This is a genomic window from Burkholderia sp. 28_3 (assembly GCF_003253915.1).
GTDB lineage: Bacteria > Pseudomonadota > Gammaproteobacteria > Burkholderiales > Burkholderiaceae > Burkholderia > Burkholderia cenocepacia.
Genome location: NZ_QKZF01000008.1, coordinates 112,901 through 168,753, shown reverse-complemented (window position 1 = coordinate 168,753; position 55,853 = coordinate 112,901). Strand labels below are relative to the sequence as shown.

At 67.5% G+C, this 55,853-nt stretch carries 52 protein-coding genes and 1 pseudogene (1 of these 53 cut by a window edge); 38 read left to right on the top strand and 15 right to left on the bottom strand.

Features of this window, described 5'->3' with window-relative positions:
• A protein-coding gene (locus DFS13_RS19200) for a hypothetical protein (protein ID WP_077190619.1) crosses the window boundary here: on the top strand, positions 1–263 show its end. Its footprint begins 385 nt before the window's first position; the window shows 263 of its 648 coding nt (coding positions 386–648); the start codon falls outside the window, past its left edge; the stop codon is at positions 261–263.
• A 124-nt stretch (positions 264–387) separates the two neighbouring features.
• On the opposite strand, the gene fliD is transcribed toward DFS13_RS19200, so the two are convergent.
• Complete coding sequence (gene fliD, locus DFS13_RS19195; protein ID WP_034203903.1) at positions 388–1,902, bottom strand: flagellar filament capping protein FliD; 1,515 nt, start codon at positions 1,900–1,902, stop codon at positions 388–390.
• Between the two features lie 575 nt (positions 1,903–2,477).
• On the opposite strand from fliD, the gene DFS13_RS39940 reads away from it, so the two are divergent.
• From DFS13_RS39940 to DFS13_RS19105, 18 genes and pseudogenes are all read left to right on the top strand, one after another.
• Positions 2,478–2,678 carry a hypothetical protein gene (locus tag DFS13_RS39940; RefSeq protein WP_134163157.1) on the top strand — a complete coding sequence of 67 codons (201 nt, stop codon included), beginning with the start codon at positions 2,478–2,480 and terminating at the stop codon, positions 2,676–2,678.
• A gap of 216 nt (positions 2,679–2,894) precedes the next feature.
• Positions 2,895–3,860, top strand: a complete 966-nt coding sequence (locus tag DFS13_RS19185; RefSeq protein WP_058903820.1) for an SDR family oxidoreductase — start codon at positions 2,895–2,897, stop codon at positions 3,858–3,860.
• 139 nt (positions 3,861–3,999) lie between these two features.
• Complete coding sequence (locus DFS13_RS19180; RefSeq protein ID WP_006485862.1) at positions 4,000–5,397, top strand: DUF389 domain-containing protein; 1,398 nt, start codon at positions 4,000–4,002, stop codon at positions 5,395–5,397.
• A gap of 60 nt (positions 5,398–5,457) precedes the next feature.
• Positions 5,458–6,375, top strand: coding sequence for a LysR family transcriptional regulator (locus DFS13_RS19175; protein WP_006497915.1), 918 nt, complete (start codon positions 5,458–5,460; stop codon positions 6,373–6,375).
• Between the two features lie 183 nt (positions 6,376–6,558).
• Positions 6,559–7,887, top strand: coding sequence for an MFS transporter (locus DFS13_RS19170; protein WP_111441997.1), 1,329 nt, complete (start codon positions 6,559–6,561; stop codon positions 7,885–7,887).
• A gap of 90 nt (positions 7,888–7,977) precedes the next feature.
• The gene (locus DFS13_RS19165) at positions 7,978–8,961 is read left to right on the top strand and encodes a succinylglutamate desuccinylase/aspartoacylase family protein (RefSeq protein WP_006484839.1); all 984 of its coding nucleotides are present in this window, start codon (positions 7,978–7,980) and stop codon (positions 8,959–8,961) included.
• Positions 8,962–9,324: 363 nt separating this feature from the next.
• Positions 9,325–10,185: a transporter substrate-binding domain-containing protein gene (locus tag DFS13_RS19160; RefSeq protein ID WP_034203907.1), complete on the top strand. Its 861-nt coding sequence runs from the start codon at positions 9,325–9,327 to the stop codon at positions 10,183–10,185.
• 92 nt (positions 10,186–10,277) lie between these two features.
• Positions 10,278–11,000 carry an ABC transporter permease gene (locus DFS13_RS19155; protein ID WP_006481063.1) on the top strand — a complete coding sequence of 241 codons (723 nt, stop codon included), beginning with the start codon at positions 10,278–10,280 and terminating at the stop codon, positions 10,998–11,000.
• Between the two features lie 12 nt (positions 11,001–11,012).
• Positions 11,013–11,759, top strand: a complete 747-nt coding sequence (locus DFS13_RS19150; protein ID WP_006484844.1) for an ABC transporter permease — start codon at positions 11,013–11,015, stop codon at positions 11,757–11,759.
• A 27-nt stretch (positions 11,760–11,786) separates the two neighbouring features.
• Positions 11,787–12,578, top strand: a complete 792-nt coding sequence (locus DFS13_RS19145) for an ABC transporter ATP-binding protein (protein WP_006484818.1) — start codon at positions 11,787–11,789, stop codon at positions 12,576–12,578.
• Between the two features lie 7 nt (positions 12,579–12,585).
• Positions 12,586–14,079 (top strand): histidine ammonia-lyase, encoded by a 1,494-nt coding sequence (gene hutH / locus DFS13_RS19140; RefSeq protein WP_006484825.1) that lies wholly within the window; start codon positions 12,586–12,588, stop codon positions 14,077–14,079.
• 50 nt (positions 14,080–14,129) lie between these two features.
• Positions 14,130–14,885 (top strand): histidine utilization repressor, encoded by a 756-nt coding sequence (gene hutC / locus DFS13_RS19135; RefSeq protein ID WP_006497918.1) that lies wholly within the window; start codon positions 14,130–14,132, stop codon positions 14,883–14,885.
• 234 nt (positions 14,886–15,119) lie between these two features.
• Positions 15,120–15,383 (top strand): hypothetical protein, encoded by a 264-nt coding sequence (locus tag DFS13_RS40855; protein ID WP_241277136.1) that lies wholly within the window; start codon positions 15,120–15,122, stop codon positions 15,381–15,383.
• Between the two features lie 18 nt (positions 15,384–15,401).
• Positions 15,402–15,692: pseudogene (locus DFS13_RS40850) on the top strand (Osa protein); the annotation flags it as partial.
• Between the two features lie 253 nt (positions 15,693–15,945).
• Positions 15,946–17,295, top strand: coding sequence for a reverse transcriptase family protein (locus DFS13_RS19125; protein ID WP_111441996.1), 1,350 nt, complete (start codon positions 15,946–15,948; stop codon positions 17,293–17,295).
• A gap of 325 nt (positions 17,296–17,620) precedes the next feature.
• Positions 17,621–17,950 (top strand): H-NS family nucleoid-associated regulatory protein, encoded by a 330-nt coding sequence (locus tag DFS13_RS19115; protein ID WP_011549287.1) that lies wholly within the window; start codon positions 17,621–17,623, stop codon positions 17,948–17,950.
• A 286-nt stretch (positions 17,951–18,236) separates the two neighbouring features.
• On the top strand, positions 18,237–19,484 hold the full coding sequence (locus DFS13_RS19110) for an MFS transporter (RefSeq protein WP_048988518.1): 1,248 nt from the start codon (positions 18,237–18,239) through the stop codon (positions 19,482–19,484).
• Complete coding sequence (locus DFS13_RS19105) at positions 19,481–20,086, top strand: DNA-binding protein (protein ID WP_034203912.1); 606 nt, start codon at positions 19,481–19,483, stop codon at positions 20,084–20,086. Before DFS13_RS19110 ends, DFS13_RS19105 begins: the two co-directional genes overlap by 4 nt.
• 212 nt (positions 20,087–20,298) lie before the next feature.
• On the opposite strand, the gene DFS13_RS19100 is transcribed toward DFS13_RS19105, so the two are convergent.
• A complete protein-coding gene (locus DFS13_RS19100; RefSeq protein ID WP_006484850.1) occupies positions 20,299–21,387 on the bottom strand; it encodes a porin in 1,089 nt (362 codons plus the stop codon).
• Positions 21,388–21,624: 237 nt separating this feature from the next.
• Here DFS13_RS19100 and DFS13_RS19095 point away from each other — a divergent pair, with 237 nt between their 5' ends.
• On the top strand, positions 21,625–22,971 hold the full coding sequence (locus DFS13_RS19095; RefSeq protein ID WP_241308511.1) for an MFS transporter: 1,347 nt from the start codon (positions 21,625–21,627) through the stop codon (positions 22,969–22,971).
• A 15-nt stretch (positions 22,972–22,986) separates the two neighbouring features.
• Positions 22,987–23,826: an IclR family transcriptional regulator gene (locus DFS13_RS19090; protein ID WP_006484835.1), complete on the top strand. Its 840-nt coding sequence runs from the start codon at positions 22,987–22,989 to the stop codon at positions 23,824–23,826.
• 28 nt (positions 23,827–23,854) lie between these two features.
• Here DFS13_RS19090 and DFS13_RS19085 read toward each other — a convergent pair whose 3' ends face one another.
• The 4 genes from DFS13_RS19085 to DFS13_RS19070 form a co-directional block, all read right to left on the bottom strand.
• Complete coding sequence (locus DFS13_RS19085; protein WP_069352215.1) at positions 23,855–24,961, bottom strand: polyamine ABC transporter substrate-binding protein; 1,107 nt, start codon at positions 24,959–24,961, stop codon at positions 23,855–23,857.
• 240 nt (positions 24,962–25,201) lie between these two features.
• On the bottom strand, positions 25,202–25,423 hold the full coding sequence (locus DFS13_RS40845; protein WP_077020526.1) for a hypothetical protein: 222 nt from the start codon (positions 25,421–25,423) through the stop codon (positions 25,202–25,204).
• 368 nt (positions 25,424–25,791) lie between these two features.
• On the bottom strand, positions 25,792–26,481 hold the full coding sequence (locus DFS13_RS19075; RefSeq protein WP_062911728.1) for a pentapeptide repeat-containing protein: 690 nt from the start codon (positions 26,479–26,481) through the stop codon (positions 25,792–25,794).
• 131 nt (positions 26,482–26,612) lie between these two features.
• On the bottom strand, positions 26,613–27,593 hold the full coding sequence (locus tag DFS13_RS19070; RefSeq protein WP_111441995.1) for a helix-turn-helix domain-containing GNAT family N-acetyltransferase: 981 nt from the start codon (positions 27,591–27,593) through the stop codon (positions 26,613–26,615).
• Positions 27,594–27,836: 243 nt separating this feature from the next.
• Here DFS13_RS19070 and DFS13_RS19065 point away from each other — a divergent pair, with 243 nt between their 5' ends.
• A complete protein-coding gene (locus DFS13_RS19065; protein ID WP_060265099.1) occupies positions 27,837–28,214 on the top strand; it encodes a hypothetical protein in 378 nt (125 codons plus the stop codon).
• Between the two features lie 81 nt (positions 28,215–28,295).
• On the opposite strand, the gene DFS13_RS19060 is transcribed toward DFS13_RS19065, so the two are convergent.
• From DFS13_RS19060 to DFS13_RS19045, 4 genes are read right to left on the bottom strand one after another with little or no spacing between them, the layout of a single operon-like run.
• The gene (locus tag DFS13_RS19060) at positions 28,296–29,471 is read right to left on the bottom strand and encodes an ABC transporter ATP-binding protein (protein ID WP_006497928.1); all 1,176 of its coding nucleotides are present in this window, start codon (positions 29,469–29,471) and stop codon (positions 28,296–28,298) included.
• Positions 29,468–30,121 carry an ABC transporter permease gene (locus tag DFS13_RS19055; protein ID WP_006497929.1) on the bottom strand — a complete coding sequence of 218 codons (654 nt, stop codon included), beginning with the start codon at positions 30,119–30,121 and terminating at the stop codon, positions 29,468–29,470. Before DFS13_RS19055 ends, DFS13_RS19060 begins: the two co-directional genes overlap by 4 nt.
• A 10-nt stretch (positions 30,122–30,131) precedes the next feature.
• Positions 30,132–31,043, bottom strand: a complete 912-nt coding sequence (locus tag DFS13_RS19050; protein WP_006484838.1) for a glycine betaine ABC transporter substrate-binding protein — start codon at positions 31,041–31,043, stop codon at positions 30,132–30,134.
• Positions 31,040–31,756 (bottom strand): ABC transporter permease, encoded by a 717-nt coding sequence (locus tag DFS13_RS19045; protein ID WP_006484827.1) that lies wholly within the window; start codon positions 31,754–31,756, stop codon positions 31,040–31,042. Before DFS13_RS19045 ends, DFS13_RS19050 begins: the two co-directional genes overlap by 4 nt.
• Here DFS13_RS19045 and DFS13_RS19040 point away from each other — a divergent pair.
• Positions 31,755–31,937 (top strand): hypothetical protein, encoded by a 183-nt coding sequence (locus DFS13_RS19040; protein ID WP_006484836.1) that lies wholly within the window; start codon positions 31,755–31,757, stop codon positions 31,935–31,937. The genes DFS13_RS19045 and DFS13_RS19040 overlap by 2 nt on opposite strands.
• Positions 31,938–32,319: 382 nt before the next feature.
• Here the strand turns inward: DFS13_RS19040 and DFS13_RS19030 are convergent, their stop codons facing one another.
• Both DFS13_RS19030 and DFS13_RS19025 read right to left on the bottom strand, forming a co-directional pair.
• Positions 32,320–33,249, bottom strand: coding sequence for an agmatinase (locus DFS13_RS19030; protein ID WP_111441994.1), 930 nt, complete (start codon positions 33,247–33,249; stop codon positions 32,320–32,322).
• A gap of 48 nt (positions 33,250–33,297) precedes the next feature.
• Positions 33,298–34,599: an MFS transporter gene (locus DFS13_RS19025; protein ID WP_006484820.1), complete on the bottom strand. Its 1,302-nt coding sequence runs from the start codon at positions 34,597–34,599 to the stop codon at positions 33,298–33,300.
• A gap of 164 nt (positions 34,600–34,763) precedes the next feature.
• Between DFS13_RS19025 and DFS13_RS19020 the strand changes: the two genes are divergently transcribed.
• Positions 34,764–35,714, top strand: coding sequence for a LysR family transcriptional regulator (locus DFS13_RS19020; RefSeq protein ID WP_006497932.1), 951 nt, complete (start codon positions 34,764–34,766; stop codon positions 35,712–35,714).
• 10 nt (positions 35,715–35,724) lie between these two features.
• On the opposite strand, the gene DFS13_RS19015 is transcribed toward DFS13_RS19020, so the two are convergent.
• Complete coding sequence (locus tag DFS13_RS19015; RefSeq protein ID WP_006484842.1) at positions 35,725–36,819, bottom strand: AraC family transcriptional regulator; 1,095 nt, start codon at positions 36,817–36,819, stop codon at positions 35,725–35,727.
• Positions 36,820–37,070: 251 nt separating this feature from the next.
• Here DFS13_RS19015 and DFS13_RS19010 point away from each other — a divergent pair, with 251 nt between their 5' ends.
• From DFS13_RS19010 to DFS13_RS19000, 3 genes are read left to right on the top strand one after another with little or no spacing between them, the layout of a single operon-like run.
• Complete coding sequence (locus tag DFS13_RS19010) at positions 37,071–38,459, top strand: APC family permease (protein WP_080322376.1); 1,389 nt, start codon at positions 37,071–37,073, stop codon at positions 38,457–38,459.
• A gap of 50 nt (positions 38,460–38,509) precedes the next feature.
• The gene (locus tag DFS13_RS19005; RefSeq protein WP_006484830.1) at positions 38,510–39,907 is read left to right on the top strand and encodes an aspartate aminotransferase family protein; all 1,398 of its coding nucleotides are present in this window, start codon (positions 38,510–38,512) and stop codon (positions 39,905–39,907) included.
• A 30-nt stretch (positions 39,908–39,937) separates the two neighbouring features.
• On the top strand, positions 39,938–41,377 hold the full coding sequence (locus tag DFS13_RS19000) for an aldehyde dehydrogenase family protein (protein WP_111441993.1): 1,440 nt from the start codon (positions 39,938–39,940) through the stop codon (positions 41,375–41,377).
• 78 nt (positions 41,378–41,455) lie between these two features.
• Here DFS13_RS19000 and DFS13_RS18995 read toward each other — a convergent pair whose 3' ends face one another.
• Positions 41,456–42,313 carry a FadR/GntR family transcriptional regulator gene (locus DFS13_RS18995; protein ID WP_006497935.1) on the bottom strand — a complete coding sequence of 286 codons (858 nt, stop codon included), beginning with the start codon at positions 42,311–42,313 and terminating at the stop codon, positions 41,456–41,458.
• A gap of 229 nt (positions 42,314–42,542) precedes the next feature.
• Here DFS13_RS18995 and DFS13_RS18990 point away from each other — a divergent pair, with 229 nt between their 5' ends.
• The 10 genes from DFS13_RS18990 (at position 42,543) to DFS13_RS41165 (ending at position 54,734) form a co-directional block, all read left to right on the top strand.
• On the top strand, positions 42,543–43,751 hold the full coding sequence (locus tag DFS13_RS18990; protein WP_006485185.1) for an ABC transporter substrate-binding protein: 1,209 nt from the start codon (positions 42,543–42,545) through the stop codon (positions 43,749–43,751).
• Positions 43,752–43,821: 70 nt separating this feature from the next.
• Complete coding sequence (locus tag DFS13_RS18985) at positions 43,822–44,682, top strand: branched-chain amino acid ABC transporter permease (protein ID WP_006497936.1); 861 nt, start codon at positions 43,822–43,824, stop codon at positions 44,680–44,682.
• Positions 44,679–45,722, top strand: a complete 1,044-nt coding sequence (locus DFS13_RS18980) for a branched-chain amino acid ABC transporter permease (RefSeq protein WP_062885939.1) — start codon at positions 44,679–44,681, stop codon at positions 45,720–45,722. Before DFS13_RS18985 ends, DFS13_RS18980 begins: the two co-directional genes overlap by 4 nt.
• Positions 45,719–46,486, top strand: a complete 768-nt coding sequence (locus DFS13_RS18975) for an ABC transporter ATP-binding protein (RefSeq protein WP_111441992.1) — start codon at positions 45,719–45,721, stop codon at positions 46,484–46,486. Before DFS13_RS18980 ends, DFS13_RS18975 begins: the two co-directional genes overlap by 4 nt.
• Positions 46,483–47,184: an ABC transporter ATP-binding protein gene (locus DFS13_RS18970; protein WP_006485194.1), complete on the top strand. Its 702-nt coding sequence runs from the start codon at positions 46,483–46,485 to the stop codon at positions 47,182–47,184. The genes DFS13_RS18975 and DFS13_RS18970 overlap by 4 nt, the downstream gene beginning before the upstream one ends.
• Positions 47,185–47,218: 34 nt before the next feature.
• Positions 47,219–48,508, top strand: coding sequence for a Zn-dependent hydrolase (locus DFS13_RS18965; protein ID WP_069352216.1), 1,290 nt, complete (start codon positions 47,219–47,221; stop codon positions 48,506–48,508).
• On the top strand, positions 48,505–50,007 hold the full coding sequence (locus tag DFS13_RS18960; RefSeq protein WP_069352156.1) for a M81 family metallopeptidase: 1,503 nt from the start codon (positions 48,505–48,507) through the stop codon (positions 50,005–50,007). The genes DFS13_RS18965 and DFS13_RS18960 overlap by 4 nt, the downstream gene beginning before the upstream one ends.
• 127 nt (positions 50,008–50,134) lie before the next feature.
• The gene (locus DFS13_RS18955; RefSeq protein ID WP_034203920.1) at positions 50,135–51,322 is read left to right on the top strand and encodes a beta-propeller fold lactonase family protein; all 1,188 of its coding nucleotides are present in this window, start codon (positions 50,135–50,137) and stop codon (positions 51,320–51,322) included.
• Positions 51,323–51,967: 645 nt separating this feature from the next.
• Positions 51,968–54,463, top strand: coding sequence for a glycoside hydrolase domain-containing protein (locus DFS13_RS18950; RefSeq protein ID WP_181461622.1), 2,496 nt, complete (start codon positions 51,968–51,970; stop codon positions 54,461–54,463).
• Positions 54,464–54,512: 49 nt separating this feature from the next.
• Complete coding sequence (locus DFS13_RS41165; protein WP_226244994.1) at positions 54,513–54,734, top strand: hypothetical protein; 222 nt, start codon at positions 54,513–54,515, stop codon at positions 54,732–54,734.
• Between the two features lie 51 nt (positions 54,735–54,785).
• On the opposite strand, the gene DFS13_RS40840 is transcribed toward DFS13_RS41165, so the two are convergent.
• Positions 54,786–54,920 carry a hypothetical protein gene (locus DFS13_RS40840; RefSeq protein ID WP_006767081.1) on the bottom strand — a complete coding sequence of 45 codons (135 nt, stop codon included), beginning with the start codon at positions 54,918–54,920 and terminating at the stop codon, positions 54,786–54,788.
• A 410-nt stretch (positions 54,921–55,330) separates the two neighbouring features.
• Between DFS13_RS40840 and DFS13_RS18935 the strand changes: the two genes are divergently transcribed.
• A complete protein-coding gene (locus DFS13_RS18935; protein WP_006485202.1) occupies positions 55,331–55,807 on the top strand; it encodes a hypothetical protein in 477 nt (158 codons plus the stop codon).
• Positions 55,808–55,853 lie beyond the last annotated feature (46 nt).

Here is a 55,853-nt window from a genome sequence, read left to right as displayed (position 1 = left end):
ACGAGACCGTCGCGCAACAGCTGGGCATGCCGTTCGCCCGTGCCTACCAGGCCTATTTCTGGGGCTGGGAGGATGAGCACGCGGTACCTGCCGAGTTGCGCGACCATCCGGTATTCGCGAAGCAGGGCCCGGTGTGGCGCTGGGCCGAGCGCGAATGCACGTCGCTGCTGCGTGCGTACGAGCACGAACGGCCCGGCTATTTCGGGCGTCAGGTGTCGCGCGCGATCGATTGGTTCGCCGATCGCGTCGAAGGTCTCGGCTGACGCGCGCCTGCGTCGAGGACGACTGCGGGCCGGCTGCCGGCCGCGGTGACGTCGATCCGGCGGGCGCTGGCGCGCCGCCGGGCATGGGCGACGTCTGCGGGGCCGCGTACCGCGACCCGGCCGTTCACCTCTTGGACAGCGTACCGTTACTGTTCGCACCACCAAACAAACGCGTCAGGTATTGCGAGTTGGTATTCATCCGGGTCATCAGCGTATTGAGCGCGGTGAACTGGGCCTGATACTGCTTGGTCAATTGCGCGGCATAGTCGGACAGATCCGACTGCTGCTGCGCGACACGTTTCAGATCGGCGTTCAGCGCGGTCGTGCGCACGTCGATCATTCCGTTCTTCTTCGTGAACTGCGTGATCTGGTCGGCCAGGCGCGTGCCGATCCCGTTCTCCGGATTGAACAGGCGCGCGACGCCCGACGGATTGGCGGATAGCGCGCTATCGAGCTTTGCGCTGTCGACGTTCAGCGTGCCGTCCCGCTCGAGCTTGATGCCGATCGACAACAGGTTCACGTGTCCGTTGCCCTTTTCGGTGGCGCCGCCGCCGTCGACGCCGCGCGCGACGATCGACGCCAGCGCGTTGCGGATCGTGTTCAGCGTCGAATCGCCGATCAGCGCGCCTTGCGAGCTCGCGCCGGCCGTGTAGCTCGACAGTGCGCCCATCGTCTTGACGACCGTGTTGTACAGGCTCACGAAATTCGTGATCGTGGCGGCCTGCGATTTCGTGTCGGTGCTGACCGTCAGCGTCTGCGTATCGGTCGCGCTGACCGCGGCCGCCGACAGGTTCAGCGTGATGCCGGTCAGCACGCCCGACACCGTGTTGCTCGCGCTGGTCGATGCGATCCCGTTGAGCGTGAATTTCGCATCCTGCGCGACCGCGCTCTGCCGCCAGGCGGCCACGCCGTTTGCCGAATCGATCTTCGACGCGCCACCCGACGGATCGGCCGTCGACGTGACGCCGAGGTTCGACAGGCCGCTGTCGTTGGCAACGTTGGCCACGGCGACGCTGATCGCGTTCGCCGAGCCCGTCTTCGACGACGCGAGCACGAGGTGCGCGCCGTCCGTGCCGTTGATGACCGTCGCGCTGATTCCCGGGTTGCCCGACGCGCCGTTGATCGCCGCCGCGATGCCCGCCAGCGTGTTGTTGGTGCTGCCGACCTCGACCTTGAACGACTGGCTGCCGAGCGACAGCATCAGCGTGCCGGTGCCGAGCGCCTTGCTGCCGTTGAAGCCCGCGGACGACAGCGCCTGCGCGGTCGCGATCTGCGTGACGCCGACCGTGTAGGTGCCGGCCACCGCGCCCGCGCCCGCCGTCGCGGTCAACCCCTTGCCGCTCGCGACGGCATTGAACGTCGACTGCAGTGCGCCGTTCTTCAGCGACGTCAGGCCCGCCTCGAGCGCGCCGAGCGCCGACGACAACGCGCCGAACGCGGAAATCCGCGTGTTGCCGCTCGCTTGCGAAGCGGCCAGCGTCGCGACCCGGCCAGCCGTTTTCGCGTTCACCAGCGTCTTGACGAGCGCGCCGACGTCCATCGCCGGATTGCCGGTCGAGCCGTTGATGATCGATTGCGCCGCCTGTTGCATCAGGCTGTTCGCGTTCGCGCTGCTGTTGACGGGCGTGTTCGTTGGCATGGGTGGGCTCCGGGTTGAAAGGCGATCCAGTCGCGAACGGCGGTCCAGCCGGCCGGCGGCGATCCGGGCGGGTGCGTGGCGATCCGCGTGCATGCCGCTTCTCGCGCGCCGCGGATGGCTGGGGTGTCGGGAAAACGTAAGAATGAATCGGTGCGCTATCGTATTCTTAAATCGGTATTGGTTGGTAATTTTTTGTAATGATTCTTGCGGAAAGTGTGGCTGGGGGAAAGGTTGGTGCGGGTTCGGCGAAAACGAGCGGCGTTTCAGTCCAAGTGCATGATTATGTTTGTATTTATCAAGGAATTTCGCCGGATTTTAAAACCTGCCGGAAACATGAATGTTCGATGACATGTTTTTCGTCGATTTTGCTAAACAGCACGCGGATGGGCGGTGTGCTGAAGGGGAGTCATTTCTTGCGAGTATCCGATACGCTCTCGGATTCGAGGTATCCGTCGTCTTTGAATCATATGGATTTTTTATCAAAAATATTTCATCGTGGTTCGACCCACTGGGGTACTTTTTCTTCGCTGGCGTCGAGTGACCGAGTGTGACCCGCAGGACAAGGAGCGTAAAGAATGCGATACGAGGTGTTGAGTGGTGGCCCGACCAAAACCGCGGGTGAAACGGTGGTGGCTCTCCAACGCAAGGTCAACGAAGCGGTGAGCGTCGGAGCGGTATTAGTGGGTGGGATTAGCGTTGTTTTTGGGCGTGCACCGGGATTCATCGCCAAGGACGCACATGAAGCATTTCAGGCTGTCACATATCCGGACCAATAGGGGAAAAGTGCCAGTTGGCCCTACCGAAGGGGCAGGCCGGGGCTGTTACAGTGGATACGCCTCAGGCGAAGACGAAACCATTCCGGATCGAGCGTTGACGTTGGCGGTCGCGACGCCGCTGGACACCTCGTTCCGTATCCTGCCGAACCGGCGCACGGCCAATGTACCGACCACGAAGGTGCGTTGATCCGCGCGGCTTTTACACGAATGCACTCAATGACAGCAATCGATTCGTCGACTTCTCTCCCCACCATCCTCCTCGTCGGCGCCTCCGGCCTGCTCGGCCGCGCGGTCGCCGCGTCCTTGTCCCGCGAACCGTCGCTGACGCTGCTCGCGACCATCCGGAACCCGCAAGGCGCCGGTGCGAAACGGCTCGCATTGCCGCCGGACAACATCGCCGAACTCGACGTCCTCGACCAGCCGTCCCTCGAACGCCTTTTTGAAATCCACAAGCCGGCAGCGGTGATTCTTTGCGCCGCCGAACGCCGCCCCGACGTCTGCGAACGCGACCCGGCCGCCGCCCGCGCCATCAACGTCACGGCGCCGGCCCGCATCGGCGCACTCGCCGCGCGATACGGCGCATGGACGCTCGGCATTTCGACCGACTACGTCTTCGACGGCAAGGCCGCCCCCTACAGCGAGGACGCCACCCCGAACCCGCTGAACATCTACGGTCGCACCAAGCTGGAAGGCGAGGCCGCGCTGCTCGCCGCCTCGCCGCTGTCGTGCGTGCTGCGCCTGCCGTTGCTGTTCGGTCCGATCGTCGACTGGAGCGAATCGGCCGTCACGAGCCTCGTTCCGGCCGTCGTCGCGTCGGCGCGCCCGGGCGCCGACGCGGTCGGCATGGACGCATGGGCGATCCGTTACCCGACCTACACGCCCGACGTCGCGCAGGTCATCCGCGATCTGACGCTGCGCCATCTCGCGGGTGACACGGTCACCGGCATTCGCCATTGGTCGAGCGAGGAGCCGATGACGAAGTACGCCATCGCGCAGCGAATCGCGGCCGCGCTCGGCATCGAGGCGTCGCTCACGCCGATCACCCAGCCGACCGACGCGACGCCGCGTCCGTACGACTGCCATCTCGACGCGACACGCGTGCGCGCGCTCGGGATCGATTACGCGACGCCGTTCGATACGGCGCTGCACGCGATCCTGCACGACGGCCGCCCGATGCCGTAAAGCCGCACGCGGGCGGCCGATTGTGCGAACGCCGCCCCTATGCGATGCTTGTCGCGCTGCGCGCGCGGGTTCCCGCGGGTCGCGCGACGCAGGATGACGCGATACCCGCGCCGTTCCCACGGCTCAACGAACAACAACCATGACCACCGTATCCCCCCGTCCGACGACGCGCACGCTGGCGCGTGTGCGTACCACGTTTCGCCAGTACTTCAGCCTGCGCGAAGGCCAGGCCGACCGGGAAACGATCGATCAGGACATCCGCGGCGGCGTCGGATTGCGCGGGACCAACCTGTGGATCCTGATGTCCGCGATTTTCATCGCGTCGATCGGCCTCGACGTGAACTCGACGGCCGTCATCATCGGCGCGATGCTGATCTCACCGCTCATGGGGCCGATCATGGGCCTGGGCTACGGGATCGGCATCTACGACTTCGCGTTGATCCGGCGCTCGCTGAAGACACTGGCCGTCGCCACGCTGATCAGCCTTGCGACTTCGGCGCTGTATTTCTCGCTGAGTCCGCTGACGGGCGAACACTCCGAACTTCTCGCGCGCACGTCGCCGAGCATCTGGGACGTGTTGATCGCGCTGTTCGGCGGGCTCGTCGGGATGGTCGGCGCGACGCGCAGCGAAAAGACCAACGTGATCCCCGGCGTCGCGATCGCGACCGCGCTGATGCCGCCGTTGTGCACGGCCGGCTACGGGCTCGCGCATGGCAGCCTCGCGTATTTCGCGGGCGCGTTCTACCTGTTCTCGATCAACTGCGTGTTCATCGCGTTCGCGACCGTGGTGGTCACGTGGGTGATTCGCGCGAAGCCGGCCGCGCGCGTGGACGAGGCGATGCAGCGGCGCGTGCGGCGCTTCGTGCTCGCGGCGGTCGTCCTGACCGCCGTGCCGAGCGTGATCCTCGCGTACCGGCTCGTCACGCAGGAAGTGTTCAACGCGCGTGCCGACCAGTTCATCAAGGCCGAACTGTCGCTGCCGTTGTCGGTGGTCGCGAGCCGGCATATCGATCCGCGCGGCCGTGTGATCGAGGCGATGCTGGTCGGCCGGCGTGTCGACCAGGCGATGCTCGACCGGCTGGCGGACAAACTGCCGGCCTACGGTTTGCCGAACAGCCGGCTCGTCGTGCGGCAGGCCGGCGACGAACGCATCGACACCGGGGCGCTCGCGTCGTCGCTGAAGGCGAGCATCGCGCAGGACCTGATCGCCGCGAACCATGCCACGCGCACCGAGATGGACGTGAAGGACCAGACCATCGCGCGCCTGCAGCACGAAATCGACGGCCGAGCGGCGCAGCAGGCCGAACTGGCGCGCGTCGCGCGCGAACTGCGCACGCAGTATCCGCAGATCCGCGAGATCCTGTATGGCGCGACCGATGCGTGGGACAGCGGCGCAAGCGCGCCGGACGCCGAGCCGCTCGTGACCTTCGTGGTGTCGACCGCGAAGCCGCTGCCGCGCACCGACCGGCAGCGAATCGAACGCTGGCTGAGCGTGCGGCTCGATTCGCCGCGCGTGCGGGTCGTGACGGCCGGCTGATGCGACGCGCATGCCGATGATTCAGCGTCGCCCCGTGCCGTTGACTGCAGGAGCCCTGCCATGCAACTGAAATGGCTCGAAGACTTCGTCGAACTCGCGCGCACGCGCAGTTTCACGCGTGCAGCGGAAAACCGCTTCGTCACGCACCCGGCGTTCGGCCGCCGCATCCGTTCGCTCGAGGAATGGGTCGGCACGCGCCTGATCGCGCGCACGAAGCCGCTCGAACTGACGGCGGCCGGCACCGTGTTCCTCGATGCCGCATCGAACGCGCTCGACATCCTGCACGGCGCGCGCACGCAACTGCAGGAAGCGTCGCCGGTGCCGGAAAATACCCTCCGGATCGCGACCGGCCGCACGCTGTCGGCCACCTTCTTCCCCGACTGGTACGACGAGACGGTTGCGCGCGCAGGCTTTTTCACGGCGACCGTGTCGACCGGCAGCGCGGAGGAAGCGATCCTGCAGCTGACGGCCGGCGAGGCCGACATGCTGATCGTCTATTCGAGCCCGCACACGCGGCTGCTGATCGACCGCGACCGCTTCGACTGGCTGTCGGTGGCGCGCGAGGTGCTGGTGCCCGTCAGCGCGCTCGATGCGCGCGGCAGCGCGCGCTACCGGCTGCCGGCCGGGCAGGCGCCGGTGCCGTGGCTCGCGTTCGCCCGTACGCTGACGCTGCGCGCGGTGCTCGCGCGCCATCTCGCCGAAATGCCGAACCGGCCGACGTTGCGCCCGGTGTACCAGGCCGACTCCTACGAAGCGATCCTCGCGATGGCGCGGCGCGGGCTCGGCCTCGCGTGGTTGCCGCAGCGGCTCGTCGCGGACGACGTGCGGCGCGGCGAACTCGCGATCGTCGGCGGCGCGGACTGGCAGATCGGTTTCGACGTCGCGCTGTATCGCCGCCGGAACGAATCGCATCCGGTCCTCGACGCGATCTGGCGCACCGCGCCGTCCCGCGACGACGGCGGAGCGCCGGCCGGCTGAACCCGCGGCCCGGGTCGCCCCGGCGCGCGATGCACCGATCAGCACGATCGCGTGCCGAAACGGCACGAACGCACGCGCCGCGGTGCCTACACTCCGCGCTTGACTGGCCCGGACGCACGCCGGCAACCGCCGCGCGCCGTCTTTCACAATCCTGACGGCCAGCATCAATGGAGGAGCACAGGCATGACCCGCAACCCGCACGCCGCGCAGCCGGCCCCGCACAATCCGTGGCGCGAGATCTGCGCCGCGAGCATCGGCAACGCGCTGGAATTCTACGATCTGCTGATCTACGGCTATTTCGCGATCGTCATCGGTCAACTGTTTTTCCCGACGCACGACGCGGCCACCTCGCTGCTGCTGTCGGTCGGCACGTTCGGCATCTCGTTCGTCACGCGGCCGCTCGGCTCGATCGTGCTCGGCAGCTATGCGGATCGCGCGGGCCGCAAGGCATCGCTGACGATTTCGATCGGGCTGATGATGCTCGGCACCGCGATGATCGCGTTCGCGCCGACGTATGCGCAGATCGGCATCGCGTCGCCGCTGCTGATCATCGTCGCGCGGATGTTGCAAGGCTTCTCGACGGGCGGCGAATTCGGCGCGGCGACCGCGTTCATGGTCGAGCAGGCCGACGCGAAGCGGCGCGGCTTCTTCGCGAGCTGGCAGATGTCGACGCAGGGGCTCGCGACGGTGCTCGCGGCCGGCGTGTCCGCGCTGCTGAGCCTGCTGCTGACCACCGACCAGCTGCATGCGTGGGGCTGGCGCGTCGCGTTCGCGGTCGGGCTGCTGATCGGCCCGGTCGGGCTGTATATCCGCCGCAACATCGACGAACCGGCTGATTTCCGCCGGCTCGGCGAGGCGGGGCGCGCGAAGTCGCCGCTGCGCGACGTGTTCGTGCGCGACCGCGCGAACATGCTGCTCGGCGCGGGCGTGGTCGCGACGGCCACGGCGTTCAACTACGTGCACAAGCTCTACATGCCGACGTACGCGGTGAAGCAGCTGCATATCCCGGCTACGTCGTCGTATCTCGGCGCGGTCGTCACGGGCGCGATGCTGATGATCGCGGCGCCGGTCGTCGGGCATCTGTCGGATCGGTTCGGCCGTATTCGCGTGATGCTGATCGCGCTGATTCTCGTGGGCGTGACGACGTGGCCGCTGTTCGTCCTGCTGAACCGCTATCCGACGGTCGAAACGCTGCTCGCGGTGCAGGCGCTGGTCGGGCTGCTGATCGCGGTGAGCCTGGCGCCGCTGCCGGCGCTGCTCGCGGACATCTTCCCGACCAGCACGCGCGGCACGGGCCTCGCGCTGTCGTACAACTTCTCGGTGACGCTGTTCGGCGGCTTCGCGCCGCTGATCGTGACCTGGCTGATCGACGCGACGCACGACAAGCTGGCGCCGAGTTTCTACGTGATGGCGACGGCCGTGCTCGGCATCACGTCGGTGATCTCGCTCGGCCGCCGGATGCGCGGCGCGGCGGCCGGTTCCGCGTCGGCGACGCGCGCGACCGAGGCGTGATCCGTCATGCCCGAACCCGATTCCGGCGCAGCCGGCCGACGCCGGTCGCGCCTTTCCCGAACCCAGACGAATCCTTCCGACACTTCCGACATGACCACGCTTGAAGCCATCCGCGCCGCACTGCCGGCCTATCCGATCGAAGTGACGTTCCCGGACATCTCGCGCTGGCGCGCGGGCAACACGGGCATCGACTATCTGCACACGTTCGACAGCGGCAAGCCCGGCAAGCACGTGATGATCCTCGCGCTGACGCACGGCAACGAAGTCAGCGGCGCGATCGCGGTGGACGCGCTGCTGACGGCCGGCCTGCGGCCGGTCGCGGGCCGGCTGTCGCTCGGCTTCGGCAACGTCGGCGCGTACGAGCATTTCAGCGCGGAGAATGCCGACGCGACGCGCTACCTCGACGAAGACATGAACCGCGTATGGACGCCGGCCGCGCTCGACGGCACGCGCGACAGCCGCGAGCTCGCGCGGGCGCGGGCGATGCGGCCGCTGCTCGATACGGTCGACCTGCTGCTCGACATTCATTCGATGCACGAAGCATCCGCGCCGCTGATGATGACGGGGCCGCTCGACAAGGCGATCGCGCTGGCCGCCGCGCTCGGCACGCCGGAGCACGTGATCGTCGATCGCGGCCATGCGAACGGCACGCGGCTGCGCGACTACGGCGGCTTTGGCGATCCGGCGAGCGCGAAGAACGCGCTGCTGATCGAGACGGGCCAGCACTTCGCGGCGAGCGCGCGCGCGGTCGCGCTCGACAGCGCCGCGCGCTTCCTGCTGCACGCGGGCGTCGTCGCACGCGACGACGTCGCGGCGTTCCTGACGCAGGCCGCGCCGGTGCGGCAGAAGTTCATCGAGATCACGCAGCCGGTCGTCGCGCGCTCGATGGATTTCCGGTTCTCGCAGCCGTTCACCGGGCTCGAAGTGATCGCGAAGGCGGGCACCGAGATCGCCCGCGACGGCGACGACGTGATCGTCACGCCGTACGACGACTGCGTGATCGTGCAGCCGTCGATGCGCCATCTCGGCGTGAACGTCACGATGATGCGGCTCGGGCGCCTGCTCGAACGCTGAGCCGGGCGGGTCGGCGCCGGCCCGTGTCGACATGCTGCAATGCAGCGCTTGCGATGCTCCCGGCAAGCGCTCATTTGTCGTCGGGTCGAAAAGCGGCCGGAGGGGCATGGCCTGACGATCGAATTCGGAATTTGTCTAGTCATCCTTGCGATTCGGCCACCCGAACTGCACCAAACATGTGCCGGAATTCCCCGCGACGGCGCACGCCGGATGCCTATAATTAGGGGATTTCCCGCGTTTGCTTCGTTTTTATTGATCGCTGCTTGTCGCGCTGTTTTTCTTCTTGCATGCTTGTATAGACAAATTCCTGAGGCGGCTTGCTGCACCGAAGGGATGGCGAACTTCAACGCAAGGAGAAATCTCGTGAACGGCAAGCGCATCAAGTGGGCAATCAGGACGATCGGCATCATCGCGGCTGCGGCGGCCACGCTCGCGGCGCCGGTGCAGGCAAAGGAATGGAAGACGGTGACGGTCGCGCTCGAAGGCGGCTACGCGCCGTGGAACCTCACGCTGCCGGGCGGCAAGCTGGGCGGTTTCGAACCGGAGCTGCTCGCCAACGTGTGCGAGCGCATCAAGGTGCAGTGCAACATGGTCGCGCAGGACTGGGACGGGATGATCCCCGGCCTGCAAGCCGGCAAGTTCGATGTCCTGATGGATGCGATTTCCATCACGCCGGAGCGCGAAAAGATCCTGCTGTTCTCGCGCCCGTATGCGGCGACGCCGGCGACGTTCGCCGTCACCGATACGAAGATCCTGCCGAAGGCCGCGCCCGGCGCGCCGATCGTCAAGCTGACGGGTGACGCCAACGCGGACAAGCCGACCGTCGACACGCTGCGCAAGCAGCTGAAGGGCAAGACGATCGGCATCCAGTCGGGCACCGTCTACACGAAATTCATCAACGACAGCTTCAAGGACATCGCGTCGATTCGCGTATACAAGACGTCGCCCGAACGCGATCTCGATCTGGTCGCCGGGCGCATCGACGCATCGTTCGACGACGTCACGTACTACGCGGCGAACAACGCGAAGAAGGACAACGCGTCGATCGTGCTCGCGGGGCCGAAGCTCGGCGGCCCGATCTGGGGGCCGGGCGAGGGGCTCGCGTTCCGCAAGCAGGATGCCGACCTGAAGACGAAGTTCGATACGGCGATTGCCGCGGCGCTCGCGGACGGCACCGTGAAGAAGCTCGCCGACAAGTGGTTCAAGACCGACGTCACGCCGTAAGCGCGTGTTCGGCTGCCGCCGCGTGAGCCGGTCGAACGGCGCACGGCGGCACGCATCCAGTGGCTTCACCCAACGCATGCCGGGAGGCACGCATGGCGATTCTTGAAATGCTCGGTTTCGGTACCGAAGGCTGGGGCGGTGTGCTGCTGCTCGCCGCACTGATGACGGTCGCGCTGACGCTTGCCGCGCTCGCGGTCGGGGCGGTGATCGGCGCGGCGATCGCGGCCGCGAAGCTGTCGCGCTACCGCACCCTCCGCCTGCTCGGCGATCTGTATACGACGGTATTTCGCGGCGTGCCCGAACTGCTCGTCATCTATCTGTTCTACTTCGGCGGCTCGACGCTCGTGACGGCCGTCGGCCAGTGGTTCGGCGCGGAAGGCTTCATCGGCGTGCCGCCGTTCGTGATCGGTGCGCTCGCGGTCGGGATGATCTCGGGCGCCTATCAGGCAGAGGTCTATCGCGCGGCGGTGCTCGCCGTGTCGAAAGGCGAGCTCGAGGCGGCGCGCTCGATCGGCATGCCGCGCAGCATGGTGCTGCGGCGCATCCTGGTTCCCCAGGTGCTGCGCTTCGCGTTGCCCGGGATCGGCAACGTGTGGCAACTGAGCCTGAAGGATTCCGCACTGATCTCGGTCACCGGTCTTGCCGAGTTGCTCCGCACGAGCCAGATCGCGGCCAATTCGACGCACCAGTACTTCGTGTTCTTCGTCGCGGGCGGTGCGTTGTATCTGCTGATGACGGGCTTGTCGAACCGCGTGTTCAACCGGGCGGAAGCGATCGTCGGCCGGTCGTTCCGCCGCAATTTCGCGCGCAACTGACGGAGAACGGGCATGTCCATCGATTTCGCTTTTCTCGTCGATACGCTGCGCCAGTTGCTCGCGGCCGTGCCGACCACGCTCGGCCTGTTCTTCGCGTCGCTCGTGCTCGGCGGCCTGCTGTCGCTCGTGATCGTCACGATGCGCGTATCGCCGCGCTGGTTGCCGAACCGTTTCGCGCGTGCCTACATCCTCGTGTTTCGCGGCTCGCCGCTGCTGATCCAGATGTTCCTCGTGTATTACGGGCTCGGCCAGTTCGGCGTGATCCGCGAGAGCTTCATGTGGCCGCTGCTGCGCGAGCCGTACGTTTGCGCGGTATTGTCGCTCGCGCTGTGCACGGCCGGCTACACGGCCGAAATCCTGCGCGGCGGGCTGATGGCCGTGCCGATCGGGCAGATCGAGGCCGGTTATTCGATCGGCCTGTCGGGCTTCGCGCTGCTGCGGCGCGTGATCGGCCCGATCGCGCTGCGCCAGTGTCTGCCCGCGTATTCGACCGAAGCCGTGCTGCTGGTCAAGTCGACCGCGCTGGCGAGCCTCGTCACCGTATGGGAAGTGACGGGCGTCGCGCAGCAGATCATCCAGCAAACCTACCGGACGACCGAAGTGTTCGTCTGCGCGGCCGTCATCTATCTGGGCCTGAACTTCATCGTCGTGCGCCTGCTCGGCGCGCTCGAATGGCGGCTCTCGGGGCACCTGCGTGCGCCGAAGCCGTCCGGTGCGCCAGCCGCCGCGACCCGAAATGCCCGGCGCGTCGCGTCCTGAGCGCGCCATTCCTTCCAGGAGAATCCGATGAACACCGCTGCTCCCGTTGCGCTGTCGGTCAGAAACATCCACAAGTCGTTCGGCGATCATCATGTGCTGAAGGGCATTTCGCTCGACGCGCACGAGGGCGACGTCATCTCGATCCTCGGCGCGAGCGGATCGGGCAAGAGTACGTTCCTGCGTTGCCTGAACCTGCTCGAGACCCCCGATGACGGTTCCGTCGCCCTGGCCGGGGAGGAACTGGCGATGAAGCGCGCGCGCGACGGCAAGCTGCATCCGCGCGACCGGCGCCAGGTCGACCGGATCCGCTCGCAGCTCGGGATGGTGTTCCAGAACTTCAACCTGTGGTCCCACATGACGGTGCTCGACAACCTCGTCGAGGGGCCGCTGCGCGTGCAGAAGCGCAGTCGCGCGGAAGCGGTGGAGGAGGCCGAGGCGCTGCTGGCGCGCGTGGGCCTCGCGGACAAGCGTGGCTACTATCCCGCGCACCTGTCGGGCGGCCAGCAGCAGCGGGTCGCGATTGCACGCGCGCTCGCGATGCATCCGAAAGTGATGCTGTTCGACGAACCGACGTCGGCGCTGGACCCGGAACTGGTGGGCGAGGTGCTGCGCGTGATGCGCTCGCTCGCGGAGGAGGGGCGCACGATGCTGGTCGTCACGCATGAAATGGGATTCGCGCGCCACGTGTCGAATCGCGTGATGTTCCTGCATCAGGGCGAGGTCGATACGGACGGCACACCCGACGAAGTCTTCGGCGGCCAGACGTCCGAGCGCTTCCGGCAATTCGTGTCGAGCCACCACGACCGCACCGCGAACTGAGGCTGCCATGACCGTATTCCGTGCGGCTCGGCCGCTTGACTGGCGGCAGGTTGCGGCGGTGGCGGCCGGCGCGCCGCTGGCGTTGGCCGACGATACGCGCGCGCGCGTCGTGGCCGCTCGCGAACTCGTCGACGAGATCGTCGCGCGCGGCATTCGCGCCTACGGCGTCAATACCGGCGTCGGTGCGCTGTGCGACGTGATCGTGTCGCCGGCGCAGCAGAGCACGCTGTCGCACAACATCCTGATGAGTCACGCGGTGGGCGTCGGCATGCCGCTCGGCGCAGCCGAAACCCGCGCGATCATCGCGGCCGCGATCAACAACTATGCGCACGGGCATTCGGGCGTCCGTCCCGATGTCGTCGAACAGCTCGTCGCGCTGCTCGAGCACGATTGCCTGCCGGAAGTGCCGGCGCACGGCTCGGTCGGGTACTTGACCCACATGGCGCATGTCGCGCTCGTGTGCGTCGGGCACGGCCATGCGCGCCATCGCGGCGAACGCATGCGCGGCGACGAGGCGCTGCGGCGTATCGGCCGCGAACCGCTGGTGCTCGGCGCGAAGGAGGGGTTGAGCCTGGTCAACGGAACGCCGTGCGTCACGGGGCTGGCTGCGCTCGCGCTCGCCCGCGCCGAACGGTTGCTCGACTGGGCCGACTGGATCGCGGCGATGAGCTTCGAGAACCTGGGCGGGCAACTCGCCGCATTCGATCCGGCTTCGCTCGCGCTGCGGATTTCCCCCGGTATCGGGCAGGTCGGCGCCCGTGTGCGTGCGCTGCTGGCGGACAGCGGCATGCTTGCCGCGGCGAGCGGCCGGCATACGCAGGATCCGCTCAGCCTGCGCACGATTCCGCACGTGCATGGCGCGGCGCGCGACGTGTTCGACGTCACGGCGGAGGTCGTCGATCGCGAACTCGCATCCGTGACCGACAATCCGGTCGTGGCCGGCACGCGAGACGCGCCGGCCGTGCATTCGCAGGCGCACGCGGTCGGCGCCGGCATCGCGCTCGCGATGGACAGCCTCGCGGCGGCGATGGCGCAAGTCGCCGCGATCGCCGAGCGGCGTCTCGACCGGCTCGTGAATCCGCTCGTCAGCGGGCTGCCGGCGTTTCTTGCCGCGCCGGGCGGCAGCTGTTCGGGTTTCATGATCGCGCAGTACACGGCGGTCGCGCTGGTCGCGCAGAATCAGCGGCTTGCCGCGCCGGCGAGTCTCGACGGCGGCATCACGTCAGGGCTGCAGGAAGATCACCTGTGTCATGCGACGCCGGCCGCGCTGAAGGCGCTCGACATCATCGAGAATACGACGCGCGTGCTCGCGATCGAGCTATTGGCCGCCGCGCAGGCGTACGACCTGCAGCCGGGCGACACCGCGCGGGCCGCATCGACGGACGCGCTGTGGCGGCATGTGCGCACGCGCGTGCCGGTCTATCGCGACGACCGGCCGCTCGCGGACGATATCGCGATCGCGGCCGGCATCGTCGCAGGCGTGCCGCCTTCGTTGCAGTGACGACAGGCGAGGACGGGCCGATTACCCAACATTCATTCGGTCGAGGGCGCATGAGCGAAACGGAACGCAAGCTTTTCGCACGGCCGGCGCAGGCGTCGGCCGACACCGTGCCGGCGCGGGCACTGCCGGCCTATCAGCAGATCAAGCGCTACGTCGTCGAGCGAATCGCGAAGGGCGACTGGAAGCCCGGCGCCGCGATCCCGACCGAGGCCGAACTGGTCAAGGAATTCGGCGTGGCCCGGATGACGGTGTCGCGCGCGCTGCGCGAACTGACGGCCGAGCGCGTGCTGACCCGCATCCAGGGGGCCGGCACGTTCGTCGAGCGTCGGCATTACGAGTCGACGGTGCTGGAGATCCGCAACATCGCGGACGAGATCGCCGAGCGCGGCCATCGGCACAGCGCGCGCGTGCTGCTGATCGAGCGCAGCGTCGAGCCGGACGCGATCGATGCGCTCGGACTGCGCGCCGGGCCCGTGTTTCATTCGCGTATCGTGCATTACGAGGAAGACGAGCCGATCCAGTTCGAGGATCGCTACGTCAATCCGGCCTTGTTTCCCGCGTATCTGGAGCAGGACTTCACGCTCGAGACGCCGAATCATTACATGGTGCGACTCGCGCCGATCCAGCGGGCGGAGTTCCGGATCTACGCGGAGAAGCCCAACGCGCAGGTGCGTCGGCATCTCGTGATGGAAATCGGTGAACCGTGTTTGCTGCTACGACGCCGCACGTGGGTCGGCGAGCATGTCGCCACGTCGGTCAGGCTGTGGCATCCGGCGTCGCGGTTTCATCTGGCGGGCAAGATGTAGGGACGTGCGGCGGCCCTGGGCGGGACGCACATTTGCCGCTGCGGCCGGCGCTGGCGATGTACCCGTATGGGTCGTGATGGCGCGATGTCGCACCTGCATCGAAAGGCGATACACTGCGCGGGTTCCCGATCCGGTCGGGAGCGTCGGGGAACCGGGCGACCGCATCGCGGCACCCGCGCGGAGCACGCCACGGGCCCGGACTCATTCGAAAAAATCGAGAGAAAGAGTGGGCCCATGCTGACACGTCTTCGTAACGGCATCCTTCGTGCACAGGACCTGCGCGAATCCGGAGCCGCTTCACCCACCCAGCGCCCGTCGATGGCGTGCGAACTGGTCGAGCTGAGCGCGAAGCGCGCGACGTGGCGCGTCCCCGTGCCGAATCAGGCGGACTGCTATCTGAAGGCCGAGCCGGGTGGACCCGAGCGGTTTGTCGTCCATATCGACGCGGAGACGTTCTATCGCCGCTGGCTCGAGACGAGCCCCACGTTCCCGAAATAGAATTCGCAGGATTGCGTACCGCGCCGGGCCATGTCGCTCGACAGCAAGTTCGCGGTAGCGGCCACCGCGTTCAGGGGCGGCCGCGACGCACCTGTGACGCTGCCGTCGGTCGGCTACTGGGCGGCGGCAAGCGGCTACGAGGTCGCGATGAGCGACGGCATGACGCGCACCTTCTGGCTGCTCGCCCATCGCGTGCGGTCGTTTCCCGTCAGCGTGGCCGACGCGAGCTGGGCGACGATACTGAACGGCATGGCCGGCATCGGCGTGGCGCCGATCGCGTTCAGCGAACTGTTCGCCCGGCGCGCATAAGCGCGCCGCCGCCGCGCAGCGCGCATCGTCCGGCTCGATTTGACACCTGGCGTCGCCGCCCATTAAAGTCGCGACGCGGGGCGGTGGGTCAAGCACACGCCCGGAACAGGCAGCCGATGTTCCAGGACTACGGGGCTACCCCGTGGATCAGATCGATACGCCGATGCGTCGCAAGTGCGCAAGTTGCGCGTTGCGCAACGACCGCTCTCGCAGCACCAGCCACGTTGACTCATCGTCCCGCCTTCCTTTTCCCATGCACTCATCCCTGCGCGATACCACCCGCACGATTGCCGAGGCGATGCTCGCCGGTCCGCCCGAACGCGACGGCGTCGTCGCGCGGATGGCCGCCGTGCTCGGCGAAGCACATCCGTGGGCGCCCGAATGCGCGGGCACCGCGCTCGCCCGCTTCGGCGCGAACTGGGCCGATACCGACACCGACGCGCTCGCTGCGCTCCTGGCCGAGGCGCCCGCGTTCGTGCGCGCATGGTATGGCGAGCGTCGGCCGCTGGTGATCCGAATCGTGCGGCGGCCGCTGGTCCAGCGACCGTTGCCGGCGCCGCTCGCGGGCTGCGATGTGCCGCAATGGCCGACGCCCGGCGATCTCGCCGGCTGGCTCGGGGTGAGCGCGCCGGAACTCGACTGGCTGTCCGACCACTGGCGCGTCGACGCGCGCAGCGGCGCCACGCCGCTGCATCACTACACATACGTCGCGGTCGACAAGCGCAGCGGCGGGTGCCGCCTCGTCGAAATCCCGAAGGGGCGGCTGCGCGAAGCGCAGCGCCGCATCCTGCACGGGCTGCTCGATCGCATCGCGCCGCATGGCGCGGTCCACGGTTTTCGCAAGGGGCACGGGATCGTGTCGTTCGCGACGCCGCATGCGGATCGCGATGTCGTCGTGCGTTTCGATCTCGCGGACTTCTTCGTGTCGGTGCGCGCTGCGCGCGTCCATGCGCTGTTCGCGACGCTCGGCTATCCGGCCGAAGTCGCGCGGATCCTCACCGGGCTCTGCACCAATCGCGTGCCGTCGGCGCGGCTGCTCGCGCCGGACCTGCGCGACCGGTTCGACTGGATCGGCCGTCAGCGCTATCGCGAACGGCATCTGCCGCAGGGCGCGCCGACGTCGCCGGCGCTCGCGAACCTGTGCGCGTTCTGGCTCGACCTGCGGCTCGCCGCGCTCGCGCGTTCGGTCGATGCGACCTATACGCGCTATGCGGACGATCTCGCGTTTTCCGGCGGCGGCGCGCTCGCGCGCGACGTCGCGCGGCTGCAAGTCCGGGTCGCCGCGATCGCGCTCGAGGAAGGGTTCGCGCTGCAATTGCGCAAGACCCGCGTGATGCGGCGGGGCACGCGGCAGCAACTGGCCGGCGTGGTCGTCAACCGGCATCCGAACCTGTCGCGCGACGCATTCGATCGACTCAAAGCGATCCTGACCAACTGCATCCGGCGCGGCCCGGCGTCGCAGAATCGCGATGCGCATCCGGATTTCCGTGCGCATCTGGCCGGGCGCGTCGCGCATGCGACGGCGCTGAATGCGGCGCGCGGCGCGAAGCTGCGCGCGCTGTTCGACCGGATCGTGTGGGACGCCGGCGGCGCGGGCCGCTGACCCGTCGGCCCGCGTCGGCGCCGGTCGGCAGACTTCTGCAACACGACGCCGCGCACTGCTATCATTCGCGCCATGCCGCGCCCGTGCCAGGGGCGGCGAATCACTTGCCGCCGCCGTTCGCTTCATGCATGCGTACGCGGCGTGCCGCCCGTTGCCGGCTTGGTTCAAGCTGCCAGTGACGCACGACGTCGTTTAGTGCGCATCGCGCAAATCATGCCGGCTCAGGTGGACGATTCACCTATTTGACAGCCCCGATCGGCGGAACTTCGTGGTAGGTTCGGCCATCGGAGCTTTTTGCAAAAACATGCCCAAAGAGGATGAATACATGACCCAGGCCCTGCAGGAACTCGAAGCACAACTTCGGGACCTGAACATCAAGCTGTCAGAGGCGAAGCAGAAGGAGAAGCAAGCCGCGCTCGCGGCCTTCAAGGAACAGGTCGAGCTTTTGGGAATTTCGCAGCAGGAAGTGCTGAGCGCGCTCGGCTACATCGTCCAGCGCAAGCGCAAGGCGCCTGCCAAGTACTACGATCCGTCGACCGGCCGCTCGTGGTCGGGGCGCGGCCCGCGGCCGAAATGGCTCGAAGGCAAGGATCTCGAAACGCTGGCGGTCGATCGCGAGGCCAAGACCTGGTGGCCCGGGGACGATCAGGGCTGAATCCCGGCGCGCCGCAAGGCGACCGGGCGCCGTCCGGTTCGCGCAGGCGGGCCGGCCGGCAATCCGCCGCCCGCCCGCCGTCTTTCATTCGGTGTCCGGCCTGATCGCGACATCGCCGGCCTCGCCGCCGACACCGGATCGACGTTTTCCCTTTTCTTTTCCTTTTCCCGCTCGTTGCCTCCGTTGCCCGCGCGCCGTCCGGCCAGCGCGGGCGCGACGCGCGTCCGCCGCCGTCGTTCGCCGGCACAGGCCTTAGAATGTCGCCGGACATTCGTGGCAGGACACCATGGCAGCAAACATGAAATCTTCGACGCTCGGCGGCCCGTCGGCCCCGCGCGTGGAGCAGGTCGGCGCGTACGCGTGGAAAGCGCTGGCCGGATCGGCGATCGGCTACGCGATGGACGGCTTCGACCTGCTGATCCTCGGCTTCATGCTGCCGGCGATCACGGCGGCGCTGCACCTGACGCCCGGACAGGGCGGCGCGCTGGTCACGTGGACATTGATCGGCGCGGTTGCGGGCGGCATCGTGTTCGGCGCGCTGAGCGATCGCTACGGACGCGTGCGCGTGCTGACCTGGACGATCCTGCTGTTCGCGATCTTCACGGGCCTGTGCGCATTCGCGCGCGGCTTCGAGGATCTGCTCGTCTATCGCACCATCGCGGGCATCGGCCTCGGCGGCGAGTTTGGGATCGGCATGGCCCTCGCGGCCGAAGCGTGGCCTGCAGCCAAGCGCGCCCGCGTGTCGTGCTACGTCGCGCTCGGCTGGCAGGCCGGCGTGCTGCTGGCCGCGCTGCTGACGCCGTTTCTGCTGCTCCACATCGGCTGGCGCGGCATGTTCGTGGTCGGCGTGCTGCCCGCGCTGCTCGCGTGGGTGATGCGCAACAAGCTGCACGAGCCGGAAGCGTTCGTGCAGCGCGCGACGCAGCCGACGTCCAACGCGTTCCGCATGCTCGTCGCCGACGACCGCACCGCGCGCACGAGCCTCGGCATCGTGATCCTGTGTTCGGTCCAGAATTTCGGCTACTACGGGATCATGATCTGGCTGCCGACCTTCCTGTCGAAGCAGATGGGCTTCTCGTTGACGAAATCGGGGCTGTGGACGGCGGCGACCGTCGTCGGGATGATGATCGGTGTCTGGGTGTTCGGCCAACTGGCCGATCGCATCGGCCGCAAGCCGACGTTCCTGCTGTATCAGCTCGGCTCGGTCGTGACGGTCATCGCGTATGCGCGGCTGTCGCACCCGACGACGATGCTGTGGGCCGGCGCGCTGATGGGGATGTTCGTCAACGGGATGGTCGGCGGCTACGGGACGCTGATGTCGGAAGGCTATCCGACGGCCGCACGCGCGACCGCGCAGAACGTGCTGTGGAACATCGGCCGCGCGGTCGGCGGCTTCGGCCCGGTCGCGGTCGGCGCGCTCGCCGCGCACTACGGGTTCCAGACGGCCATCGCGCTGCTCGCCGGCCTGTACGTGCTCGACATGATCGCGACGCTGTTCCTGATCCCCGAGCTCAAGGGCGTCGAGCTCGAATGAGCGCGGCGCGCGTACGCGCCGCCACGATTTCACCGGAAACCACGATGCAACGGAAAACCAGGACGATTGGCGTGATGGGCTCGGGCAAGGAGCCGTGGGCCGCATTTTCGGAACCGCTCGGCGCGTGGCTCGCGCAGGCCGGGTTCAATCTGCTGACGGGCGGCGGGCAGGGCGTGATGCTGGCGGTCGCGCGCGCGTTCGCCGGCGTGCCCGGTCGAGCCGGACGATCGATCGGCATCGTGCCGACGCAGGCCGATCCGGTCGCGGGCTTCGTGCCGCTCGACGGCTATCCGCATCCGTTCGTCGACATTCCGGTCCTCACGCCGCTGCCGCGCCGCGAGCCGGGCGCGGCTCCGGACACGATCAACCGCAACTACGTGAACGTGCTGAGCAGCGACCTGATCGTGGCCCTGCCGGGCGGGCACGGGACGGCGGAAGAGATCGCGCTCGCGCAGCGCTGGCGCAAGCCGCTCGTCTGCTTCGGGCCGGACGGTGCGTTTCGGTCGCTTGCCGCGGACGCGGTATGCACGTCGTCGCTCGACGACGTGATCCGGTTCGTTGGCGATGCGTTTGCGGCGGAGCGGGGGCAGGCGTTGCGGTAGGTCAGGGCCGGTGTCACCGCATCGAGGTCGATGAAGGTCGACCCGGGCCGCATGCATGCAACCAAGGCTTCGACGACGTCGGCCGCGGACGCCGCCGCGACGGCGGAAACGATCCACCATGCGTCGCGATTGCCATGCACTTGCCCGATCGCACGAGACAGTGTGCGGCGCGCGCGAATGGTCGTCCGTCGCACCCGGCCCGGTCGATGGGCTCAGAATGAATGCGTCATCCCCACATGCGCGAGCAGTTGCGAGCGCCCCGACGACGGGCCGTTCGGATAGGTCGCCGCCGTCGCCCCGTTGCCCGATGCGAGCTGCCACGTCAGCGTCGCCTGCAATTGCGTGCGTTTCGACAGCGCGTACAGGTTGCCGGCCTCGAGCGTGTTCCAGTGCATGCCGTCCAGGCGCGAATACGTGTAATCGAGCGTGACCGCTTCCGCCGCGGTGAACTGGTAAAGCGTGCCGACGTCGATGTTCTGCATGTGCGTGGCCGTGCGTGCGCCCTTGATGTCCGTCCGCGTGTACAGCACGTTGACGTGCCACGGTTCCGTGATCCGGTACGTGAGCCCGATACCCAGGTTGTTGACCTCGTTCGACTGGAAAGTCTTTTGCGCGGATAGCGTCTGGTCGAGGAACCGGGTCCAGCCGAAGTAGTTGTACAGGTCGAGCACGCGACGCTGGGTCGTCATGTACGTGACGCCGACCGACAGCGGGCCGCGATCGTAGGTGGCGTACGCGCCCGCACTGTGGCCGGTCGCGTCCGACCCGGTGAAGCCGTACAGGGCACCGACGCGTATGCCGTACCATTCCGGACTCCGATATTTCACCGCATTCTCGATCTGGTAGCCGTTGGTCAGGCTGTCCAGGTTACCCGCATGGAACGCGTACAGGCTGCGATTCCAGAACGCGTTCGAATAGCGGATCGCGACGTCGTCCATCAGGTCGGCCTGGCGGCCGAACGTGATCGTGCCGAACGGACCGTCGAGGCCGACATACGCCTGCCGGTCGAATAACGTGTTGGACTTGATCAGCATGCCCGTATTGACGTTGAAGCCGCTCTCCAGCGCGAACACCGCGCGATAGCCGCCGCCGAGCGCCTCGTTGCCGCGCAGTCCCCAGCGCGTCGGCGCGCCGATCCCGGACGCCGTGCCCCACGACGCGCCACCGCGCTTGTTGCTGATGTAGGTAACGCCGGAATCCACCTGGCCCCACATGGTGACCGAACTGCTTTGTGCGTGTGCGAGCGAAACCAGCGAGGCGCCGCATCCGGCGATCAGAAAGGTGCGAGGCAGGATTTTCATGTGTCAGGGACCGGGAAGCGGGCGGACAGACCAACCGAGCGATATATAAAAATGACCACTGGTGGACATTTCGTTATCAGGTGGAAAAAATCATAGGGCCCGGTTTTGATATGAATCAAGCGGAAAATAATTAAATGCGCCTTGACCCGTGCTTTTGTCCACGCGATCATCGCGTCTCATATGGTCGAAATGCCCATTCATGGACATGTGGGACCAGGAAAAGACAAGGGACGACCGATGCCTGACACCTCCTCCCGGAAGCCCACCCGCATCCGCTTCCTGATGCTGTTTCTCGTGTTCGTCGGCACGGTCGTCAACTACGTCGATCGCGCGAACCTGTCGGTCGCGGCGCCGCTGCTCAAGCACGAATTCGGGCTCGACCCGGTGGCGATCGGCGTGCTGTTCTCCGCGTACTCGTGGACCTACGTGCTGGCCAACCTGCCGGGCGGCTGGGTCGTCGACCGTTTCGGCTCGCGCGTGATGTACGCGGTGGCGCTGCTGACCTGGTCGAGCTTCACGCTGCTGCAGGGTTTCGCGGGCCGCTTCGCGACGCTGTTCGGGCTGCGCCTGGGCGTCGGCATCGCGGAGGCGCCGACCTTCCCGATCAACAACCGCGTCGTGTCGATCTGGTTTGCGCAGCGCGAACGCGGCATCGCGACCAGCGTGTATCTGGTCGGCCAGTACGTCGGCATGGCCGCGCTGACGCCGGTGCTGTTCTGGATCGCCGGCACGTTCGGTTGGCGCGAGATATTCTTCGCGACGGGCCTCGTCGGCGTCCTGTGGGCCGGCGTCTGGTATCTGCTGTATCGCGACCCCGAGCAGTGCAAGTGGGCGAACGATGCCGAACTCGAGCACATCCGCACCGGCGGCGCGGTGGTCGAGATCGGCAAGCCCGCGCGCGGCGAGCCGTTCCCGTGGCGCAAGCTCGCGATCGTGTTCCGCAACCGCCAGATCATCGCGATCTGCGCGGGCAAATTCGCGTCGCTATCGTCGTTGTATTTCTTCCTGACGTGGTTCCCGAGCTACCTGATCACCGAGCGTCACATGACCGTGCTGAAAGCGGGCGGCGCGGCGTCGGTCCCGTTCATCTCCGCATCGGCCGGCGTGCTTGCGGGCGGCGCATTGTCCGACTGGCTGCTGCGGCGCGGCGCGAGCGTCGGTGCCGCGCGCAAGACGCCGATCATCACCGGTCTGCTGCTGGTCCCGACGATGTCGTTGGCGGTGCTGACGGACACCAACTGGGTCGTGATCGCGATCATGTCGTTCGCGTTTTTTGCGCAGGGCGTCGCGTCGGCATCGTGGTCACTGATCGGCGACATCGCGCCGCGCAGCATGCTCGGGGTCACGGGCGGCGCGGTCAACTTCGTCGGCAACCTGTCTGGTATCGTTACGCCCATCGCCATCGGCTTCATCGTTCGCGAGACGGGTTCGTTCGGATGGGCGCTCGGGTTGATCAGCGTGTTCGCGGTGATCGGCGCGTTGTGCTACACGTTCCTGCTCGGCGAGGTCAAGCGCATCGAGCTCGATCCGCCGGCCACGGGCGGCAACGCGCCCGAACCGCTGAAGTCGACGGTGCAGGACTGACGACGCAAGGCCACGATGAACCCAGATACGCCCGATACCACCGGCACGCTTTCCGACGACGACACCTATCTCGTTCCCGCGCTCGAGCGCGGCCTGCGGATCCTCGAACTGTTCAACGCACGCGATCCGGTTCTGACGCCGAACCTGATCGCGCAGCGGCTGGGCTTGCCGCGCACTACGGCGCTGCGACTCGTGCAGACGCTGCAGACGCTCGGCTATCTTGAACGCGCGAACCGCGATCGCGACGTGCGGCTCGGCGCGCGCGTCATGAAGCTCGGCTTCGATTACCTGAGCTCGCTCGCGTTGACCGACATCGGCACGCCGGTGATCGAGCGGCTGCGTGATGCGACCGGTTTCGCGAGTCATCTGGTGGTGCGCGACGGCCGCGACGTCGTGTTCGTCGCGAAGGCGTGGACGCACGATTCGGTGATGAGCGCGATCAAGGTCAACATCGGTACGCGCATTCCCGCACATGCTTCGGTGCACGGCCACGTGCTGCTTGGCGATCTCGACCAGGCGGAACTCGACGCGCTGTTCCCGGAGCCGATGCTGCCGACCTATACGCCGCACACGCCGCGTACCGCGACGGAAGTATATGCGCGCGCGCAGAAGTATGCGGCCGACGGCTACGCGCTCAGCGAATCGTCGTTCGAGCCCGGCATCTCGGTGATCAGCGCGCCGGTGCGCGACAGCAGCGGCTTGATCGTCGCCGCGGTCACGCTGACGGTCGCGCGGCCGTTCCTCGAGAAGTCGATGATCGACCAGGGGCTCGTCGGGCAGGTCCGGCAGGCGGCCGCCGATCTGTCGGCGCGGCTCAACTACCACGCTGCCGAGCACGGCGCCGACCACGACTGAGCCGGCGACCGGGCTGGTGCCCCCGCGCTCACCGCCCCGTTTTCAACTGCGCCCACAACCGGTTCTGCAGCCGGCGAATCTCGGGCGGCATCGGCTTGAGCAACGTCATCCTGCTCAATACCTCGTCGGACGGATACACCGACGGATCGCGCGCGATTGCTGGCTTCACGTACTGACGCGCGGCCTTGTTCGCGGTCGGGTAGAACACCGCGTTGGTGATGCCCGCATTGACCTTCGGGTCCTGCAGGTAGTTGATCCACTTCAGCGCGGCATCGCGGTTCGGCGCGTCCTTCGGGATCACCATCATGTCGAACCACAGCAGGCCGCCTTCCTTCGGATTCGCGAAGCGGATCTCGTACGGGCGTTTCGCTTCGGCCGCGCGGCGGTGCGCGATGCCGACGTCGCCCGAGTAGCCGAACGACACGCACAGGTCGTTGTTCGCGAGATCGTTGATGTAGCCCGACGAGTTGAACTGCGTGATGTACGGGCGCACCTTCTTCAGCACGTCGTAGGCGGCGCGGTAGTCGGCCGGGTTCGTGCTGTTCGGGTCCTTGCCCATGTACTGAAGCGTCGCGGCGAACACGTCGACGGCCTGGTCGAGGAACGACACGCCGCACCCCTTCAGCTTCGCCATGTTGGCCGGATCGAACACCAGCGCCCAACTGTCGACCGGCGCCTTGTCGCCGAGCGCCTTCTTCACGGCCTGCACGTTGTAGCCGATGCCGTCGGTGCCGTAGGCCCACGGCACGCCGTACTGGTTGCCCGGGTCGGCGTCGGCGACCATCTTCATCAGCAGCGGGTCGAGATTCGACAGGTTCGGCAGCTTCGATTTGTCGAGCGGCTGGTAGACGCTCGCCTGAATCTGCTTGGCCATGTAGTTCGACGTCGGCACGACGATGTCGTAGCCGGAGTTGCCGGACAGCAGCTTCGCCTGCAGCGTGTCGTCGCTGTCGTAGTTGTCGTAGCGAACGTGAAGGCCGGTCTGTTTCTGGAAGTTCGGGATCGTGTCCGGCGCGATGTAGTCGGACCAGTTGTAGATGTTCAGTTCGCCGGCTGCATGGGCGGCAGTGCCGGCGGCGGCGATCGACAGGATGGCGGCGGCTGAAAGGGTACGGTGGAGCGGGCGGATTCGCATGACGAAGTCTTTCCTGGCGGAGCGCGTCGAGCCCGGCGTACGGGCCGTCGCGCGACGGTTCATCGGATGGAACAGGCGTGCGTGATCCGTGCTGTCGACGAGCACGGGCAGTGCAATGCAATCAGGAGTGCGTTCGATGTCGCGCGGGGCTTGCGGCCAAACGCGGCGCGAGCCGATCCCGTCGCCGCTCAGGCGACACGATGCGCAGGTCGAACGGACACGAAGAAGGGGAAAGGCGCGCTAAGGCAGCAGCGACGCCACGTCGTCGGTATGGATCGCGACGGACGCACGGGCGGCGACGGCGTTGTGACGGCGAACGGAACGGCGGGACAGGATGGTGTAGATCGACAGAGACAGGCGAGGACTTCGCCAGCCGTCACGGTCGTCGAGGGACGGCAGCGCGGCGCGCAGGTTTCGCGCATCGCCTCGTCTCCATCGCACCAGCGGGCCACGGATTCTCACGATTACTCCCGACCGGGTTGTTGAAAGTATTGAACACCCGACGCTTCGCCAACGGCTGCCGTTTCAGGCTGCGGTCATCGCGATTGCCGCGGGGCGGCATCGGCTGCATGGCGCGGACTGAAAGCTTGGCATTCAGCGAAATCGCCGAAATATGACGCTCCCGTGAATCATCGGATAAATCGCTGTAAGGATGTCTCCGGATTTTCCCTAGTGATGGGCAGGGTGGCGACGCGGTGCGGCAGCGTGCATGTCGCGCTTGCGAGCGTACTGGCGGTGGCCGGAATGCGGTCGAAGTGATGAGAATATTAGACGGCTGGATAGCCCGCGCCGTCTCGCGACGACGAAGCGGGCGCGGGTGTGGCGGCGCGTTATGCGACCCGAATCCCGAAGTTCTCGATCAGCATGGCCGCCTGATCGTAGGAGACGGTCGCGCCGCGCAGCACGCCGGACGCGAGCAGCCTGGGCGTGCCGCCCAGATCCACGTCGCGCAGGTCGGCACCCTCGAAGCGGGCGTCGTTCAGATGTGCGTTGCGCAGGCTGCCGCCTTCGAACACGGCATCGCGGAAGTCCGCGCCGGCGAGATCGGCGTCCGAGAAATCGAGCGCCACGAGCCGGGTTTTACGGAACGAAAAGCGCCGCAGGCTCGCGCCGACCAGCAGCGTGCTGGCGAATTCGAGTCCAAGCGATTTGCATTCCTCAAAATCGGCACCGGTCAGCCGGCATTCGTTGAAGCGGACCGATCCGAGCTTGCTGCGCCGCCAGCTCGTATTGTTGAGGTCGCACGACCGGAACGCGGCGTCCTCGAGATCCGACGACGCAAAGTCGGTTTGGCGGGCCCGGCAGCGAATCCATGTGGTGTGTGCGAGCGTGGCGCCGACGAACGACGCTTCCGCGAGCGCGCAGCGCTCGAATCGCGCGCCTCGCAGATCCAGGCGCGACAGATCGGCGCTTTCGAGGTCGCAATCCTCCAGCTGGAGGGGCGCAGGTGAGCCTTCGATGAGCTGCATCAATTCGGCGCGATCCAGCGTGCGGCCGGTCACGAGGACACCGGGAGTCATGAGCGGATCCATTGTCGGGCGAATGTTCGGGGCAGACATTATCCGGATTTCGCGCGCGTCGTGCATCGGGCGGCGTGCGATAGCTAACGCCGGGCTGCTGCCCCCACGCACGGCGAAGCTGTCCGCCGATATCAATCGCCGGACGGCCCGGGCCGGCTGAAGCGCTGCTCGACGACCTCGGTTCCCCAGTGCGTGCCTGCCGACTCGTTCGTCAGCGCAAAGCCGAACGACTCGTACAGATGGCGCGCCGCATCGAGCCCCTTGAAGGTCCACAGGTAGGTTTCGCGAAACCGGTGTTCGTCGACGAAACGCATCGCCAGCGTCATCAATTGACGCCCGACGCCAGAGCCGCGCAACGCGTCGTTGACGATGAACCAGCGCAGGTGCGCGACGCCCGTCGCCGGGTCGCCGTCGATCGCGAGCGACGCGAGTGTCCGGCCGTCTTCCTGGCACAGCCACAGCGCCTTGCCGGCGGCCGGCAGCGTGCCCGCGAAGGCGGCCAGCTCGGTCGCCACCCGCTGTTCGAAGAAGGCGCCGAAACCCCAGTGTTCCGCATAGAAGCGCGCATGCAGGCTCGCGATGTCGCCGATGCAGCCCGGCTGATAGCCTTCGCGAATCGACGGCGCATCGGTGGGTGCGACGGGCGCGCGGGCCGCGTTGTCCTGGGCGAGCGCATCGGCATACAGCGCGAGCGAACGCAGCAGCGCTTGCTGGTCGGCCGGAATCATCCGGCGCAGCGCGTTCGACACCTGATCGGTCGCGAACGTATCGATTCTTTTTCGGAGCTTTTTGCCTTCGGCGGTCAGGTACAGCTCGATCGCCCGCGCGTCTTCGCTCGACACGCGCCGCTCCACGATACCGGCGGCTTCGAGCCGCGCGAGTTGCCGGCTCGTGTTCGATTTGTCGAGCCGCAGGATGGCGCCCAGATCCTTCGCGTTGATGCCGGGCGCCATCCCGATCTCGAGGATCGCGTGCACGGCCGACGGCGCCCAGTCGCTGTCGGCCAGCGTCGCGCGCATGAAGCCGAGCTCGCGTACCAGTTTGCGCGAGAAGTCGCGCAATTCGAGGATGGTCGCGTCGCGCGGCTTGGCCGGCGCGTCGATGAGGTCCATGGTCTGCCCCTGAAAGGTTGCGTATCGCAATCGATAATAGTTGCGGGTCGCAACTTGATCAAGGCGGATTTTCACGTAATCGATTGCTTCGGGGCGGCGCATCCGTGCGGCCGCCACCGCGACGGGTACTGAAGCGGATGGCCGGGCGCGGCGAAGTGGCTGCATACTGGGCGGCGTTGGCAGAGCTGCGAGCAGGGGCATCGGCCGACCCTCGATCGACGACCGCGGACCACGGAGATCACCATGAACAAGCTGTTGCCGATGACGATCGCGTTGCTGGCCGGGAGTGGCCTCGGCGCGGCGCCGCTCCATGCGGCCGGCGTGATGGATGCGGCGCCGTGCAGCGCCGCGCATGCGGCGGATCAGCGCGGCGGGAACGCCGCGATGCCGGGCACGTCGGTCCGCAGCTTCTCGACCGCCGGTTGTTCGGGTGCGGTTTTGCAGGGCGACCGGGCCACGGCAACCGTCAACGGCGACAGGGTGGAGTTGCGCGACGGCGTCGTCTATGTGAACGGCCGATCGTATGGTGCCGTTACGCCCGCGCAGACCGTCGAATACGAAGTCGCGCGCGATCGGCGCACATTGAAGGTCGACGGAAAAACGCGCGCGCCGCTGCGCTGATGCGTCTGGTTGCTTTCTGCAACGCGCGATGTCGATTCACTTCCCGAAGCCGGTGCAACGAAGCACCGGCCCGGGCGCGACTCAGGACGTGGCGACCGAGGCGACCGTCTCGGCCGGGCTGCGCGGCGGCTGGCCGGTTTGCCGGCGCGAGCGGCCCGAGCTGAGGTACGCGGCGATCGAGTCCTGCGTGATCTCGCCGAGCCACGCACCGTCGGGGTCGAGCACCGGCATCCACGACGCGCTGTACTGGTACATCTTCGACAGCACGATGCGCAGGTTGTCGTCCGCCGCGACGCCGGCCGGAAACGGCGTCACGCGTTCGCCGCACACGCCGCCGTCGGTGCGTGCCGCGCGGCGCGTCACGTAGCCGAGCGCCCGGCCCGCGTCGTCGAGCACGGTCAGGTAGCGGCAGTCGGTTTCGTCCATCACCGCCAGTGCGTGTGCGAGCGGCGTATCGACGCGCGCGGTTTCGGGTTGCGTGGCGGCGTCGCCGGCCTTCACGAGCAGCAGGCGCTTGAGCGTGCTGTCCTGGCCGACGAACTGCGCGACGAATTCGTCGCGCGGGCGGGCGAGCAGCGTGTCGGGGTGATCGTACTGAACGAGCTGGCCGCGCCGGAACACGGCGATGCGATCGCCGAGCTTGATCGCTTCGTCGATGTCGTGGCTCACCATGATCACGGTCTTGTTCAGTTGCCGCTGCATCTGGAAGAACTCGTTCTGGATCGATTCGCGATTGATCGGATCGACCGCGCCGAACGGCTCGTCCATCAGCAGCACGGGCGGATCGGCGGCCAGCGCGCGAATCACGCCGATGCGCTGCTGCTGCCCGCCCGACAGCTCGCGCGGATAGCGCTTCAGGTACAGCTTCGGATCGAGCGCGACCATCGACATCAGGTCGCGCGCGCGTTCGGCGCAGCGCTTCTTGTCCCAGCCGAGCAGGCGCGGCACGACGGTGATGTTCTCCTCGATCGTCATGTTCGGGAACAGGCCGATCTGCTGGATCACGTAGCCGATGTGGCGCCGCAGGTCGACTTCATTCAGCTGCGCCGTGTCCTCGCCGTTGATGAGCACGCGGCCCGACGTGGCGGCGATGAGCCGGTTGATCATCTTGAGCGTGGTGGTCTTGCCGCAGCCCGACGGGCCGAGGAACACGCAGATTTCCCCTTCGGGCACCGACAGGCTCACGGAGTCGACCGCGCGCACGGCCTGGCCGTCCTTGCGCGTGAAGGTCTTGGTCAGTTGGTCGAGTTCGATCATGTCTTCTGCACTCCCTTCGGTGTCAATGCACGTTGCAGCATCTGCAGCAGCCGGTCGGCGACGATCGCGAGCAGGCTCACGAGCACCGCGCCCACCAGCAGTTTCATCATGCTGCTCTGCCCGATCGCACGCAGGATCAGCGTGCCGAGGCCGCCCGCGCCGATCACGGCGGCGATCGTCATCACGCCGATGTTCATCACGACCGCGGTGCGCACGCCCGCGAGAATCACCGGCACCGCGAGCGGCAAGTCGACCAGACGCAGGCGCTGCCACGACGTCATCCCGATGCCGGTGCCGGCTTCCTTGATCCCCGCATCCACGTTGTGCAAGGCCAGGTACGTGTTGCGCATGATCGGCAGCAGCGAGTAGAGGAATACGGCCGTGATCGCGGGCGCGGCGCCGATGCCCTGGCCGAAGCGCGAGAAGAACGGGATCATCAGGCCGAACAGCGCGATGGACGGCAGCGTGAGCACGAGCGTGGCGATGCCGAGCAGCGGCCCGGCGAGCCAGTCGTGGCGATTGATCAGGATGCCGAGCGGTACGCCGGCGACGATCGCGCAACCTACGGCGATCGCGACGAGCCACACGTGCTGCAGCGTGAGCTGCAGCAACTCGGGCCAGCTCGAAGCGAGATAGTCGAATACGCTCATCGGTCCTCCTTCAGGGCAGCGGGTGGGTGCGCAGGAACGCATCGGCGACGTCGCGCGGCGATTTGCCGTCGAGATCGACGGCCTTGGCCATCGCCTGCATCGCGTCGTTGTCGAGCGCGGCCGACAGCGCGTTGAGCTGCGTCGCGAGCTTCGGATTGCTTTCAAGCGTGCCCTTGCGGACCACGGGCGTCGCGTTGTACGGCGGGAAGAAGTGCTTGTCGTCCTCGAGCGGCACGATGCCGAAGCCCTTCACGCGGCCGTCGGTCGTGTAGACGAGGCCGATCTTCAACTGATTGTTGTGCAGGGCCGTATAGACGAGCCCCGGATCCATCTGCTTCAGTTGCGCGCGGCTGAACTGCATGCCGTAGGCGGCGAGCAGCGGCTTCAGGCCGTCGGGGCGATTCGCGAATTCCGCATCCATGCCGAATACGTAATGCTTCGCGGCGGGATCGTTCTTCAGGTGCTCGGCGAGCTGCGACACCGTGCGGATGCCGGTGGCCTGCGCGAGTTCGCTCGGCAGGCCGATCGCGTAGGTGTCGTTGAGCGGCGACGCATCGAGCCACACGAGCCCGCGCGGCACGTCGAGCGCCTTGACGCGCCGGTACATCTCCTCGGGCGACAGCTTGTCCTGGATCTTGTTGTAGACGAGCGCCGCCGTGCCCGTGTAGTCCCACATCAGGTCGAACTGGCCGTTCTCCAGCGCGCTGCGCGCGAGCGTGCTGCCGAGCCCGGCGCGGACTTCGACGTCGTAGCCGCGCGAGCGCAGGTATTGCGACGTGAGTTCCGCCAGCACGTACTGCTCGGTGAAGTTCTTCGCGCCCAGCACGAGCTTCGCGGCGAACGCCGGCGTGCTCGCGGCGACGCACAGCGCGCCGACGGTGCACAGGCGTGCGAACGATCGAAGGATGCGATGAAGCGTCATGCGGCACCTCCGTGGCGTGCGAGCCAGTGACGGCTGCCGGCTGCGACGATGCCGTCCAGCACCAGTGCCAGGATCGCGGTGAGCGATGCGCCGAGCAGCAGCAGCGGCTGGTTGTCGAGGTAGATGCCGGGAAAGATCAGCGAGCCGAGACTGTCCGCGCCGATCAGGTACGCGAGCGGCGCCGTGCCGACGTTGATCGCGAGCGCGGTGCGCACGCCGCCGACGATGATCGGCAAGGCGTTGGGCAATTCCACGCGAACCAGCGATTGCCAGCCCGTCATGCCGATGCCCTTGGCGGCTTCGCGCAGCGCGGCCGGTACGTTCTTCATCCCTTCGTAGGCGTTACGCGTGACGGGCAGCAGCGAGGCGAGAAACAGCGCGACGATCGCCGGCACGTTGCCGATGCCGAAGATGCCGAGCGCGATGGCGAGCACCGCGAGCGACGGGATCGTATTGCCGATGTTGAAGACCTGCATGAAGCGCTCGGCCTGGCGCTGGAATCGCGGCCGGCTCAGCAGTACGCCGGCCGGCACGCCCACGGCGATGGCCAGTGTCATCGAATAGACGACCAGCAGCATGTGCTGGCCCGCGTAGTAGGCGAGATCGTCCGAGCGCTGCTTGAACGTCTCGGCGCCGATGCCGCGCGCCAATGCCCATCCCACGGCGATGATGGCCACCAGGCTGCCCACCAGCTGGACAGTGCGTCGAGTCATGAAGATACGCCTCCTCGATTCGGTGCGGCGCGCGCAGGCGCACGCCGCGATGACGCCGCATGGCGTCGCGATGGAAGTTCGTGATCCCGGCATGGCCGCGATTGAACTGACGGAAACAGTGCTGCCGGCTGCACCGAGGTGCGGCTGGCGGTCGGTTGAACGCGACGACGCGTTCGTCTGATTGTCAGGTTCAGCCCGGCGGCGCCGTAACGGCGAGGCGCGTTCGAGCAGGGCACCGTCCTGTGAAGACGGCATGGATGCGGGCGGCTTGGCGCCGACCGCTGGGGCCGGAGGCCCCTTTGACGTGGCGAAACGGATGCATGCGCAACGAAGTGCGAAATGACATCACGTTGCGCACGAGATCATGCGTTTTGTGATGAAGTTGAGGCGAGTATAGAACAATCGATCGAACGCGTCTACCGTGGGGAGCGATCGCGGCGATGCGTGGCCGGTCGTGCGAGGGCCACGAGCAGGGTGCGTGAAAATTGATTCGAAGCCCGAATCAGTGGGCGAGACAGGCGTGGCGACGGGCGATGCGCGAGCGGTCTCGCCGCATGAAATCGTTACCGCGCGATGCGGCGCGCGGTGGTGCCGATCACGTTGGTCAGCAGCCGCACGATCGTCAGCGCGGTCATCTCGCGCACATCGAGCGCCGGGTGATATTCGACGACGTCGATTCCCGCGAGCCGCGTGTTCGCGCACAGGTGCCGCAGTACGCCGCGCGTCTGGTGGAACGTCAGGCCGCCCGGCATCGGCGCGACCACGCCCGGCGCGATGCTCGGGTCGAGGCCGTCGATGTCGACGGTCACGAACCACGGCGCGTCGTCCACGAGGTGCCGCGTGACGGCTTCGATGCCTTCATCGTGCACGACGTCGGCCGGCACGAGCACGTTGCCCGAGCGCAGCGCGTCCTCCACGTCGCTCGGGCGCGCGCTGCCGCTGCCGCGCAGGCCGACCTGGACGATCCGCCTGACGAACGGCATCTCGCGGATGCGCCGGATCGGGCTCGAATAGCCGTGCCGTTCGCCGTTCACTTCGTCGCGGAAGTCGAGATGCGCGTCGAACTGCAGCACGTTCAGCGGTCCGTACGCCTCGAACGCGCGCACGCACAGCGCCGGAATCGAATCGTCGCCGCCGAGCACCACCGGAATCGCGCCGTGCTCGAGCAGCGACGCGACGGCGGACGTCACGGCCGCCGCGTTGCGCGCGACGTCCAGCGTGCCGGGCAGGTTGCCGCAATCGACGCAGGTCGCGCTCGTGTCGCCGAACAGCGTGCCTTGCAGGTCGAAGTCATAGTGTCCGATCTGGCGCCCGTAGCGGAAGCTGCGCTCGCGCACCTTGTCGGGCGCGTTGGACGCGTCGCAGTGCAGCAGCGCCGGGCCGTACGGCACGCCGTACGGCGCGCCGAGGACGGCGAACGTGGCGGAGACTCGCTCCGTATCCGGCTCGCAACCCTGAGCAAGAAACGGCACCTTCGGTGAATCGCAAAGCATGTTTTCCTCGTTGAATAAGCGGGCCGAACGCGTGTGAACGTGTGACCGTCAGTCGGCGACCACGTGTTCGAGCACGTCGGAGCGGATCGGCCCGAGCATGAAGATGTAGATCAGGCATCCGATGATCGCCATGATCGACGCCGAGATCAGGCCGGGCGTGAACGAGCCGGTCGCGTCCTTCAGCAGGCCGATCACGGCCGGGCTCGCGATGCCCGCGAGATTGGAGATGCAGTTCTGGAACCCGGCGACCGTGCCGGCCACCGAGCGTTCGCCGCGTGCGGACACGTCGGCCGGCAGCGCGAGAATGCTCGACGTGGCGACCGACACGCCGAAGAACGCGATCGACAGGAGCAGCAGCGCGAGCCATGCCTGCGACGCGAGCCCCGCCAGACCGATCGTCGCGCTCAGCGCCATCCCGACGACGATGCAGAACTTGCGCGCAAAGTTCAGGCCGTAGTGGCTTGCCGCGATGCGGTCGGAGATCCAGCCGCCGACCCACGAGCCGACCAGCCCCGCGAGGCCGGGCAGGATGCCGTAGAAACCGAGCTGCAGCAGGCTGAAACCGCGTTCCTTCACCAGGTAGGTCGGGTACCACGTGATGAAGAAGTAGACGACGTAGCCCTGGCAGGCGAAGCCGAGCGACATTGCCCACACCACACGCGACGTGAACAGCCGGCCCCACTTGATGCGGACCGGTGCGTGCTTTTCGGTGGGTGCGTCCTGGTCGACGTGCTTGGCTTCGGCCGCGTTGACGAAGCGGTTCTGCGACGGAAACTCGCTCGCGACCAGCAGCCAGACGACGACCCACACGAGGCCGATCGCGCCGGTGAAGATGAACGACGCGCGCCAGCCGTACGCGGTGATGATCGCGGTGCAGATCGGCAGCGCGATCAGTGTGCCGCCGCGCGCGCCGCAATCGTAGATGCCGGACGCGAGGCCGCGTTCGGTCGGCGGGAACCAGCGCTCGACGAATTTCGTCGCGGACGGGAACGCGCCGGCTTCGCCGACGCCGAGCAGGAAACGCAGGCCGAGCAGCGACGCGCCGCCGCGCGCGAGGCTCGTCGCCATCGTGAATGCCGACCACCACACGACCGCGCCCGCGAACACGAGTTTCGCGCCGAACCGGTCGACGAGCATGCCGGCCGGGATCTGGCAGGCCGCATAAGTCCAGAAGAACGCGCCGAGGATCAGGCCCGATTCGGCGGACGACAGGTGCAGCTCCGTATTCATGTACGGCAGCGCGACCGCCAGGTTGGCGCGGTCCATGTAGTTGGTGACGATCGCGAGAAACGCGAGGAACACCATGAACCAGCGGAATTTGGTGGGCTTGTGCGCCCGTGAGCTCGACATTGTCTGCATCGTTGTGTCCCCTGACCTGCCCGTTGCGGCCGCTTTTGTGTTCAAAGCCGTGATTTCATCGAATTCCGGCCTGTTCCGCCAATACATTGTCGGACCGCGACCTATAACCGTGGGTTATGCTCTCGCGATCGCGCGGCGTCGAAAGGAGGGGGAACATGGCAAGGCGAACGCTGAACTATCACCAGGTCGAACTGCTGTACGAGGTGGTCCGGTGCCGGACGCTGACGGCGGCGGCGCGCAATCTGCACATCTCTCAGCCGGCGGTCACGAAGCAGTTGAAGGTGCTGGAAGAAAGCCTCGGCGTCGAGCTGTTCAAGCGCGAGAAAGGCCGGTTGCTGCCGACGGCCGAAGCGATCCTGCTGTTCGAGCAGACGGAGCGGACCAACGCGAGCCTGCATGCGCTCAACGAACTCGCGGACGGCTTGCGCGCGGGCACGCTCGGCCGCCTCGGCATCTGCGCGTATCCGGCGGTCACCGAACGGCTGCTGCCGGAAGCGATCACCGTGTTCCAGGCGAAGTACCCGAAGGTGTTCGTCGAAGTCGCGATCGAGAACGCGGAGCGGATGCTCGATCTCGTCGAGAGCCAGCAAGTGGATCTCGGCATCTGCGCGCCGTTTCGCGCGATGCGCAACGTCACCGAACAGCATCTGCTCGATTCGACGATCGTCTGCGCGATGCGCGCCGACGATCCGCTGGTCGTGCGGCAGACGGTGACGCTCGCCGATCTCGAAGCCGGCGGGCTGACGAGCGTCGATGCGCTGGAAGGCATCCCCGAACTGGAGGCGCTGCTGTCGGCGTCCGAGAACCGGCACACGATTCACGCGCGCGTGTCGAGTTCGGCGCTCGCGTGCCGGATGGTGCAACTGGCCGGGCGGCGCGCGATCGTCGACAGCCTGACCGCCGCGTCGATCGATGCGGCCGGCCTCGCGTTCGTGCCGATCGACACGATTCCGCCGCGCCGTATCGCGATGCTGCGCCCGTCGCTGCGGCCGGGTAGTGCGTTCACCGAAGCGTTCTGCCGGATCCTCGAAAGCCAGGCGAAGCGACTTCAGGTCGACATGACGCGCCGGTGCGCGAGCCGGCGGCGCGTCAGGGCGAAGGGGTAACGCATCCGCGTCACGCGTCGGTGTCCGACGCCGAGCGCGGCGTCTTGCCGGTCCAGCGCCGGTACGCGTGACGGAAGCTGCGCGGTTCGCTGTAACCGAGCCGCTCGGCGATCGCGGCGACGCTCAACGCATGATCGTCGAGCAACCGCACGGCTTCGTCGCGACGCACGTCGTCGAGCAACGACTGGAACGTGATGCCGTCCTTGTCGAGCCGCCGGCGCAGCGTGCGTTCGGTCAGGTGCAGCGCGCCGGCGAGCGCCGTCATCGACTTGAACCGCACGAGGTCGCGCGCCATCAATTCCTTCGCGCGATCGGCGAAGCGCGTGCCGACCGACGCGGCCCACTGCCGTTCGAGCACCTCGCACTGGCCGTGCAGCGCATTGAAGCTGACTTCGTTCGCGAGGCGCGGCGCTTCCGTGCCGTTCACCGACGTGAACACGAGCCGGTTGTCGGCCGCATTGAAGACGACCGGGCAGCCGAAGTGGCGCGCGTAGTCGGCCGCGTTGCGCGGCGTGCGGCGCGCGAGCTGCACCTGCTCGGGCCACACCGGCTTGCCGACGAGGTCGGACACGATCAGGCGCAGGCTCGACAGGCACATGTCGGCCTGGAACACCTCGAGATCGGGCTCGCCGTTGTAGCGGCCGATGGTCACGCTCATGCCGCCGGCATGCGCGTCGATACGCACGTCGAAATACAGCCCCATGAACAGCGGAAACTGGCCCATGCAGCGGAACGCCTGCATCACCGAGCCGCTGATCAGCATCGCGTAGCCGGCGAGACCCAGCGTCGACACATGCAGCCGCGCGCCGATCGACAGCCCGATCGACGGCACGCCGCTGCAGCGCAGCAGGTTGCGAAAGCAACGTTGCTCCTGGCCGCGATTCACGTGCAGGTTCGGCGATGCGACTTCGTCCGCGCCGAGCCCCGTGCCTTCGAGCAGTGCGGCGCCGTCGATGCGCCGCACGCGGCACTCGTCCAGCGCGACCGCGATCGCGTGAACCGTGGCGGGAATATCCTCCTGGCGTCCGGCCGGACGCGCGAGGCCGAGCGCCGAACGCAGGCTGCGTTCGGCCCGGCTCTGGTTTCGTTGGGAACGGCTGTCCATGGTGCCGATGCGGTGACGGGGTCGCACAGAACATAGCCGGAATGTCCGCAAAACGCCAGTGCCGCACAGCAGCATGCAGGGCGGCAGGGCACCATGCCCGACGATGTGTCCGGAAATATCCCTCGATTACGTCCGCTTTTCTCATTCGTCGTCGATTTTTTGGCGCACCACACTTTCTGCCAGTCGTGCCCCGCCGGCAGCGCCGGACGCACGCGTGTTGAAGTCATGGACGCCACCCACGTGAGGACAGCATGGACAACGACAGGCCAGGTCGAACCGCATCAGCCGCCGCGATGCACGAGTTCGAGGCGTACGCGCCGCGCGGCGACACCGACGCACGCAAGCCGCACCTGCTCGGACTCTCGACGCTGGTGATCTTCGGCCTCGCGTACATGCTGCCGATGACGGTGTTCACGACCTACGGCCTCGTCACGAGCGAGACGAACGGGCATCTGACGGCCGCGTACGCGGTCACGCTGATCGCGATGCTGTTTACCGCGCGCAGCTACGGCCACATGGCGCGGCTGATGCCGAGCGCCGGCTCGGCCTACACGTTCGCGAGCCGCAACTTCGGCACGTCGGCCGGTTTCATGGTCGGCTGGGCGTTGCTGATGGATTACCTGTTCATTCCGATGATCAGCTATCTCGCGATCGGCATCTACATGAAACAGATTTTTCCGACGGTGCCGGCCAGCGTGTGGATCATCGGCAGCATCGCGCTGATCACCGGGCTGAACATCGTCGGCATCCGGCTCGTCAATCGCATGAACCTGATCCTGATCGCGAGCCAGCTCGTATTCATCGCGGTCTTCGTGATCGCGTCGGCGCACGTCGCGGCGGGCGAAGGGCTGTCGATGGCCGTCGCGTTGCCGTCGTCCGGCGATGCGCGCGCGATCTTCGCCGGCGCCGCGATTTTGTGCCTGTCGTTCCTCGGCTTCGATGCGGTCACCACGCTGTCGGAGGAAACGCGCGAGCCGCGGCGCACGGTGCCGCGCGCGATCCTGCTCTGCACGCTCGCGAGCGGCCTGCTGTTCATGCTGATCGCTTATGTCGGTCAAGTGGTGTTTCCCGACTGGCACGCGTTCAAGGATCTCGATTCGGCGAGCCTCGAACTGATGCGGCGGGTCGGCGGCCGCACGCTGTCGGCGTTCTTCGTCGCGGTGTACGTGGCCGGCTGCTTCGCGAGCGCGATGGCGGGCCAGGCGAGCGTGACGCGCGTGCTGTTCGCGATGGGCCGCGACCGCGTGCTGCCCGAATGCGTGTTCGGCCATCTGCATGCGCGGTTGCATACGCCGGTGCGGGCGACGCTCGCGGTCGGCGTCGTGTCGCTGTCCGCGCTGTTCATCACGCTCGATCTCGCGTCGACGATGATCAGTTTCGGCGCGCTCGTCGCGTTCGCGATCGTGAACCTGTGCGTGATGCGCAGCTATCTGGGCCGGCCCGAGCATCGCCACGCAGCGGGCTGGATCGCGTATGGCCTGATGCCGGCGATCGGCTTCGCGATGAACGTGTGGCTCTGGTCGGGGCTGTCGCGCCAGACGTTCTACGTCGGCATCGGCTGGCTCGTGGTCGGGCTCTGCCAGCTCGTCTGGCTGACGCGCGGTTTCACGCGGCCGGCGCCGACGCTGTCGATGAATTGAAGGACCGGCTGCGCGATGCCGGTTTTGAAACCCTGAAGGAGGAGTGATCCATGCACGCTGTTGACGTCAATCTCGATGCGGACCTGCAGGCGCTCGGCAAGCGCCATCTGCTGATGCACTTCACGCATGCCGATGCATACCGCGAGAACGCGCTGACCGTGTTCGACCGCGGCGAAGGCTGCTGGCTCGTCGACCGCAGCGGCAAGCGCTATTTCGACGGGCTGGCCGGGCTGTACTGCGTGCAGGTCGGCTACAGCCACGGCGCGGAGATCGGCGATGCGATTCGCGAGCAGATGGTGCGGCTGCCATTCGCGACCAACTGGGGCTACGGGCACGAACCGGCGATCCGGCTCGCGCACCGGCTCGCGGCGCTCGCGCCCGAGGGCCTGAACCGCGTGTTCTTCACGTCGAGCGGCTCGGAGTCGAACGAATCGGCGATCAAGCTGGTGCGCCAGTATCACCAGTCGCGCGGCGAGCCGCAGCGGCGCAAGTTCATCGCGCGGCGCGTCGCGTATCACGGCACGTCGTTCGGCGCGCTGGCGCTGAACGGGATGACGAACTTCCGCAAGCATTTCGAGCCGCTGATGTCGGGCGTGCGGCACGTGGGCAACACGAAACGCTACGGCCGCCCGGCGGGCGAGACGGAGGCGCAGTTCACGCGCCATCTGCTCGACGAAATCGAATCGCTGATCGTGCAGGAGGGGCCGGACACGGTCGCCGCGATCGTCGTCGAGCCGCTGCAGAACGCGGGCGGCAGCCTGACGCCGCCGGCCGGCTACGCGGCCGGGCTGCGCGACATCTGCGACCGGCACGGCGTGCTGCTCGTGGCCGACGAGGTGATCTGCGGGTTCGGCCGGCTCGGCGAGTATTTCGGGTCGGCGCGCTACGGGCTGAAGCCGGACATCATCACGTTCGCGAAGGGCATCGCGTCGGGCTACGTGCCGCTCGGCGGCGTGATCGCGAGCGACGCGGTCGTCGACACGGTGCTCGACGGGCCGCAGCAGATGTTCCTGCACGGCGCGACCTACGGCGGCCATCCGGTCGCGTGCACGGCCGCGCTCGCGAACCTCGCGATCATGGAGCGCGAAGGAGTGCTCGCGAACGTTCGCGACAACGAAGCGGTGTTTCGCCGGACGCTCGACGGGCTGCTCGAACTGCCGTGCGTCGGCGACGTGCGCGGCGACGGCTATCACTACTCGCTCGAGCTCGTGACCGACAAGGTCGCGCGCCGCTGGGCGGCCGGCATCAGCGCGCAGGCGTTCGTGTCGACGCTGCTCGCGCCGGCGATCTTCGACGCGGGGCTGCTGTGCCGCGCGGGCGTGGATCACGAAGGCACGCCGATCGTGCAGTTTTCGCCGCCGCTGGTGATGTCGCGCGACGAGATCGCATGGTTCGTCGCGCAGATCCGCGACATCCTCGTCGAGACCTACGCGCGGGCGACGCGCTGAGCGCGGCATCCGTCATTCCGGGAGCATTCGATGCGAACCTCACAGCAGTCCTATATCGACGGCCAGTGGCGCGATCCGGCCGAGGCGCGATCGATCGACGTGATCGATCCGGCCACCGCGCGGCCGTATGCACGGCTCGCGATCGGCGGCGCGACCGAGGTCGACCGTGCGGTCGACGCGGCGAAGCACGCGTTCGACACGTATTCGCGCTGGTCGGTGGACGAGCGCGTCGCGTTGCTGAAGCGCGTCCTCGAGATCTACCAGCGCCGCTACGAAGAAGTCGCGCAGACGATCAGCCAGGAGATGGGCGCGCCGATCGCGTTCGCGCGGGCGATGCAGGCCGCGGTCGGCACCGCGCATCTCGAACAGACGATCCGCGCGCTGCAGTCGTTCCGCTTCAGCACGCAGACCGGCTCGCTGCTGGTGTCGCACGAGCCGATCGGCGTGTGCGCGCTGATCACGCCGTGGAACTGGCCGATCAACCAGATCGTGTGCAAGGTCGCGCCGGCGCTCGCGGCCGGCTGCACGATGGTGCTCAAGCCGAGCGAGATCGCGCCGTTCAGCGCGATCCTGTTTGCGGAGATCCTGCACGAAGCCGGTGTGCCGGCCGGCGTGTTCAACCTCGTGCACGGCTACGGACAGGAAGTGGGCGACGCGCTGTCGCGGCATCCGGACGTCGACATGGTGTCGTTCACGGGCTCGACGCGCGCGGGCGTCGAGGTCGCGAAGGCGGCGGCCGATACCGTGAAGCGCGTGCACCAGGAGCTCGGCAGCAAGAGCCCGAACCTGATCCTGCCCGATGCCGACATCGAGGATGCCGTCACGCGCGGCGCGCGCAGCTGCTTCAGCAACAGCGGCCAGTCGTGCAACGCGCCGACGCGCATGCTGGTGCACGTCGATCATCTGGCGCGGGCCGAGCAGGCGGCGCGCCGGGAAGCGGAACGCACCGTCGTCGGCGATCCGCGTTCGACGGAAACCGGCATCGGGCCGGTGGTCAGCCGCACGCAGTTCGATCGCATCCAGCACTTCATCCGGCTCGGGATCGAAGAGGGCGCGACGCTCGTCGCCGGCGGCCCCGGCCGGCCGGAGGGGCTCGCGGACGGGTTCTACGTGCGGCCGACGGTGTTTTCGAACGTCACGCCGGGCATGACGATCGCCACGGAGGAAATCTTCGGACCGGTGCTGTCGATCATGACCTACCGGACCGAGGACGAGGCCGTCGCGCTCGCGAACGATTCGGTCTACGGGCTCGCGGCGTACGTGCAGTCGAAGGATCTCGAGCGCGCGCGCCGGATCGCCGCGCGGTTGCGCGTCGGCAACGTCCACATCAACTACCCGGCATGGAACCCGGCCGCGCCGTTCGGCGGCTACAAGCGCTCGGGGAACGGGCGCGAGTACGCGGAGTTCGGCCTCGTCGAGTATCTGGAAACGAAGGGTACGACCGGGTACACGGAAGGCGACGCGCGATGATGACCTGAGCGCGCGGAAGAAGTCCGCGGGGCCGCCGCGCAGCGGCCGGCCCCGACGCCACGCCGCCGGTGCCGCCGCTCAGCGCTCTTCCGCGTCCGCCTCGGCCGCATCGGGTCCCGCAACCGGCGCGGCGGCGGCCCGCCGGCGAATCTCGGAATCGAGGATCAACCGCCCGCGCAGCTTCCCTTTCATCCGCTTCACATGCTTGGGCGCCTCGGTCATGTGCTCGACCATCAGCGCCCGGACGCGCTCGGCGTCGCGCTCGCGCGCGGCTTGCAGGATCGCCTTGTGAATCGACACGTTCGCTTCGCCGAAGCGCTTGTGCTCGACGAGCGGCGTATCGTTCCGGAACTCGATCAACTGCCGGATCATCTCGTTGATCAGTTCGCAACTGAAGCGCAGGAACGGATTCGGATTCGCGGCCGCGAGGATGTCGTGGAACGTCGTGTCCTCCTGCCGCTGACGCAGCATGTGGCCGCGATCGTGCACGCCCGACGCGCCGTCGCAGCACGCGATGTTCGCTTCCAGCGCCGCGAAGTCGCGCTCCGTCAGGTGCGGCACGGCGCCGGCGGCCAGCTCGGGTTCGAGCAGCTTGCGCACCGTATAGATGTCGTCGATCGTCACGTCCTTGAAGAACAGGTAGTTCTGCAACAGCTGAAGCGTGCGGTCGAGCGGCACCTCGACGACCATCCCGCCGCCCGACGGCCCCGTCGTGACCTTGATGAGCCCCTGCACCTCGAGCGACTTCAGCGCTTCCCGGATCGTGCTCTTGCTCACCGCATAGAGCTGCTGCAGCTCGGCTTCGCGCGGCAGGCGGTCGCCCGGCTTCAGGTCCTTCTCGGTGATCAGCCGCTTGATCTCCTCGGCGACGAGGTCGGCCCGCTTCGGCTGCTTGATTTCGACCGCGAGGCCCGCCCTGGCTCGGTCCATGACCATCTTCACGACTCCTTTGTCTGACCGCGCGCCGCGTCATCGTCGACGATCGGTCCCGGCGCGGGTACGGAATTTTGCCTGATTGACACCAATTTTGATCAACTCTAGCATCAGGTTCATTCTATTTATCATGATAAATAGAATGAACCGGCGGCGCGCATCCAGGAGTGGCGTGGGCACGGTTTGGCAGTCGGTCGTATCGCGTGTGTCCCCCATCATGAGGAGCGTCAACTTGAATCGCCGAGAACTGTTGAAACTGGCCGCGCTGTCGGCCGTGCCGGGCGCGCTCGGCAGCATGTCGTCCCGTGTCGCGTTCGCGCAGGGCTCGCCCATCCAGCTCGCCTGCCCGGTGCCGATGTCCGGCCCGTTCGCCGCCAACGGCAAGTACGCCGATCTCGGCATGCAACTGGTCGTCAAGCAATACGGCAAGGTGCTCGGCGCGCCGCTCGCCTATACGGCGCTCGATACCGAGGGCAAGCCCGCGACCGCCGTGCGGCGCGTGCAGGAGATCGCGCAGCAGAAGGGCGTGCGATTCTTCGCGGGCGGCATCCTGTCGTCCGAATCGCTGGCGATGGGCAAGGAAGTCCAGAAGGCGGGCGGCGTGTTCATCACGACGGCCGGCGCGGACGAGATCACCGGCAAGGACTGCAACGCGGCGACCTTCCGCTGGTCGGTGCCGACCTTCGGCGCGATCGAGCAGACGGTGCGCCCGTTGATCCAGATGCTGCCGAAGGCGAAGCGCTGGTACACGATCACGCCGCAATACGTGTTCGGCGACGGGCTGCTGTCGGCCGCGAAGGCGATCTTCAAGGAAAAGGGCATCGAGCACGTCGGCAACAGCTACCACTCGCTCGCCGAGAAGGAGTTCAGCGGCTACCTGACGAACGCGGCCGCCGCGCAGCCCGACGTGCTGCTGATCCTGAACTTCGGCTCGCAATCGTCGGACACGCTGCGCCAGGCCGTCAGCTTCGGGATGAAGCGCAACTGCACGATCCTGCTCGCGTGGGCGTCGGGCCTCGAACAGTTCGAGGCGCTCGGGCCGGACATCTGCGATGGCGTGTATTTCGGCGCGCAGTACTGGCACGGCATCGATTCGCCGCTGAACCGCGATCTGGTGAAGCGCGCGAACGCCGCGTTCAAGGCGAACCCGAACTACAGCCTCGCGGGTTCGTACATCTGCTCGAAGATCCTGATCGACGCGATGGTGAAGGCCGGCAGCGCCGATCCGAAGAAGGTCGTCGCCGCGATGGAAGGGATGAAGTACGACGGCCTCACGGGCCCGGAGGAAATCCGCAAGGGCGACCACCAGGTGCTGAAGAACTACTACCTGCTGAAAGGCAAGCCGAAGGCCCGGATGAAGAACGCGGACGACTATGCGGACATCGTCAGCTCGGGCCAGTCGTTCCTGCCGCTCGACAAGACGGGCTGCAAGCTCGCTTGACGCCGTGCATGCGTTCGCGGCGCATCGCGCGCCACGGGCGTCCGTTACCTTCCTTTCCGACACGGAAGCCATGAACGTCTATCTGCTGCAGATCGTCAACGGCATCGGCGTGGGCATGCTGTATTTCCTGCTCGCCGTCGGCCTGTCGATCGTGTTCGGCCTGCTGCGCTTCGTGAATTTCGCTCACGGCGCGTTCTATTTGCTCGGTGCGTATCTCTGCTACCAGGCGCTGCAATGGTCGGCGAATTTCTGGGTCGCGCTCGCGATCGTGCCGCTCGTGGTCGGCGCGTTCGCGTGGGGCGTCGAAAAACTCGTGCTGCGCCACGTGTACGCGCAGCAGCACGAATTCCACATTCTCGCGACGGTGGGGCTCGCGCTCGTGCTGCAGGAGTGCGCGATCCTCGCGTGGGGGCCGCTCGGTGACAACGTGCCGCCGCCCGACGCACTGAACGGCGTCGTGATCTGGGGCGGCTTCGTCTATCCGAAGTACCGGCTGTTCGTGATCGGGTTCACGGCCGTGCTCGCCGCGCTGCTGTGGTGGGTGCTCGACGGCACGCGGCTCGGCAGTACGGTGCGCGCGGGCAGCGAGTCGACGGAGATGGTGTCGCTGCTCGGCATCAACGTGACGCGCGTGTTCAGCCTCGTGTTCGCGCTCGGCGCGGCGACGGCCGCGCTGGCCGGCGTGCTCGCCGCGCCGATCCGCGGCGTCGATCCGTTCATGGGGATCGAGGCGCTCGGCGTTGCATTCGTCGTGGTGGTCGTCGGCGGAATGGGGAATTTTCTCGGCGCGCTCGTCGGCGGCCTGCTGGTCGGCATCGTGCAGAGCCTGATGAGCACGCTGTGGCCGGAGGGCGCGCGGCTGATGATCTATGTCGCGATGGCGGCCGTGCTGCTGCTGCGTCCGAACGGTTTGCTGGGGAGGGCCGCATGATCGAATCGTCGAAACCGCTGCCGCCGGGCGCGGCGGCGTCGCAACGCCCGCGGCCGTGGCGCGGCGTGCTGCAGCGGCCGGAAGGCTGGCTCGCGGTGGTGGCCGCGTGCGTGTTGCCGCTCGTGTTGAGTTCGGGCTCGCTCGCGACCGAAGTGCTGGTGTTCGCGCTCGCCGCGCTCGGCTGCAACCTGCTGCTCGGCTACACGGGGCTGCTGTCGTTCGGGCAGGGCATCTTCTTCGGGCTCGGCAGTTACACGGCGGGGCTGGTGCTGACGCGCGGCGTCGCGTCCGTGACGGCCGCGCTGGTCGCGGCCGCGGTGCTCGGCGCGATCGCGGCCGCACTCGTCGGCTGGTTCTCGATCCGGCAGCGCGGTACGTACTTCGTGATGCTGACGCTCGCGTTCGGGCAACTGTTCTACTTCCTCGCGTATACGACGCCGGATGTGACGGGCGGCGACAACGGGTTGCTCGACATCCCGCGTCCGGCGCTGTCCGCGTTTGGCCATCCGCTCGTGTCGCTCGATTCACCGTGGCGCTACTACGGCTTCGTCGCGGTGCTGTTCGTCGCGGTGTTCTGGCTGCTGCTGCGCGTGTCGCGCTCGGTATTCGGCCGGACGCTGCTCGCGATTCGCGACAACGAGGCGCGCGCGGCGGCGGCCGGCTACGACGTGAAGCGCTTCAAGCTCGCGGCGTTCGTGATCTCGGGCGCGGTCACGGGCCTCGCGGGCGCGCTGCACGCGCTGATGACGGGCATCGCGCCGCTGTCGAACATCGACTATCACACGAGCGAGATGATCCTCGTGATGACGGTGATCGGCGGCACGGGCAACCTGTTCGCGTCGGTGCTCGGCGCGGCGTTCTACGTGCTGTTCGCGGACTGGCTGTCGACGCTGTGGCCGCGCTGGCTGCTGCTGCTCGGCCTCGTGCTGATCGCGGTCAGCCTGTTCATGCAGCGCGGGTTGTGGGGGCTGGGCGAACGCGTCGTGGCGTCGCTGCGGCGTGGCGATCGCACGGCGGTCACGGTCAAGGAGCGGCAATGAGCGAAGCGATTCTCGAAGCGCGCGGCATCGTCAAGCGCTACGGCAAGTTCACCGCGCTGGGCGGCGTCGATCTGCGCATCATGCCGCGCACCGTGCATTCGGTGATCGGCCCGAACGGCGCGGGCAAGACGACGCTGTTCCATACGCTGACCGGCACGCTGCCGATCACGTCGGGCTCGATCCTGTTCGACGGGCACGACGTGTCGCACGAACCCGATCACAAGCGCGTGCGGCGCGGCATCGCCCGCTCGTTCCAGGTGACGAGCCTGTTTCCGAACCTGAGCGTGCGCGAAAACCTGCGCGTCGCCGCGCAGGGCGTCGAATCGCGGCGGGCGCTCAATCCGTGGGCGCCGCCGCGCGGGGCGCTCGCGCACGACGGCATCATCGACGACGTCCTCGAGCGGCTCGGCCTGCAGCGCTTCGCCGACACGGCGTCCGGCGTGCTGTCGCATGGGCAGCAGCGCCGGCTCGAGGTCGGCATGGCGCTGGCGGCGCGGCCGCGCGCGATCTTTCTCGACGAGCCGACGTCGGGCATGGGCATCGACGATCTCGACGACATGAAGGCGCTGATCCGCGGCCTGCGCGACGACTACACGGTCGTGCTGATCGAACACAACATGGGCATCGTGATGGACATCTCGGACACGATCACGGTGATGCAGCAGGGGCGCGTGCTGGTCGAAGGCCGACCCGATGCGATTCGCGGCGACGCGCGCGTGCGCAGCGCCTATCTCGGCAACATGATCACCGGAGGCCGCGCATGATGCTCGACGTGAAGGAGGTGCATGCCTGCTACGGCAAGAGCCACGTGCTGCAGGGCATTTCGCTGAACGTGAACGAAGGCGAGACGGTGACGCTGCTCGGCCGCAACGGCGCGGGCAAGTCGACGACGCTCAAGACGATCGCCGGCGTCGTCGCGCCGACCGGCGGCACGGTGACGTTCGCGGGCCGGCCGGTGTCCGGGCAGCCGGCGCACCGGATCGCCGCGCGCGGCCTGTGCTTCGTGCCCGAGCATCGCGGGATTTTCCGGCTGCTGTCGGTCGAGGAAAACCTGCGGCTCGGCGCGCGTCGCGATTCGCCGTGGCAGCTCGACGACATCTACCGGATCTTTCCGCGGCTGAAGGAGCGTCGCCGCAACGGCGGCGCGCAGTTGTCCGGCGGCGAGCAGCAGATGCTCGCGATCGGCCGCGCGTTGATGAATCATCCGCGGCTGCTGATGCTCGACGAACCGGTCGAGGGGCTTGCGCCGGTGATCGTCGAGGAGATCGTCGCGCAGTTGAAGCAGATCAAGGCGGCCGGTGTCGCGATCCTGCTCGTCGAACAGAACCTCGAAGTGTGCACGCAGCTCGCGGATCGCCACTTCGTGATCGAACAGGGCGTGATCGTCTACGAAGGCAGCAACGCGGCGTTCGCGGCCGACCATGACGTGAAGGACCGCTACCTGGGCGTCGGTGTCGCATGAGCGCCGGGCCCTTTCAATGCGAGGAATGGCAACGATGCAAGTACAGGATGTGACTCCGGGCGTCGCGGCGTCCGGCTTGCGCGTCGATGGCGCGCGGCTGTGGGACAGCCTGATGCGGCTCGCGCGGATCGGCGCGACCGACAAGGGCGGCGTGTGCCGCCTCGCGCTCACGGACCTCGATCGCCAGGCGCGCGACCTGTTCGTCGCGTGGGCGAAGGACATCGGTTGCACGGTGCGCGTCGATGCGATCGGCAATATCTTCGCGCGACGCGCGGGCGAGCGGGACGACCTGCCGCCCGTGGCGACGGGCAGCCACATCGACACGCAGCCGACCGGCGGCAAGTTCGACGGCAACTACGGCGTGCTGGCCGGCCTCGAGGTGCTGCGTACGCTCGACGCCGCCGGGGTGCGCACGCGCGCGCCGCTCGAGGTGGCCGTCTGGACCAACGAAGAAGGGTCGCGCTTCGTCCCGGTGATGATGGGCTCCGGCGTATTCGCGGGCGCGTTCACGCTCGACCATGCGCTCGCGCAATGCGATCGCGATGGCGTGTCGGTGCGCGATGCGCTGGCCGCGATCGGGTACGCGGGCAGTGCGGACGACGGGCGCGGCGCGCATCCCGTCGGCGCGTATTTCGAAGCGCATATCGAGCAGGGGCCGGTGCTGGAGGCGCACGACACGACGATCGGCGTGGTCGAGGGCGCGCTCGGACAACGCTGGTACGACGTGACCGTGCACGGGATGGAGGCGCATGCCGGCCCCACGCCGATGGAACTGCGCCGCGATGCGCTGCTGGTCGCGGCCGATCTCGTGCGTGCGGTGAACGGCATCGCGCGCGCGCATCCGCCGCACGGACGCGGCACGGTCGGCTGGGTCGACGTGCACCCGAATTCGCGCAACGTGATTCCCGGTCGCGTGACGCTGACCGTCGACCTGCGCGCGGCCGACGACGCGACGCTGACGGCGATGGACGCGCAACTGCGCGCGGCATGCGCCGACCTGGGCGCGGCGGCCGGGATGCGGATCGACATCGAGCCGGTCGTGTATTTTCCGCCGCAGCCGTTCGATCCGGCGCTGGTCGAGCAGGTCCGCGCCGGCGCGCGCGCGCTCGGGCTGTCCTCGATGAACGTGATCAGCGGCGCGGGCCACGATGCGGTGTATCTCGCGCGCGTGGCGCCGACCGCGATGATATTCGTGCCGTGCAAGGACGGGATCAGCCACAACGAGATCGAGGACGCCGATCCGGCACATCTGGAAGCCGGCTGCAACGTGCTGCTGCATGCGATGCTGGGCGCGGCCGGGATTGCGGAGGGCCGTGCACGATGAAGATCCTGATCGCCCGGATGAACCACGAGACCAATACGTTCTCGCCGGTGCCGACGCCGCTCGCCGCGTTCGGCCGTAACGGCCCCGACTGGGGCGACGATGCGTATCGCGCGAATCGCGGGATGCGCACCGCGATGGCCGCGTTCATCGACGCGGCCGAGCGCGAAGGCGCCGATATCGTGACGCCGGTGTCGGCCGCCGCGAACCCGAGCGGGCCGGTCGCGGCCGACGCGTATGCGGCGATCTGCGATGCGATCGTCGCCGCCGCGCCGGGCTGCGACGCGGTGATGCTCGACCTGCACGGCGCGATGGTTGCCGAGCAGAGCGCGGACGGCGAGGGCGACCTGCTCGCGCGGGTGCGCGCGGCGCTGCCGGCTGCGCCGATCGCGGTCGCGCTCGACCTGCATGCGAACGTCACGCAGAAGATGATCGACAACGCGGACGTGATCGTCAGTTTCAAGACGTATCCGCACGTCGACATGTACGAGACCGGCGAGCATGCGGCGCGGCTGCTGCTGGACCGATTGCACGGCCGCGCGCGGCCCGTGCTCGCGTGGCGGCAGCCGCCGCTGATGACGTCGACGCTGCGCAGCGCGAGCGCCGAAGGCGCGATGCGGCGCGCGGTGGAAGCCGCATGCGCGGCCGAGGCGGACGGCATGCTCGCGGTCTCGGTGCTGCCCGGTTTCTCGCTCGCGGATATTCCCGCGCCGTGCATCAGCGTGGTCGTGGTAGCCGACGGCGACCGCGCCGCGGCCGACGCCGTCGCCGAACGCATCGCGCGGCAGATCTGGGATGCGCGCGACGAATTCGTCTATCGCAGCGCGCCGCTCGCCGAATCGGTCGCACAGGCCGCGGCGCTCGCCGACGGCGCGGACCGCCCGGTGCTGATGCTCGATCACGGCGACAACTGCATGTCGGGCGGCCCGTGCGACACGATGGACCTGCTCGAAGCCGCGCTCGCGCACGGGCTCGACGGGATCGTCAGCGGGCCGTTGTGCGACCCCGAAGCCGTCGCGGCGCTGATCGACGCGGGCGTCGGCGCTACCGTCACGGTGCCGGTCGGCAACCGTCTGCCGTCGCACGGCGGCGTGCGGCGCGAACCGTTCCGCGCGACGGGCATCGTGCGCGCGATCACCGACGGCGAGTACGTGATCACGGGGCCGACGTACACCGGGCAGCGTGCGTACATGGGCCGCGCGGCGGTGCTTGACATCGGCACGGCCACGCTCGTCGTCACCGAGCGCACGCAGGAGCCGTGGGATCTCGGCGTGTTCGAGAGCGTGGGTGTCGATCCGCGGCGCGCGCGCTTCCTGCTGCTGAAGTCGCGGATGTATTGCCGGCCGGTGTTTGTGCCGATTTCGTCCGCGCTGGTCGAATGCGACAGCCGCGGCGTGACGGGCTCGGACTTCGGGCTGTTTCGCTACGCGCGGCTCGCGCGGCCGGTGTATCCGCTCGACGACGTCGTCGAGTGGTCATCGGGGACGCGACGCACGGATTGACGGAACCGGACCGGGCGCGAGACGCCGGGTCGGCCCGCTTTCGGGCATCATCCGATAGCGCCGGCCCGTCGAGCAGCAGGGCCGGGCAATCCATTGCGTCCGCAACCGATCCGGAGAACCGACCGCCATGCATTCGAATCCTTTCCGCCTGCGCAGCGCGCGCCTGCTCGCCGCGCTGACCCTCGCCACGACGGCCGTTGCCGTGCACGCCGCCGACTGGATCGTGTCCGGCAACGACGGCAAGTACCAGCGCGTCGAGGGCCGCGACACCTATCTGCCTGCCCCGCCCGCCGACACGCTGACGCTGCTCGACGCCAGCACGTTCCCGCCGAAGGTCGCCCTGCAGGTCGACGTCGAGAACGGTATCCAGGGGCCGCCGCAGGCCGTCGCGATCACGCCCGATGCGAAGCTCGCGCTCGTCGGTGCGCCGACGCGCTACGACACGGCCGCGAAGCAGCTCGTATTCGACACGTTTCTACAAGTCGTGAATCTCGACAGCGCGCCGCCGGCGATCACGCGCATCGAGCTCGGCACGCATCCGCAAGGGATCGCGATCGACCGCTCGGGCCGGCTCGCGCTCGTCGCCAACGTCGACGGCAGCGTGTCGATCGTGCGTATCGACGGCACCCACGTGACGCTCGACGGCAACCTGAAAATCGGCAAGAAGCGGCTGGCCGGGATCAGCTTCACGCACGACGGCAAGCATGCGCTCGTGTCGCTGCGCGACGAGCAGGGCATCGCGGTACTGAACGTCGACGACGGCAAGGTGACCGACAGCGGCACGCGCCTGAGCACCGGCGTCGCGCCGTATACGATCGACGTGTCGAGCGACAACCGCTGGGCCGTCGTCAGCAACGTCGGGCTCGCGGGGCTGCCCGGTTACTCCGGCACGCTCGCGGGCGACGCCGATTCGGTCGCGCTGATCGACGTGTCGCGCGTGCCGTTCCGCACGGTCCAGTACCTGACGGTGCCGTCGCTGCCGGAAGGCGTCGCGATTTCGCCGAACGGCAAGTGGATCGCCGTGCAGGCGATGGACGGTTCGAACCTGACGGCCGACAACCCGGGCCGCCACAAACTCGGCAAGGTGCTGCTGTTCGAGATCCGCGACGGGCAGGCCGTGAAGGTGAGCGAGGCGCCCGGCGGCGAAGCCGCGCAGGGCATCGTGTTTACCGCCGACAGCCGGCACGTGATCGTGCAGTTCAACGTCGAACGGCAGCTTGCGCTGTATGCGGTCGACGGCGGCAAGCTGCGCGATACGGGCAAGCGGATCGCGCTGACCGGCGGCCCGTCTTCGCTGAGGACGTTGCCGCGCTGACGCGCCGCCGCGCGCTTCGTCAATTCTTTCGCATCCCTGAGTGAACGGGGCGCCCGGAGTCGCCGGGCGCCCGTCGCCGCACATCCCGCTCCGGCTGGTTGCAACGCAACAAACGCGGGAAATTTGTGCTCAAAGCCACTTAACTCACAATTGTTTAGTTAAACAAACTGAAAATTCGGGAAACTTCTTGTGGTGAATAAACAGTCGTTACGGCACTGTTAAGTCCCCGGGAAGGGAGCGCCGGATGCGGTGCCGATTCGGTGGGCAGCACGCCCGCGCCTGCCGCGATAGCGGCAGGCGCCGGAAATTCGCAAGCGGAAGTCTGCGCGGCGCCGATTGGGGGGGAAGCCGGCGTCGCGCCGCGCAAGGTGGCAAGCCTGGCGGCGCGTCGGAACATCGTCGACGCCGGATGATTCGTTTAATTAATGGTACTAAACGAAAATGAAAAATCCACGACTCTTGATCGTCGCTGCACTGACGTGTGCGGCGCTCGCCGCGTGTGGCGGCGATGACGTGAACGGTACGTCGACCGCCGGCAACGGCGGCACGGACGGGCCATCGACATCGGGGCCATCGCAACCGGGACAACCGGGGCAGCCAGCGCAACCGGGCCAGCCGTCCACGCCGACGCCCACGCGCACCAACATGCAATTGACGCAGTTCGTCAATCCGCTGATCGGCACGCAGGTCAATGGCGACTCCGGCTACGCGGGCAACGTGAACCCGGGCGCCACGGTGCCGTTCGGGATGGTCGATTTCGGGCCGAACACGCCGCGCTACAACTTCAACGGGTCGGGCGGCTACCTGTCGTCGGGCGGATCGACCGGTACGATCGATTTCTTCAGCGTCACGCACCTGAGCGGCGTCGGCTGCCCGGGGCAGGGCGCAGTCGCGATGCTGCCCACCGACGGGGCGAACGCCATCGCGCCGGGCGGCAGACCGGCCGGCATCGGATACAGCTATGCGGATGAAGTGGCTCAACCGGGCTACTACAAGGTGCGCCTCGCGAACGGCATCACGACGGAACTGAGCGCGACCGCGCGTTCCGGCCTCGCGCGCTTCACGTACACGGACAAGAACAAGGGCTTTTTCTCGATCGATGCGAAGCTGAACGGCAACAGCGATTCGGGCAGCACGAGCATCACCGCGAACAACGTGGCGCTCGCGCTCGCCAGCGACGGCCGGTCGATGAGCGGGCAGGCGGTCGCGCCGGCGTTCTGCACGCCGTACGGCACGATCTGGAATGCTCCCGTGTATTTCTATGCGACCTTCGACAAGCCGCTGCGCAAGCAAACGGGTACGTCGTCGGTGAATACCGCGAGCAACGGCGCGGCGACACTGCAGTTCGACCTGACCGATGCGGACAAGACCGTCACCGTGAAGGTCGGCATCTCGTCCGTCAGCGTGTCGAATGCGCAGGCCAACCTCGCGGCCGAGGGCGAAAAACTGGCGTTCGACGATGCGCGGACGAAGGCCTCCGCGGCGTGGAACGACCGGCTCAACACGATCCAGATCGATCAGGCGAAGGACCCGGCTGCGCTGAACGCCACGCAGAAGGCGAATCTCACGAAGTTCTACACGGCGCTGTATCACGTGTTCAGCGCGCCGACGCTCTACAGCGACACGAATGGCGAGTTCCGCAGCATGCGTCAGCCGAAGAACGCGAACGGCGGCTATCCGACCTCGGTGGACCGGACCGGCACCGTCCCGCAGCGTGCCACCGCGAACGTCAAGGACTATGCGTACAAACGTCCGGACGGCTCGCAAGGCGGCGGCGCCAATCACTACACGGGTTTCTCGCTGTGGGATACGTATCGCTCCCAGGCGCAGTTGCTCGCGATGCTCGCGCCGCAGGAAGCGAGCGACATGATGCAGTCGCTCGTCGTCGACGGGCTGCAGTGCGGCGCGTTTCCGCACTGGGTCGACGGCAGTGACGATTCGACGCCGATGGCGGGCGACAACGCGCTGAACGTGATTGCCGGTTCCTACAAATTCGGCGCGACCGATTTCGATCTGGTGTCGGCCGCGCGCCTGACGAAGCAGTCGGTGTTCGATCCGTCGAGCGCGTGCAACGACCGCGCGAGCGCGCCGGGGCTCGCCAATTTCCTGACGGCCCATTATCTGTCGCAGAGCGACGACGGCCACTCGTCGTCGGCGACCATCGAGCGCGTGCTGAGCGACCGCTCGGCGGCCGCGTTCCTGCAGGCGCTGCCTGCCAGCGTGCTGAACGCGCCGTCGGTCGGCGTGACGGCGGACAACATCGGCACGCTGTACACGCGCGCATCGTGGTGGCGCAACATCTTCGACTACCCGAACAAGGTGATCGCCGCGCGTAACGCGCCGCCGGCCGGTGCGGCGCCCGGCACGCTGGGCGCGCTCGTGCCGGGTTCGTTCCACGAATCGACGGAGCCGAACTACTTCTGGTCCTTCGCGCAGGACTGGTCCGCGCTGATCGATGCGATCGGCGGCAAGCAGGCGGCCGTCGCGCGGCTGAACAAGCTGTTCGCGATCACGACGCCGTATTCGACGGTGCCGACTTCGGGCAGCCTGAACGGCGGCGAATCGTCGAACGGCCTCTATATCGGCAACGAACCGTCGTTCCAGTCGCCATGGGGCTACAACTGGGCCGGGCAACCGAGCGGGGCGCAGTACATCCTGCCGATCATCATGGCGCAGACGTTCGGCACCGGCCGCGACGGCCTGCCGGGCAACGACGACATGGGCGCGACGTCGAGCTGGTACGTGTGGGCGACGCTCGGCATGTTCCCGGTCATTCCGTCGGAAGCTGGTCTTGCGTTGTCCACGCCGCAATTCAGCGGCATCACGGTCTGGCTCGGCAACGGCAAGACGCTGCGGCTCGAAAGCGACCAGCAGGTCGCGGCGGACGATACCGGCCGTGCCGCGTTCCCGTATATCCAGTCGCTGAAGGTCAATGGAGCCGACTATGCCGGGTCATGGCTGCCGCTGGGCAAGATCGCCAACGGTGGGACGATGCGCTACGCGCTGTCCGCGACGCCGACGCAATGGGCGGCCGCCGACAACCTGACGCCGCCGTCCGGGCCGAACGCGGACTATACGCAGATGACCGCCGGCGGCGCGTCGACTGCGATGCGCACGCAGCGCCAGGTCGGCGCGCGATAAAGGCAGGGATGCCCGCAGGGCAGCTGCGCTGCGCGCATCTGCGGAGACGATGCCATCATGGAGGACAACTACAATCCTGCCGGCGTTCTACAGCGACAACTGTCTGAACCTGATGCCGGGCGCGAAGCGGCAGATCACGATCGACCTGCCGCATGCGAACGCGCCCCGATATCGCGCGTCGCGTTGCGGATCGACGGGTGGCGACTCGATCGGCCGAACTGCAGGCTCGGGCTCGGCGGTGTGCCGGTCGGGTTCAACGAGCGCGCGCTGACGGTCGATCAGGCGGTGGCGACGTTCGCGAGTGCCCGCGTCGCGACGTGCGTCAGGGACGCAGCAGATCGAACCCGCCGAAGACCACGACACCGCTGAGCACGATCATCGCGACGGAGTGCTGGCCGAAGTAGAGAATCGCGGCGGCAAGCCACGTCGTGATGCAGAAGGCGCCGATGCGGGCCATCGTGTGTTCCTCGAATGCGTGATGAAGCGAATGCATGCCGCACGGCGTTCGCCGCTCGCGTGGACAAGCGGGGTACGCAGGGCAGACGAACGGAAAAGGCGACCCGGAAAGCCGCGATTGCGGCGTCGGCACAGGTTGCATGCCGCGTGCAACGGCGCGGAGAGTCGAAGCCGGCGGCCGTGGCGCGTTCGGGCCCGACGGAGGCGGTCGACGTGCGTATCCAGCCGGCGAAGCAGCGATTCTACCAGCGCCGCCCGCCTGCCAATCTGGCCCTTTCGCGGTCGATTGGAGTGCGCGCGGGGCAATCCACCCGGCCCCGATATTCAAGTTTCGTGTGACGAATGCCGTAAACGAACTGGAAGGCGATTTTCGCCCTTGTCACTTCGTTTACCGACACACGGACCGACACGATGCAGATCGATTTCTCCACGACCGCGCGATCCCCGCTCGCGGACAGCGGCGTGACCGCGAACGCACCCGCCGCGACGTCGTCCAGCGGCGGCACGACGGATGCAGCGAGCACGACGGGCACGACCGGCGCCACGGGCGCGACCGACACGACCCGTACCACCGGCACGAAGGATTCGACCGGCGCCACCGGCGAAACGCTCGGCGCGGCGGGCGCATCGTCGGAAGACCCGGCGGTCGCGCAGTTGAAGGCGCTGATCGAGCGGCTGCAGAAGCAGCTCGCGACGCTGGAGCGGCAGATGGCCACCGCGGCGCAGCGCGCGAAGGACGACCCGGCCGCGGCCGTCGAACAGCAGTCGCTGAGCGCGGAAGCCAGCGCGATTTCGGCTGCGCTCGCGACGGCCATCTCGCAACTCGCGGCGGCGCTCGAAAAATCCGGCGGCTCGCCGTCGGGCGGGCTGGTGTCGACGCAGGCCTGAGCGCCCGCGGCGGCACGTCGGCCGCCCGCATTACAATCGCAAGCTC

Bases quoted from the DNA above. Each gene is read 5' to 3' on its own strand.
- fliD (WP_034203903.1), bottom strand. From the start codon at position 1,902: ATGCCAACGAACACGCCCGTCAACAGCAGCGCGAACGCGAACAGCCTG.
- DFS13_RS39940 (WP_134163157.1), top strand. From the start codon at position 2,478: ATGCGATACGAGGTGTTGAGTGGTGGCCCGACCAAAACCGCGGGTGAA.
- DFS13_RS19185 (WP_058903820.1), top strand. From the start codon at position 2,895: ATGACAGCAATCGATTCGTCGACTTCTCTCCCCACCATCCTCCTCGTC.
- DFS13_RS19180 (WP_006485862.1), top strand. From the start codon at position 4,000: ATGACCACCGTATCCCCCCGTCCGACGACGCGCACGCTGGCGCGTGTG.
- DFS13_RS19175 (WP_006497915.1), top strand. From the start codon at position 5,458: ATGCAACTGAAATGGCTCGAAGACTTCGTCGAACTCGCGCGCACGCGC.
- DFS13_RS19170 (WP_111441997.1), top strand. From the start codon at position 6,559: ATGACCCGCAACCCGCACGCCGCGCAGCCGGCCCCGCACAATCCGTGG.
- DFS13_RS19165 (WP_006484839.1), top strand. From the start codon at position 7,978: ATGACCACGCTTGAAGCCATCCGCGCCGCACTGCCGGCCTATCCGATC.
- DFS13_RS19155 (WP_006481063.1), top strand. From the start codon at position 10,278: ATGGCGATTCTTGAAATGCTCGGTTTCGGTACCGAAGGCTGGGGCGGT.
- DFS13_RS19150 (WP_006484844.1), top strand. From the start codon at position 11,013: ATGTCCATCGATTTCGCTTTTCTCGTCGATACGCTGCGCCAGTTGCTC.
- DFS13_RS19145 (WP_006484818.1), top strand. From the start codon at position 11,787: ATGAACACCGCTGCTCCCGTTGCGCTGTCGGTCAGAAACATCCACAAG.
- hutH (WP_006484825.1), top strand. From the start codon at position 12,586: ATGACCGTATTCCGTGCGGCTCGGCCGCTTGACTGGCGGCAGGTTGCG.
- hutC (WP_006497918.1), top strand. From the start codon at position 14,130: ATGAGCGAAACGGAACGCAAGCTTTTCGCACGGCCGGCGCAGGCGTCG.
- DFS13_RS40855 (WP_241277136.1), top strand. From the start codon at position 15,120: ATGCTGACACGTCTTCGTAACGGCATCCTTCGTGCACAGGACCTGCGC.
- DFS13_RS19125 (WP_111441996.1), top strand. From the start codon at position 15,946: ATGCACTCATCCCTGCGCGATACCACCCGCACGATTGCCGAGGCGATG.
- DFS13_RS19115 (WP_011549287.1), top strand. From the start codon at position 17,621: ATGACCCAGGCCCTGCAGGAACTCGAAGCACAACTTCGGGACCTGAAC.
- DFS13_RS19110 (WP_048988518.1), top strand. From the start codon at position 18,237: ATGGCAGCAAACATGAAATCTTCGACGCTCGGCGGCCCGTCGGCCCCG.
- DFS13_RS19105 (WP_034203912.1), top strand. From the start codon at position 19,481: ATGAGCGCGGCGCGCGTACGCGCCGCCACGATTTCACCGGAAACCACG.
- DFS13_RS19100 (WP_006484850.1), bottom strand. From the start codon at position 21,387: ATGAAAATCCTGCCTCGCACCTTTCTGATCGCCGGATGCGGCGCCTCG.
- DFS13_RS19095 (WP_241308511.1), top strand. From the start codon at position 21,625: ATGCCTGACACCTCCTCCCGGAAGCCCACCCGCATCCGCTTCCTGATG.
- DFS13_RS19090 (WP_006484835.1), top strand. From the start codon at position 22,987: ATGAACCCAGATACGCCCGATACCACCGGCACGCTTTCCGACGACGAC.
- DFS13_RS19085 (WP_069352215.1), bottom strand. From the start codon at position 24,961: ATGCGAATCCGCCCGCTCCACCGTACCCTTTCAGCCGCCGCCATCCTG.
- DFS13_RS19075 (WP_062911728.1), bottom strand. From the start codon at position 26,481: ATGACTCCCGGTGTCCTCGTGACCGGCCGCACGCTGGATCGCGCCGAA.
- DFS13_RS19070 (WP_111441995.1), bottom strand. From the start codon at position 27,593: ATGGACCTCATCGACGCGCCGGCCAAGCCGCGCGACGCGACCATCCTC.
- DFS13_RS19065 (WP_060265099.1), top strand. From the start codon at position 27,837: ATGAACAAGCTGTTGCCGATGACGATCGCGTTGCTGGCCGGGAGTGGC.
- DFS13_RS19060 (WP_006497928.1), bottom strand. From the start codon at position 29,471: ATGATCGAACTCGACCAACTGACCAAGACCTTCACGCGCAAGGACGGC.
- DFS13_RS19055 (WP_006497929.1), bottom strand. From the start codon at position 30,121: ATGAGCGTATTCGACTATCTCGCTTCGAGCTGGCCCGAGTTGCTGCAG.
- DFS13_RS19050 (WP_006484838.1), bottom strand. From the start codon at position 31,043: ATGACGCTTCATCGCATCCTTCGATCGTTCGCACGCCTGTGCACCGTC.
- DFS13_RS19040 (WP_006484836.1), top strand. From the start codon at position 31,755: ATGAAGATACGCCTCCTCGATTCGGTGCGGCGCGCGCAGGCGCACGCC.
- DFS13_RS19045 (WP_006484827.1), bottom strand. From the start codon at position 31,756: ATGACTCGACGCACTGTCCAGCTGGTGGGCAGCCTGGTGGCCATCATC.
- DFS13_RS19030 (WP_111441994.1), bottom strand. From the start codon at position 33,249: ATGCTTTGCGATTCACCGAAGGTGCCGTTTCTTGCTCAGGGTTGCGAG.
- DFS13_RS19025 (WP_006484820.1), bottom strand. From the start codon at position 34,599: ATGTCGAGCTCACGGGCGCACAAGCCCACCAAATTCCGCTGGTTCATG.
- DFS13_RS19020 (WP_006497932.1), top strand. From the start codon at position 34,764: ATGGCAAGGCGAACGCTGAACTATCACCAGGTCGAACTGCTGTACGAG.
- DFS13_RS19015 (WP_006484842.1), bottom strand. From the start codon at position 36,819: ATGGACAGCCGTTCCCAACGAAACCAGAGCCGGGCCGAACGCAGCCTG.
- DFS13_RS19010 (WP_080322376.1), top strand. From the start codon at position 37,071: ATGGACAACGACAGGCCAGGTCGAACCGCATCAGCCGCCGCGATGCAC.
- DFS13_RS19005 (WP_006484830.1), top strand. From the start codon at position 38,510: ATGCACGCTGTTGACGTCAATCTCGATGCGGACCTGCAGGCGCTCGGC.
- DFS13_RS19000 (WP_111441993.1), top strand. From the start codon at position 39,938: ATGCGAACCTCACAGCAGTCCTATATCGACGGCCAGTGGCGCGATCCG.
- DFS13_RS18995 (WP_006497935.1), bottom strand. From the start codon at position 42,313: ATGGTCATGGACCGAGCCAGGGCGGGCCTCGCGGTCGAAATCAAGCAG.
- DFS13_RS18985 (WP_006497936.1), top strand. From the start codon at position 43,822: ATGAACGTCTATCTGCTGCAGATCGTCAACGGCATCGGCGTGGGCATG.
- DFS13_RS18980 (WP_062885939.1), top strand. From the start codon at position 44,679: ATGATCGAATCGTCGAAACCGCTGCCGCCGGGCGCGGCGGCGTCGCAA.
- DFS13_RS18975 (WP_111441992.1), top strand. From the start codon at position 45,719: ATGAGCGAAGCGATTCTCGAAGCGCGCGGCATCGTCAAGCGCTACGGC.
- DFS13_RS18970 (WP_006485194.1), top strand. From the start codon at position 46,483: ATGATGCTCGACGTGAAGGAGGTGCATGCCTGCTACGGCAAGAGCCAC.
- DFS13_RS18965 (WP_069352216.1), top strand. From the start codon at position 47,219: ATGCAAGTACAGGATGTGACTCCGGGCGTCGCGGCGTCCGGCTTGCGC.
- DFS13_RS18960 (WP_069352156.1), top strand. From the start codon at position 48,505: ATGAAGATCCTGATCGCCCGGATGAACCACGAGACCAATACGTTCTCG.
- DFS13_RS18955 (WP_034203920.1), top strand. From the start codon at position 50,135: ATGCATTCGAATCCTTTCCGCCTGCGCAGCGCGCGCCTGCTCGCCGCG.
- DFS13_RS18950 (WP_181461622.1), top strand. From the start codon at position 51,968: ATGCAATTGACGCAGTTCGTCAATCCGCTGATCGGCACGCAGGTCAAT.
- DFS13_RS41165 (WP_226244994.1), top strand. From the start codon at position 54,513: ATGCCATCATGGAGGACAACTACAATCCTGCCGGCGTTCTACAGCGAC.
- DFS13_RS40840 (WP_006767081.1), bottom strand. From the start codon at position 54,920: ATGGCCCGCATCGGCGCCTTCTGCATCACGACGTGGCTTGCCGCCGCG.
- DFS13_RS18935 (WP_006485202.1), top strand. From the start codon at position 55,331: ATGCAGATCGATTTCTCCACGACCGCGCGATCCCCGCTCGCGGACAGC.